The sequence below is a fragment of the Capnocytophaga gingivalis genome (genome assembly GCF_002302415.1).
Classification (GTDB): domain Bacteria; phylum Bacteroidota; class Bacteroidia; order Flavobacteriales; family Flavobacteriaceae; genus Capnocytophaga; species Capnocytophaga gingivalis.
Window position 1 is genome coordinate 1 of the sequence record NZ_CP022386.1, and the last position, 56,318, is coordinate 56,318.

Below are 56,318 nucleotides of genomic sequence, written 5' to 3' on the forward strand. Positions count from 1 at the left end.
ATGAATACCGATGTACGGAATATTTGGGAAAATTGTTTGTCCTTTATAAAGGATAATGTAACAACAGATGTCTATGATGTTTGGTTCAAGCCCATAGAACCAGTAGAGCTAACATCAGATAACACCTTGGTCATAATGGTTCCAAGTATGTTCTTTATGGAATGGATTGAGGATCATTATATTAACCTAATATGGAGTGCCTTGACCAAAGAATTGGGAGCCCGCCCTAAGCTTATCTATAATATTAAGATGGAGAACAATCCTAATAAGACAGAGCAAGCTACAGAGCAACTTCCTAGTTCTAACCGTAAGGCAACGAGTATGGAGGTGTTGGGGTACAAACAAAAACCACAACAATCCTACAATCCTTATGTCGTACCAGGGCTTGTCGAAATAGAAGAGGTAAAGGTAGACTCTCAGCTGAATCCTAATAAGAACTTTGATACGTTCATTGAGGGAGAAAGCAATCGATTGGCACGCTCTGCTGGAAAGGCTATTACAGAGAGACCTGGAGGTACTTCCTTCAACCCTCTATTTATATTCGGTGGGGTAGGACTTGGAAAAACGCATTTAGCTCATGCAATAGGTAACGAAATACAAGAAAAACATCCTAAGAAAAGAATTTTATATATTGAAGCTGAGGATTTTACCAAACAATACTCAGTAGCCGCTAAAAACAATAATCGTACTGACTTTATTCATTTCTATCAGCAGATAGATGTGCTTATCATAGATAACGTACAGTTCTTTGCTTCTAAGCCGGGAACTCAGGATGTGTTCTTCCAGATATTCAATCATTTACATCAGAATGGAAAACAGCTCATTCTTACTTCTGACAAGGCACCTGTCGATATTCAGGACGTAGAACAGCGATTACTTTCTCGATTCAAGTGGGGGCTTTCTGCTGAATTGCAAGCTCCTGACTATCAGATGAGAAAACGTATTCTTCAGGCAATTCTCTATCGCGATGGAGTCGAGATGAGTGAGGAGATTGTTGATTATATCGCTCAGAATGTCAAGACAAATATCCGTGAATTGGAAGGGGTAAATACCTCTCTTATGGCAGAAGCACTCTTCAATAAAAAGGAAATTACACTGGATTTGGCTAAAAAAGCAGTCGATAAGATTGTTAAGAATATCAAAAAGGAAATCACTGTAGAATATATTCAGGAAATAGTATCGGAATACTTCCAACTCAGTATAGAAGAGTTACAATCAAAGACTAGAAAACGCCATGTCGTACAAGCGCGCCAGTTGGCTATGTTCTTTGCCAAGAAGTATACCAAGCTCTCTTTAGCCAATATAGGAAAGTCAATAGGGAAAAGAGACCATGCTACTGTATTGCATGCTTGTAAAACAGTAGATAACCTCAATGAAACAGATAAACAGTTCAGAAAATTCTTATCTGACCTTACTACAAAAATAAACAATCGGTAGTTTAGTTATCATAAAAAAGAGATTGCTCAGCAATCTCTTTTTTATGATAACCTACTTTGACTATAATTTCTATTTTCGAAGGAGATTCGGCTTAGGTGCTTTGTTATTTCTCAAGAATTTTCCGAAAGTTTATATCCTTTATGAGATACTATTATAGAAACTCTATTTATGATATATTATCTCGTTTATTTTTTCAGGATCATAATCTTCGAAAAGGATTTCTCCAAAGTCTTTTTGCGTTAGTTGAGCATTGAAAGGCTTTCTCTCATCCCACCAATTGGTGATTTTTCCAAATCGGTGTAGAACAATCTTATTTTTACTATATTTAAAAGTGATATACTTTTCAGCGGTATATTCATCAGGTACTTCAGTATCTAATTCAATGGTGAAAAAATTGTCTTTAAAAGCAATTCTTTTGAAGAAAAAACCTTCCATACTTGGATAGATTTTTTCATTGTGAAAGAATTTGTACTTATCACCTCCTTGATGAATTAACAAAATAACAGGGGCAACCAAAGTCTTATGGTCATCAGACTTTAAATCGTTGTTATTTTTAAAAACAAGAAAGATATCTTTATCACCATCTTGATTGAGGTCGTGTTGATACATTTTTTTCAGCGTAAAGAGCTTAGATTTTTGTATGCGATTGATGACCTCAGAAATATTTTTAAATTGAATCATCTCCCCGCTATCATTTTGAATGATCCCCTCTTCTGTTATGACGATGTCCTCAGGAGTGGCAAAATCGTTTTTCAAAAACTCTTCGTAATCTCCTTTTTTATCACCATTCATATATTTCTTGTAATAAGGAAGTTCCGTATAAGGAAACTCAAAATAATATATATTTTTATCTTTAACGAGAGTTCCTTCTAAATAATCAGGATAATCATTGTATTCACTATCCTCTGCTGAAATATATTTTTTAGGCATAGCAACAATATATTTTCCTTCGGATCTATATATTTTCACAAAATCACCATAAGTAGTTTTAGACTCTTCATACTCTGCTTTCCAATAGGTTATTCTCTGTCCTAAAGGAAAGATTTTGTTATCCTTATAACGATATAGTTCCCAACCAAAATTATACTCGCCAACCAAAGGAAAAAATAAGATGTACGTTTTGTTCTCCTCATCCAAATAAACAAAAGGGCTTGAAGTAAGTAAATCATTAGGCTCTTTCTTTCTGATGATTTTTCTAGCATCCTTACCAACAGTTACTGTAATTATTTCAGATATACTATTTTTACCTTCTTCTATTTCATTTGCAACCCTTACATTTTGGCAATTCAACTTATAAAATTCTTCTTTGTTGGAGACATTACATTCTAATTTTAAAAGTTGAATCAGCCCTTTATAGTCTATAGTTGTTTCTCGAATATCAGTAGGCATTACATCCCTTTTCCCCGCTAAAATATCATCATTTAATATTTTAGAAATTACAAAATGCCCGTCCTTATCTTTTTCTAATAAATAGTCTACACAAGTTTCTTTTTCATAAGTGTTTCCAAATAGTAAAAAACAACATCTGTATTCATTTTTGTTTTCTAAAGGTGTTATTTTTAATGTACTATTGAGAACATCAGCAAAAAAATCTTGTCCCTTTATAAAAGGGTCGTAATCTAATGTCATATCAGCAGATAGTTCATCAATCTTTTCCAACAATTGCTTGGAAACATATTGCTTAAAAAGTTCTTCTTGGTTATCTAACGAACCATTATAAACAGATGAATAAAAAGCTTTTAAAGTTGCTATAGCAACTTCTGTATCTGTAGGTGTAGGTTCAGTAGCAACGTTATTAGCGTTCTTCTTATCTCTACAACTAATAAAAGCTATTAAAATAAATATGATAATAATTCTTTTCATAAGTAAAAAAAATGTCAGACAAGTCGGACGAGGCAGACAAGTAGGATGGGAACGGATAGAGGATTTTTAATTGATTATCTATCAAAAATTAAATAACCTTAACGTTTCAGGGTCATAATTTTCAAAAGAGACTTTTCCAAAATCCTTTTGTGTATAGATTAAATCACTATATTCATCATCATATCCATTATCAGAAATATTCGAATATTCTAATTTGTACAGAAAAATATTATTCGTTTTACTATCTATTGAAAAAGTAGTATATTGTAATATATCTGAGGATACATTTTCTTCTATAGTGAAAAAATGCCCTTTAAAAGAGATATTTCTAAATCCTTCCTCACTTGTAATGTTATTACTAAGCATCTTAGTATTAAAAAATAGCTTTTCTTTTCCTTTATCACTTAAAACTATTTTTATTGTTGCAAAAAGATCATTTTCTGGATTATAAGCAATAATTCTATCCTCAATGCCATCTTTATTTATATCTACTTTCTTAGAAAAAAGAATTTCATTATTTTTAGAATGAGGGATTATAGTACGTGTATATTCCCAAACTTTTTTAAAATCTGGAATATTATAGTATTCTTTTTTCTTAAACTCTTCTTCATAAATATCTCCACTGCTTTCTGTTTCTAATATGTAAAAATACTTAAATCCCATATCTATAGGTTTCCCTATCTTCTCAGCATAATAACACAATTTTCCTAATATCTCAGCCTTTTGAGAAAAAGGTAAATTTTTATCATTTACAAGAAAACGAATATATGAAGATATTGCTTTTAAATATTCTTTTTGTTTTTCTATGGAAAATTGCTTGATAATGTCTATCATTTGATTGTGGAAAAACAACTTCCCATCACAGCCTTGATGCCAAAAAGCCTTCCCAAATTCTGATATTTCTCCAGCCAATTGTTTTTCTAAAACATATTTATTTAATTCTTTATCCTCTACATAACCAAATGTCAAGACCAATGAAGTTAAGAAGAACTCATCGTTAAGACAAAGCCAGCGAAAACTTGAGCGATTATCATTAAATAAAAACTTGTTACGGTATACTAACTTGTCTGTATTTTCCTTGCGTTGCTTTGAATTGACAACATCTTTCCAGTAATAGATTTTTAAATCCTTATCTTTTCTATTCTGTATTACAGAATCTTCAAACTTTACAAATTGGGGATATTTTGAATAATCAAATACTTCAGGGACACTATATAAATCTGAAATAAATAGACCTCTTTTGAAAATATAAGTGCTGTATAAGCCAGAGTCTTCATTTCTTAAAAACATAAGCTCTTTTGAACATTTATCAGAGAAATTAATTAATAAGAAATCTTTATCTGATGTATAATTGATAATTCTTCCAAAGATATTGTTTATTTTCGAGGCAAATTCTTCCTCTGTTGGCTTAATATATCCTTTTCTTTCTAACTCTTTATCTATTATTTCTTCAATAGTTTCCAAATCACTTAAAGAATATTCATATATAGGATAGTCTGTTTCATACATTTCTCCCATAGCTCCTGTTTTTAATTGATTTTTTAGAGTACTGAGAAAAATCTTATTTTCGAAATTGAACTCCTCTTGTTAGCTTTCAGTAGTCTTATTCTCACAAGCAAGTAAATGGCATAGGACTATCAATATAAATATTTGTTTCATCATGGTATTATTTATGATTATATAGATATTGTTTCTGGAAATGTTTATTTCACTTTGTTAGTGTTGCTTTAAACATGTTTCTCTTCCTATATTTGCTAATTCATCCGTAGAGGGAACACTTACGGCATCTAATTTATTAGTAAAAAAGGCCTCTATACAAGAGGCCTTAAGGTATTAATAATAAACTATTTTGCAGGTGGATAAATCCAAGTACTCAATCCTTTGTTTTTGATTTCAGGCATATAGCTCTCTGCTTGTGCTCTTGTGGAAAATCCTCGATAAGCTACTAAGTAATAGCCCTTTTCATTTTGTCCTACCATTCCAGCAGTGCTGTATCCACTATTTTTAAGCTGTCTTACACGGTTTTGTGCGTTGCTCTCTGAACTGAAAGCGCCTGCTATGAGGAAGAAACTACCTGAAGCTTTTGTCGATCCAGAAGTGCTACCTCCACTAGAAGAAGTACGGGTAGTATTTGTACTTTTGGGAGTTGTAGGTTCACTGGTAGTCGTATTGGTTGTAGTGCTGGGTGTATCTGTTGTACCAGCAACTTGCGCTTTTTGTCTTTCCTTTTCCCTTTGTGCCTCAAGAGCAGCTTGTTTTTTTAATTCTTCCTTGCGTTTCTTTACAAGTATAGGGTCTTTGGTTACTTTGATAGCTGTTGCTGTAAGCTCTATTTCAGGTACATAAGTAGCCTTAGCTACTTCCTGATTGACAAGCTCTTCTACCTTAGCAGGATCTGGCTCTACCTGTACTACAGTAGGGTTTTCCTGATTGGTCATCAGAGAATATACTGCATACCCAATGGCAGAAAGTCCTACAATAGCCACAGCAGCGTATTTGATAGGAAGTGGCATCTTAGGCTTAGGCTTGCCAGCAGCGGCCTCCTCTGGAGTTACACTAGGGTTCTCTACCAAGCCGGGCTTGTTATTCTGATCATTGTAGATGGGATTGGCTACCTCTACTCCTGTCTCTCCCTTGCTTACTTCTTTGGTAGTTACTGGGGACATTCCAAAGGAATCTGTGAGATAGTTTTCTTTGGATAAAGAGGTGAAAATGATATTGTTATCCGTACCTTTGGTAAACTTCCCTATATTGGCCAATCTTACCTCTTGTCCTAAGCTAAGCTCCTGTTTCCAGCGAGTAACTACGGACTTTATATATTCTTGGGCTTCTTCGTAGGAAGAACGTTCCACCTCTGAGATATGCTTGGCCACCAATCCATCATTATAGGTAAGGCGTGAATTAAAGGTCAATTCCTTCTGTGGTGGAGAAAAAGACTTGTCTGCAGCCAGTTCTGCCGCTTTTCTGTTGGATACAAAGGCGCCAAATTCTGGTATGATAACACATTGATGCTTGAATAACAAGTCTTCTATATAGGTATCTAAATTTTTCATACGTTCTGAATATTACAAATCTTAGATTTTTTCGGCACAAAAGTACACAATTTTCATTACACAAGAAAAAAAAATACTGATTTGTTGATAAATATATTTATTTACTCATGTATTTTAGTTTTTTTTAACCATTTTTAAGGACTTAGACGCTCTATTTTCCAGTCGTAATCCTCCTCAAGGGTGTAGCGAAGGCGATCGTGGAGACGGTTAGGACGTCCTTGCCAGAACTCTAAAGAGTGGGGTCTGACCAAAAATCCTCCCCAATGTTCAGGACATTTCAGGCTTTTTCCTTCATATTCTTTTTCCAAGGCAGCAAGCTGTTCTTCTAAGTAAGCTCGCGAGGGAACTACCTGACTCTGTGCTGAGGACATAGAACCTAATTGACTGCCTCTTGGGCGGGACTCAAAGTATCCTTCTGAGAGGTTTCGGGCTAATTTCTCCGCAACTCCTTTGATGATTACCTGTCGCTCCAGTGCTGACCAGAAGAATGACAAACACACATGTGGGTTGGCAGCAATGGCTTTTCCTTTCTCACTATTATAATTGGTATAGAAGATAAATCCTTCATCGGTGAACTTCTTTAGCAGCACCACACGTGTTTTTGGAAAACCGTCTAATCCAATAGTAGCCACCGACATAGCATTGGGCTCTTTCTCGGATTCGGATTCTTGTGCCTGTAGGAACCATTGCTGAAATTGCTCCATTGGGTTCTCCCGCACCTCAGTCTCTAAGAGGTGTCCTCTCTCATAGACAAGGCGTAAGTTGCTTAAATCTTTTTCCATAGTTATTTCTTTTTTAGCACAGTAGGATGTTTCAGCCCATTGTAGTGAATGATCTCTCCTACTAAGGAGCCTACCCTGAGACTGGCTTTTATTTTTACAGGAATTTTATTCTCATCATCACTGATCCAAAGGGTCAAGCTTTCTTGTTCCTTGAATACACGCCCATCTTGTACTAATGGGCGGAATATCAAGGTGTTGATTTCTCCTAAGGGGGTATCTACCTTTTCTTTTCCCAAGAATCTTAAGCGGAATTTGTACACCTCATCATCATCAAAAATCATATCCATGCTCACTTCATCATTTTTCTTGAGGTTGTTCATCTTGGGGTTGTTACGAAGATAGTATAGGGTAGAGATAACATCCTTGATATCAGGCTGTACAGACATATTTTTTTCTTCACCATTCTCTAAGTTTTTGATCTTTACATTGTTACTATCAAAATTAAAGAGGAAGTTGAGCTTCTTGGTATATCCTCCTTCGTAGATATCTCGATTGAAAAAATAGGGTTTTCCTGTCTCTTTGTCAAAATAACTCTCATAGGTATCATCTACTTTGAAGAAAAGTTTCGCAAGTCCTGTTGTCTCTCCTTTGCCTAAGGCATGATAAACAGTCTTTCCTTGATAGGTCTTGTTCTTGAGCGTTAGCGAAGCATAGCTGGCATTGAAGATACCATAGCGAACACGAAACTTGAGATATTCTCCTTCCTGAAAGGCACTTTCAGCTTGTGAAAAACAAGGGATTGCCATAAAACTAAGAATGGCTACTAAAAAAATTTTCCTCATAAAAATCATTTTTTATTACTTAAAATTTTGCGACAAATGTACCTCTTATTTTTTACATAGGCAACATTTTCTATTCACATTTGCTTTATTGAATAGAAAAAATCATGCCAAAAAATTTTAGAGTAAAGAATATAAATCCTTTTAAATTCTAATTATATATTTAATTGTCTGTAAATCAATAATTTATTTTTATTGAGTTTTATGATTGTATTTTTTTAAGTAGGAATCACAAAAATAATTTTTCTTTTATCAGGAGAAATATTAGTTAAATAGCAAAAAAAAGCGTATTTTTGCCCTCAAAAATATAGTAAGATGAGAAGGTTTTTATTCTTTTTCTTTGTTGTGAATCTTTTTCTTATCGCTTGTGGTAGGAAAGAGCTTAGAAATGATTTACAACAACTCTATCTACAGGGGGAGATCAAGCAGATAAGGACTTCTTCCTATACAGTCTTGGAGAAGTTTGACCAGATTGAGAAAAAAAGCAAAACAACTGAAAGGGAAAATACTTTATTAACCTTCAATGAGAAAGGAAATCAGGTAGAAAAAACGCTTTTTTCTCCTACAGATAAGCCTACAAGAATCTATACCTATCTCTATGACATGAAGGGCAATCGAGCGCTGGTCAATGAGACTTTGGATGATGGTACTCTCAAAAAAAGATACATCTATACCTATGATGATAAGGGAAATAGAACTGAGATAAATACTTATAGCGGAGATGGCATCTTCCTCCAAAAAGAGAAACGTACCTATGATGAAAAACAAAACCCTCTTGAGGAAGATACTTACAATGGTAAGGGTGAACTCGAACAAAAGCAGATTAATATATATGATGAAAAAGGTCTTTGTATAGAAAGCAACCTCTATACTCCTTCAGGAGAACTCAAAAATAGATATACCTATTCCTATGATGAGAATAAAAATATGTTGGAGAGAAAAAAGTATGATAAAAATGGGAAAATCTTAGCCAATCATACCTATACTTATTCCTTTGATAAAAGAAAAAACTGGACTCAGCGAATAGAATATCTCAATGGTAAGGCTATCTACCTTACCGAAAGAGAAATTGAGTATGGGGTAGGGGCGAAGGAACAGCGACAACCTGTCGCTCAGATGGATACTGCTCCTCAGAAGAAGTTTAACTATACTGTAAGTGTTAAGAATGACTGGACAGCTCAGGAACTCAAAGGAGCAGTCAAGACACTCAGGCTAAGAACATACAATGCTCAAAACCACAAACAGAAGGATAAGGGTCAAAATACTCTTACCATTTTCTCCAAAGAAGGCTATTTGACTCGCATCACTTATTATGATAAGGATAATATCTATTCTTATGAGAAAAAATTTTCTTATCAGTATAATGATAAGGGTTATCGTACAGAAGGAAAGATGTTGATCAATGAGTCCGATTATTTAGTATCTACTTATGACGACAAAGGATATATCACAGGTGGATATTTGTTCCAGAATAATACACAGTTTGAGCAAAAAGCCTCCTATGATGACTCTGGTAATATGACTTCATACTATCTGGGAGATGTAGAAATAACTTATATATATGATAAGAATCATCAGTTGATAGAGGAGAAACATAAAAATGGAGGAGATGCTTGGGATATTCGCTATAGTAGAGGTAAAAATGGCAGTATCTTGGAAGAAGAAATCTATCGCAAGGGTATTTTGGATGAGAAAAAGACCTATATCTATACTTTTGATGAAAGAGGTAACTGGACTGAGCGCACTCAATATAAGAATAGAACCCCTGTGGAAATCACAGAGCGTGTGATAGAGTATTATTAGAATTTTTAATTAAGTGTTTCGAAAAAGAAATGAAAGTAACAGAACATATAGCTAAGGCTCAAGGAAAGACCTTGTTCTCTTTTGAAATTGTCCCTCCTAAGAAGGGAAATAGCATAGAGGAACTCTATAAAAATATAGAACCTTTATTGGAGTTCAAACCTCCATTTATCGATGTAACTACCTCTCGTGAGGAGTTTTACTACAAAGAACATCCCAATGGTTTGTTGGAAAAGAAGATTGTTCGTATGCGCCCCGGAACAGTGGGAATTTGTTCAGCCATACAGCACAAATACAATGTAGATACAGTCCCTCATGTACTCTGTGGAGGCTTTACCCGCGAGGAGACCGAAGATCTCTTGGTGGATTGTTTCTATCTTGGAATTGATAATATCATGGCTCTTCGTGGTGATGCCATGAAGGAGGAAAAGTATTTTCGTCCTACCAAAAATGGAAATGTATATGCATTGGACTTGGTAAAACAGATAAATGATCTCAGAAAAGGGATCTATCTACATGATACCTTGGAGAATAATACAGGAATGGATTTCTGTATAGGGGTAGCAGGATATCCTGAAAAACATATAGAGGCTCCTTCAAAAACTTTTGACTTAGAAAAACTCAAAGAAAAGGTTGATAATGGGGCTGATTATGTGGTTACTCAAATGTTCTTTGACAACAAACAGTATTTTGATTTTGTAGAAAAAGCCCGCCAAATGGGGATCAATGTCCCTATAATACCAGGGATTAAGCCCATCAGTGTCAGGAGACATCTGAATATCATACCTCAGGCGTTCTTCTTGGATTTCCCAGAGGAACTGGTCAAGGAAATAGAAAAATGTAAGAATAATAATGAGGTGAAGCAAGTAGGAATAGAATGGGCTATCGCTCAGAGCAAGGAGCTTAAGCAGGCAGGAGTACCTTCTCTCCATTATTATTCTATGGGAAAATCCGAAAATATTATTCAGATTATATCAAAGGTATTTTAAAAAGAAATTGGATAAAAATTTAAAAATTTTTAGAATATCATTTGTATATAAAAAATATAATCTTTACCTTTGCCCTCCAAAAATAAAGAATTATGTCAAGAATTGTAGAAAAATACTTAGAGTATATTGTAGCTGTGGTTATTGGTGTGATTACCAGAAATATATGGATAGCTATAGCGGTTCTATGTTTGGGCTTGTTACTTCGTCTAACCCTCTTCAAAGGTAGGGGAAGTAACCAAGTAAACTTAAATCCTCAGAGAGCATTAGAAGGAGGATTTAATCCTACTGATTTTGAACTGAACTTATTATCACTTTGTGCCTTGGTGATTAAAGCTGATGGTACAGGCCCTACTCAAAAAGAACTGGATTATGTGCGCTACAAGTTCGTATCGCTCTATGGAAAGGAAAAAGCCAATGAGATATTCCGTGCCTTCAATCAGATAAAACAAGCAGAAGTTCCTGTTACTCGCATTTGCTTGTATATCAGGGCTCGTACCAATTATGAAGCACGCCTCTCTATTATCCACTTCTTGTTTGACATTGCCAGTCTTGATGGGCGTATCAAGGAGGCTGAAATGGCTTTATTGGAGCGAATTAATAAGAACTTGAATATAGACTCTTCTGATTTTGAGAGTGTAAAGGCTATGTTCCGTCAAGAAAAAGATGACGACTATGCTATACTAGGAATAAGCAAAGATGCTTCCGAAGCAGATATCAAGAAGGCTTATCGTGATATGGTTAAAAAATATCACCCTGATCGCATAAATACTGATGATGTAGCTATTCGAAAAGGGGCTGAGGAAAAATTCAAACGTATACAAGAGGCGTATGATAGTATTCAAAAACAAAGAGGGTTCTAAGCCCTCTTTATTCTATTTAGGACATCTGCTCAGGATATTTCTTTGGATGGGAGGATTGCTCTTATTACATATTTTTATTGTTGAAATATACTGTGATAGGATTTTATTTTATTCTCTACCAAAGGTTTATTTATTTCATACACTCTGTGCTATCGTGGTGTGTGGAGTGTTGTCCCTCCCTATAGGAAAGATTTATATAGCTTACCGTTTTGTAGCTCTAACTTTCTTACAGATGATTTTTTGCATAGCCTTCCTATTTCCTGCTCTTTATATGAAGGAGAGAAAGGTAGATGATTGGGATATACTTTCCTTTATGTTTGCCTTCTTTGTAGCGCTTTTTTTGGAGGTGTGTTTTGCCATATCATTGATAAAAAGAGAAGAAAATCAAAAAAAGATATTGTGATGAAAAAAAGTTTTTGTACCTTTGCAAAGAATTAAAAAATTCGTAAATTTGCAACTTGAAAAAGAACTTTAAATAGAAATATTAATTCATTTGTGATAATGAAAAAAATAGATAAAAAGACGTACTTACAATGGTATGAAGAAATGCTCTTCTGGAGAAAGTTTGAGGACAAATTGGCTTCTGCTTATATCCAACAGAAAGTAAGAGGATTTTTACATTTGTACAATGGACAAGAGGCAATCGTAGCAGGGTGTATGCATGTGATTGACCCTAAGAAAGACAAAATGATTACAGCGTATCGTAACCACGTGCATCCTATCGCTTTAGGGGTAGATCCACGTAGAATTATGGCTGAACTTTTTGGTAAAGGAACTGGAACATCTCACGGATTGGGAGGTTCTATGCACATTTTTTCAAAAGAACATAACTTCTTCGGAGGTCATGGAATTGTAGGAGGACAAATCGCCTTAGGTGCTGGATTAGCTTTCGCTGAAAAGTACAATGAAACTGGGGGGGTTGTCCTTACTTTTATGGGGGATGGGGCTACTCGCCAAGGTACTCTTCACGAGACTTTCAATATGGCAATGAATTGGAAACTTCCTGTTGTATTCATCTGTGAAAACAATCACTATGCGATGGGAACTTCTGTAGAGAGAACCGCCAATCACCCTGATATATGGAAGTTAGGTTTGGGGTATGAAATGCCTTGCGAACCTGTCGATGGTATGAATCCTGTCTCTGTGGCTGAAAAAGTATATGAAGCAGTAGAACGTGCTCGTCGTGGAGATGGCCCTACTTTCTTGGATATTCGTACATACCGTTATCGTGGACACTCTATGTCCGATGCGCAACACTATCGTACCAAAGAAGAAGTCGAAGAATATAAAAAAATAGACCCTATTACTCAGGTACTTGACGTGATTAAGGCTAAAAAATATGCAACCGATGCAGAAATTGAAGCTATTGACAAGCGCGTGAAAGATTTAGTAGCAGAGTGTGAAAAATTCGCTAACGAATCTCCATTCCCTGAAAAGAATGTAATGTATGATGTAGTATACGAACAAGAAAATTATCCTTTTTTACCTCATAAATTATAAAAAAAATGGCAGAAATAGTAAATATGCCGCGATTAAGCGACACAATGGAAGAAGGAGTCGTTGCAAAATGGCTCAAAAAAGTAGGTGATACTGTAAAAGAAGGTGATATTCTCGCTGAAATTGAAACAGATAAGGCGACTATGGAATTTGAATCCTTCTACTCTGGAACTTTATTATACATTGGTTTAAAAGAAGGTGAAACTGCTCCCGTAGATACTCTTTTGGCTATTATAGGGGAAAAAGGAGAAGATATATCTGCTCTTATAGGTGGAGGAGCTCCTGCTCCTGCTCCTGCTAAGGAAGCAGCTCCTGCTGCCCCAGCTGCTACCGCTCCTGCTGCTGCTCCAGCGGCTATGCCTGCAGGAGTTCAGATAGTTACCATGCCTCGCCTTAGTGATACTATGACTGAAGGAACTGTAGCTTCTTGGCTTAAAAAGGTTGGTGATACTGTAAAAGAAGGTGATATACTCGCTGAAATTGAAACAGATAAGGCTACCATGGAATTCGAATCTTTCTATGCAGGTACCTTATTATATATAGGCATCAAGGAAGGAGAATCTGCTCCTATTGATTCACTTTTGGCAATCATAGGCCCTGCAGGAACCGATGTAAATGCTGTTCTTGCTGCCGCTAAGGGTGGCGCTTCTGCTGCTCCTGCAACTCCTGCTGCCGCTGAGGCTCCTAAGGCTGCTGAAGCTCCTGCCACCGCTGCTCCTGCCGCCGCGGATTCTCGTGTATTTGCTTCTCCTTTGGCTAAGAAGATCGCCCAAGATAAGGGTATCGACCTAAGCCAAGTAAAAGGAACCGGAGAAAATGGTCGTATCGTACGTAAGGATGTCGAAGGATTCACTCCTTCTGCAAAACCTGCAACTGCTGCCGCTGCTCCTGCTGAAAAATCTGTAGCTCCAGCTCCTTATATCCCTGTTGGAGAAGAGGTTACTGAAGAAGTGAAAAATTCTCAAATGCGTAAGACTATTGCCAAACGCCTTTCTGAATCCAAATTCACAGCTCCTCATTACTACCTTACTATCGAGGTAGATATGGATAATGCTATGGAATCTCGTACTCAGATCAACAACTTGCCTGATACTAAGGTGTCTTTCAATGATATGGTAGTTAAGGCTTGTGCTATGGCGCTGAGAAAGCATCCTCAGGTAAACACTTCTTGGAAAGGTGATGTCACTGTATACAATAAGCATGTACATATAGGGGTTGCTGTAGCTATAGAAGATGGTTTGGTAGTACCTGTACTTAAGTTTGCTGATAATATGAGCCTTTCTCAGATAGGAGTATTAGTAAAAGACTTGGCAGGAAAAGCACGTAACAAAAAGCTAACTCCAGCCGAAATGGAGGGTAGTACTTTCACTGTCTCTAACTTAGGTATGTTCGGGGTAGAACAATTCACTTCTATCATCAACCAGCCTAACTCAGCTATTCTTTCTGTAGGGGCTATCATCGAAAAACCTGTAGTGAAGAATGGACAAATCGTAGTAGGCCATACCATGAAGCTTTGTTTAGCTTGTGACCACCGTACTATAGATGGTGCTACAGGAGCTCAATTCTTGCAGACTTTGAAAGCATATATTGAAAATCCTGTTACTATGTTAGCATAGTAATCATACAATTTTTCATAGTTTATTGACAAAGAGGCATGTCTTTATATGCCTCTTTTCTTTTATAATGTCAATAAAACTTGTTTATGTAAAAAAAATGTCGTAATATTGTACTTTATTTAGGATTGAATTATGTATGCTATATGCCATTTGAGTATAGTGCCTATACGTGAAGAGTCCTCTCATAAGAGCGAGCAGATCTCTCAACTGTTGTATGGAGAGCTGTGCTTTATTATCAAGAAAGAGGATGATTGGTGCTATATACGTACCGATTTTGATGATTATGAAGGCTGGGTGGAAGCAAGGCAGCTTACCCCTATGAGCGAGGCTATCTATGAAGAAACAAAAAAGATTCTTCCTCGATATGCTTCGGATATGGTTGATTATGTGCAGGTTAGTGATAAAGAATACGACTTGTTGCCTATATGTATAGGAGCTACAGTAAGCAACGCTCCTTTCATGGGGCACCTCTTTGCAGGTGAAGTGCAACGAAAAGTATTGCGCAAGAATATAGTGGAGATAGCCCTAAGATACCTCAATGCACCCTATCTCTGGGGAGGCAAATCTCCTTTCGGAATTGATAGCGCAGGGCTTGTCCAAATGGTCTATAAGCTCATCGGAATAAGGCTTCAGCGGGAAGTCTCTTTGCAATATGATTCTATAAAGAATGATGTAAATTCTTTGCAGGAGGCTGAAGTAGGGGATTTGCTTTTCTTCACCAATAATGTAGGGCGAATAGTTCATGTAGGGATTCTTATCCAATCGGGGTATCTTATTCATGCTTATGGAAAAGTAAGGGTGGATCGCATAGAACCTGAAGGAATTTATGATGTGGATACCCAAAAAATAACTCATAGTCTATATGCTATTAAGCGTATTTTGGATGATGATGAGAAGAAACTAACAAAATAATATGACGATTAAGCTATTAGTAATAGGAAAAACAGATGCCTCTCCCTTAGAAAAACTTATAGAGGAGTACAAAAAAAGGATAGGATTTTATGTTAAGATAGATATCAAAATAATTGCTGATCTGAAAAACGTGAAAAATATCTCTCAGCAAGAACAAAAAAGTAAGGAAGGGGCTCTATTACTAAAAGAAGTGGCGGAGAATGATATACTTGTCCTGCTGGATGAGAGAGGAAAGGAGTATACCTCTGTAGAATTTGCTCAGTATATCCAAAAGGTGCTCAATACAGGGGTTAAGCAGTGTGTATTCGCTATAGGGGGGGCTTATGGTTTCTCTTCTGAGGTATATCAAAGGGCAAATCACTCTTGTGCGCTCTCAAAAATGACTTTCTCTCACCAGATGGTACGCCTTTTCTTCGTAGAACAGCTCTATAGGGCTTTTACTATATTGAATAACGAACCTTATCATCACCAATAATGTATAGCAAGGAGGAAGCAGCTAAGCTTAGACAGGAATTTTGGATCTCTTTCGGTAAATCTTTCCCTTACAAATGGACTTTGTACAAGACAGGAGTGAAAAATCTCTCTTTTAGGTTTTATTTTGATACCAAAAAAGCAATGGTATGTATTGATATAGAGGGTAGTGAAGAGGAAAGAAGGGAATGTTTCGAGAAAATGTGTTCTCTTAAGGGGATTTTGATAGAGATATTTCCAGAAAATACATATCAAGAACATTATTTCTTAGAAAATGGAAAGGAGATTTCCCGTATATGGGTAGAAAAATCTCAAGTTTCTATTCATAATAAGGAAACTTGGCAGCAGACTATGATCTTTCTACACAAGCGGATGTTGCAAATTGAGACTTTTTGGGAGGAATATCAGGACTTTTTCAAAGAAGATTTTAACCATATAAGGAGGTATATTTTAAGAAAAACAATTTTTTCAAGTCAAGAAAAATAACTACTTTTGCGGAAATTTTAGTAGATGTTACTTATAGGAATAACTGGAGGCACGGGATGTGGAAAAACTACAGTCGTGAATCAGATAATCAAGGAGTTACCTCAAGGGGCGGTCAGTGTCATTTCTCAAGATTCCTACTATAAAGATCTGTCACACTTGAGCTTTGAGGAAAGAACCAAGGTGAATTTCGACCATCCTAAGTCTTTGGACTTCGAGTTGCTTAAGGAGCACCTCTCTCAGCTTAAGGCTGGAAAGACTATTATGCAACCTACCTATTCCTTCGTAGAGCACAATCGTACTCCTCAGATAGTGCCTATTGCTCCCTGTTCAGTACTGATTGTAGAGGGTATCCTTATTCTCTCTCATCCCGACTTGAGAGATTTATTCGATATTAAAATATTTGTACATGCCGATTCTGATGAGCGGCTCATTCGCCGTATCAAAAGGGATACTACCGAGCGTGGAAGGGATATTCAGGAAGTACTCAATCGATATCAGACTACTCTGAAACCTATGCACCAAGAGTTCATAGAACCTACCAAGGAGTATGCCGATATCATTATTCCTAATAACCGCCATAACAAGGTTGCTATTGATATTGTCAAGGCTATTGTTCACAATCGAATTATGCACCAAACCCAATGATAGATTTTCAGTTTTATATCAAAAAATACGCCTATCTTATTGGTATTGTTGTCTTTGCTATATGGATGCTGTTCTTTGATTCCAATTCTTGGCTCTCCCACCGAAAGCTCAATAAGGAAATAGAAGTACTCAAGCGCCAAAAAGAATTCCTACAAAAGGAAATAGTCAAGGATAGGGATATCATAAGGGAGATTAATACTGCCGAAGGTAGGGAAAAATTTGGTAGAGAAAATTATTATTTCAAAAAGGAAAATGAGGATATCTTTATTATTGAATATGATACAATAAAATAAATAATTTGTACACTTAAAATATAGAATATATGTATGAAAATGAAGGAGAAAACAATGAAATTTTCTCAAAGGCTCTAAGAGCAGGACAACGAACTTATTTCTTTGATATACGCGGCACTAAGGCTGGCGATTATTATCTGACTATTACAGAAAGTAAAAAGTTCACTCATGAGGATGGGTCCTCGCATTATCAAAAACATAAGATTTATCTCTACAAAGAGGATTTTAATGCTTTCAGAGAAATTCTTGACGAGATGACCTCTTATGTCTTTGAAGAAAAAGGAGAAGAAGTTATTTCTGAAAAACATCAAAAGGATTTCAAAAAGAACTTCTATGCAGAAGGAAGAGAAAAGAACGATGGTTCTTCATCATTTACTATTGATGATTTCGAAGATATTAAGTAATTCAATCTTTCCTAAAAGAAAAGAGGCTACCCTTTTTGGACAGCCTCTTTTTTTATATAAGTTTTTATCCTTATTACAAGCAGCGTTTCGCTTGAGTCTATCATAAGGGAGCTTTTAGCTCCTTACAAGAAAGCCATAAGCTCTCAAGCAGGTGAAAAAGACTTGGTCAACATCAAGGTAGAGACTGCAATTCATTGCGTCTTATCTCCAAAATACATTTCGTGTCTTATCCCCCAAATATCTTTTATCTTAGAAAGGAAAGAGCAAAGGCAGAGCTAATACCATGACAATTCCCATGAGTATCTGCAAGGGAAGTCCTACTTTCACATAGTCCATAAAGGTATAACGTCCGGCTGACATTACTAAGGCATTGGGTGGGGTAGAGAAGGGAGAGGCAAAGCACATACTCGCTCCTACCGATACGGCTATGAGCAGCGGCAAGGGGTTGATGCCCATACTTGTGGCGGCACTCATCGCTATAGGGGCTATAAGAATGGCCGTAGCTGTATTGCTGATGAACATGGTAAGTAGGGAGGTCGTAAAGTAGATACTCGCCAAAAGGATATAGGGACTATAGCCCCCTAACTTGCCTACAAGCATCTGGGATACCCATGTCGAAGCTCCCGTTTTTTCTAAGGCTAAGGCCATAGGAAGCATCGCAGCAATCAGGACTACACTCTCCCAATTGATAGTCTTGTAAGCGGCTTCTACATTGGGTAGTGCTCCTGAGAAAACCATCAGTAGCGAGGCAACCAATACGGCAGTTATAGGCTGTATTGGAATAAAATCGAACATCATACTCACTACCATCAGTAACATGATAATCCCTGCTATAGGTGCCTTGTGGGTAAGGGTTACCTTCGAAGCTTCTCTCAGAGGTTGTCCCAGCACGATCAGGTGTCGCTGTTGCTCATTGAGCCTGGCTATGTCCTTCCAAGAGCCCTGTACCAAGAGAATATCTCCAGAGTGGATACGCTGGTCTTTTAGGTTCTTCAGGATATAGCTTTCATTGCGTTGCATTCCTAAGATATTTAGGGAAAACTGTTCTCTGAAACGTGATTTTTTGATGGGCAGGTTCACCAGGCGCGAGGTGGAGGTAATCAGTACTTCTGCTATGCCGTGTTTCTGCGAGTTCATCAACTCTTCTTGGGAGGTGAACCTATCCTCTATCAGGCTTAGGGATTTCTCCCATGCCATAGCTTCTATCTTACGAATATCTCCTTGTACAAAAAGGATGTCGCCTTCATGGAGAATTGTACTGGCTTGTGCTAATTCTCGATTGGGATTCTGGAAAATAGAACTGTTTAGGCTTGGCTTGCGTAGGATTTCGGTTACATTGACTTCGTATTTATCGGCTATATGGCTTTCAAGGAGGGTTTGACCTACAAAGGGAGCATTCTTGCCTATCATTACCAGATGTATATCCTTGGATAGTTGGTATTCTTCCATAAGGTCTGAAAGGGATTTGCCGTCTTTCTTACTTTCCTGATGGGGATCTGTCTTGTTCAAAAAGCGTTTGCTCACTGGGATAAGGTATAACAATCCCACAGTAAGGGCTATCAGTCCTACAGGAGTAAAGGAGAAGAAGGTCAGGGAGGAAAAACCATGCTTGATTAGCTCTTCATTGATGATAAGGTTCGGCGGGGTACCTATAAGGGTCATCATACCTCCCAAGCTACTGGCAAAAGCCAGTGGCATCAACAGTCGTGATGAATTGATGTTTGCACTCATGGCCATACTCACCACAATAGGGAGCATCAGGGCTACGGTTCCTGTATTGCTCACAAAGGCACCTATGAAGGAGGTTGCCAAGATTACCAGCACGAAGAGCTTGAGCTCACTCTTTCCTGCGAGCTTGAGTAGCTTGTTACTAATCATTTTTGCCAATCCTGTCTGGAAAATAGCACCTCCTACTACGAAAAGTCCTATCATCATCACCACTACTGTGTTGGAAAATCCTGATAGGGCTTCCTCAGGAGTAAGGATACCAAAAAGGACTAATAACAGTAGAGAAGAGAGAGCTACTAAGTCTGAACGAATCTTTCCCATCATAAAGAAAGCGGAGGCGATCACAAGGATTGCTAAGGTAATATACATATTCATAGGCACAAGGATTGGGGTTAGATAAGCGCTCGCATCTCCTCTATAAAGCGTTGTGCTAAGGCATCGGCTTCTTTTTGGCTTTTTGCCTCGGTATAGATACGAATAATTGGCTCTGTATTGGATTTTCTTAGGTGTACCCAGCTATCGGCAAAGTCTATTTTAAGACCATCAATAGTGGTAGTCTGTTCATGAGCATATTTCTGTTCCATTGCCTTGAGAATTTGGTCAGGATTTATCTGCTCCGTCAGTTGTATCTTGTTCTTACTCATAAAGTAAGCGGGATAGCTTTCTCTAAGTTGCTGCACACTGCCGCCTCTCTCGGCCAAAAGGGATAGGAATAAGGCTACCCCCACCAAGGCATCGCGCCCATAGTGTAGCTCTGGGTAGATGATGCCTCCATTACCTTCTCCACCGATGATGGCTTCTATGCGCTTCATTTCGGTAACGACATTCACTTCTCCCACCGCTGCTGCTGAGTAAGTTACCCCATACTTCTGAGCAATGTCACGTAGGGCACGGGAGGAGGAAAGGTTGGAAACTACATTACCTTTGGCTTTGCTCAGTACATAATCCGCACAAGCCACCAAGGTGTATTCTTCGCCGAACATCTCTCCTTGGTCAGTAATAAAGGCCAAGCGATCTACATCAGGATCTACTACGATACCAAAATCAGCTTTCTCTTCTACGACTTTTTTGCAAATGTCCCCCAAGTGTTCTTTTAGCGGTTCAGGGTTGTGTGGGAAGTGTCCATTAGGCTCACAATAGAGTTTGACAACCTCCACGCCCAATCGCTCCAAGAGTCTTGGAATGGCTATCCCACCGGTGGAATTGACGGCATCCACTACCACGCGGAATTTCTTTTTCTGGATAGCTTCGGGAGTAACTAAGGGGAGGGCAAGCACCTTTTCTATATGAAGGTCAATATATCGATCATTATGGGTGAGCTTGCCTAAGTGATCGACTGTAGCAAAAGAAAAATCATTTTCTTGAGCGATTTTCAAGATAGCTTTACCATCTTGGTCAGAGACAAATTCTCCTTTATCATTAAGGAGTTTTAGAGCGTTCCACTCCTTAGGATTATGGCTGGCAGTAAGGATAATACCTCCGTCGGCCTTTTCCAAAGGGACAGCTACTTCTACAGTAGGGGTGGTACTAAGACCTATATTGACCACATCAATTCCCAAGCCAATAAGGGTGTATTGCACTAAATTTTGAATCATTTCGCCAGAGATGCGTGCATCTCGCCCGATGACTACTTTGACGTGTTCTTTGCCTACTTGTCCCTTGAGCCAAGAGCCATAAGCAGCGGCGAATTTGACGGCATCAATAGGGGTGAGGTTCTCATCTACCTTGCCTCCTATGGTACCACGGATACCTGAAATAGATTTGATTAATGACATATATTTTCTATATTTATTTTGTTATTTTTGGTTGGTATTTTTTAGATAAGCTATCTATATATTTTTCTTGTTGCTTGTATATTTGAGTATCTGTATCTTTGGTTATCAGATAAGTCTTTTCTTTACTCCATTTTCCATTGGTTAGTAGGAAAGTTTCTTCATAATAGGGGTAAGTGGGATTGTAGGAACTATCCAAGTAGGGGGTATAGTCCAAATAGTAGGAATTGGTCAGAAAGACAACAGCGCAAAAGTGCTTTTTGATTTCTTCAAGAGATAGGGACTCAATTCTATTCTCTAAAGCCTCGATATATCCTTCTTTCTGATGATCTTTCTCCCAAGCAAGATGGGTGTCAAAGGCAGATGTCCGTGGAATTAGGATGACATTTGCCATCCCTAATTGCTGAATTTGACTCCAACAGCCATAATCAGGAATTTGATAATATCCTTCTCTCCACGAGAAATGACCGCATTTAAGGAGTTGATACAAATTCTCCTCTACCTCTGGAGTAATGGTGGTTTTTGGAAAAGGGTTTTCTATTTCATCTAAGACATTTACATATCGGTATCTATAAGTATCTTCATTCCAGTATATTAGAAAGCCTGACTTCTCAGGTAGTATCAGATTGATAATATCTTTTCCATTTCTCTTGCCTTTTTCTATATAGCATTCAATTCCTTCTGGTTGCTCATAGATGACAGAGTGATTATGCTTTTTATAACTATCTAACTGATAGATGATAACAGGATCTTCTACCTTGGTCTCATAGCTGTGGAAGATTGCTAAAAAGGGGGTATTGTCAGGGTATGTTCTGTCTCCGACTCCCTTGTAATCAACCATAAGAGCAGCATCTTGCTGACCGTCAGTATTAAAATCTCCATAACAAATAATAGGACACCCTTCACCTTGATGAATTTGGTAATATTCCCAAAATTCTTTAGAAAACCGTTTTTCTATGTCAATAGGAGTAAAAGTATCTTGGTTGGCTTCTATATAAGAGGCAATATTTTTAGGAATTTTACACAGAGAATGGAGAGTATCTTCTACAGGGGGAGGGACTGTCTCCTCTAATAATTGGGGTGGTGCTTGTTTCTTGGGACAAGCGACTAAGAGTAATAGAAATGGGAAAAATAAAAAATTTTTCATAGGTTTATTTTTATGGGCAAAATTACTAAAATCCCTTGGATTTCTTTAGATGGTAGTAAATAAAAGTGAATATCCCATAGAATATAAGAAAAATAGGATAAGTGAAAGCTATAAGAAAAACATATCCCTGATTGCTTGAACGGCCTAAAACCCATTCAATAAAAGGGATTGCAGCAAAAAATCCTACATAGAAAAGCAGGGGTGCTAAGAATACACCTAACCATAAGCCCCATTTGCTTTTTTTTCTGATAGTATAAATGTGCAGTCCTGCGGCAACTAAAAAGAGAATAGCCCCGAATCCTAAAGGGTTTATTGTAAGGACGATACGACCAAACCAAGAAGGTTTAGGAGAAAATCGCCAATAGTGGTTACCATAGGTAATATCCTTGATCTTTCCTTGAAAAAGTTGGTCACTTACTCTATATTCCTCTTTTTCCATAGAGGATTGCTCGAATTCTAATTCCTTGGGGAAATGGATTTCAACTTCTATTTCAGGAAAAGTTTTCCAAAACTTAGATGGGTAGGTGCTATATTCAAGGTCATACAGAGGTAGAAAATCATCTCGTAGTACCTCAGGAAAGGCAGTATAACTGACCTCTATGGTATTCTCACCTTTTTTAAGAGGAGCTATAAAATGAATAAGGTCAGAAAGCTCCACTTTTTTTTTCTCCTTACTATCATAGGTGATATAGTAGTTGGTATAAGTGTGGAATTCTACAGAGGAATTGCTCTGCTGTAGTGTGTCTGTAATAACCTCCTTCCTCAGGAAAGGATAGTTTTGTTTTTCATCTATAGGAATGGAAGTGAGTTCTTCTCCATTGACAAAAATTTTATGGTCTTGTAGATAATTGGAAGCCATAAATACCAGAGGCATAGCCTCGTTAGCAGGGGCGTTAATCTTATATTTTATCTTGAATAAAATGATGTATTTATAAAGAACTTCTTTGTGAGGATTTTTAAGAATTTGAGCGGTAATTTTTTCATAAGAGACTGTACAATCATTGGTGAGAATGAGGGAGGAATGAAATGTCCCATCTATAGAAGTCTTTGCCATATTGGCAGTACTTGTCCAAGTGTGGATAATTAGGAGTAGAAAAGATAAATATTTATTCATAGATCTGAAGGTTTCCTTATTAAGGGACAAAGATTAATCATTATTTTTAATTTTTGTTCCTGATTATCAATAAATTATTTAAGGACTATTTGAGTTATATATAAGTTTTTTGACACAGATTTGACACAGTATCGTTGTTTTAGTTGTTTCTGTAAATCGCTGAAATTTAAAGAAATTGCGGTTTTTCCTCCTCCCTTCGCAGTTTTAAAGCCGTTCGCAGTTGCAGCCTCTGGCTGCCAAAAAAATGCCATAGGGCGCAGCCCTATACCGCTTTAAAAAGATCCCCGAAGGGTACGACTTTGGCGCATCCCCCCGCTTCCCCTATACACCCCCTTCAAACTTCTAATATTTTTGGAAACTTTGGAAACCAGAGCGAAAAGGGCGTGTTTGTTATCTTTATTCTTTCTCTCTATATTATTATATATCAATATATTATAAAGAGAGAAAAGGGTATAATAAAAGGGGGTAAAGTGGTTTCCAAAAATGGTTTCCAAAAATTTTCGCTTATTTGACTTTGGAAACTTTGGAAACCAAGTGATATTAATCTTCTGGAACCTTGAAAAGCTCTTGAAAGAATTCTTTAGTATCTGTTAGTGTTTCTTCTAAATTGTCAGTTTTGTCATCTTTAGAGATGAATTCATCACTGAAAGGTCTCGTAAATTGCCATATATCTCCATCTTCAATTTCCATTTCCTTATATTTTTGAAGTCCTAACTTGTCTATTTTCATATGTAGAGCAACAAGCAATTCATATACTTGTTCCATTAGTTCTCTATCTGTTAGTTTTCTGTGATTTCTTATGCTATTATAAGCAAAAACTTCTTCTTTATTCATAATTAAAATATTTTATTTACTTATCTTCTCAATGAGCATTGCGATTTGTTTGTCCTTCTCTGCGATTTGCTTGTCTTTCTCGCGAATGATCTCCATAAGCTCATCATTGGTTTGCTTTATAATGTTTCCTTGTCCAGATACATTATGCCCATTATTTACATTGGTATTCCCATTTTGTGTAATACTCTGCGTGGAAGTTTTAAGCATTTCTCCTTTACCAGTTAATAACCAATCTGCTGAAACTTCTGTATAAAAAGAGAGAAATTTAATCGTATTTTCTTCACTCATTCCTCCCTTTTGAGACAAAACACCGTTAGAAATACCTGTTTTTTGATATAATTCATATTTGCTAATATTCTGTTTTTTAATAAAATACAAAATATTTTGCTTTACAAATGAAAATTCTCTCATAATAATTTGTTTTATTTAAAAATCTCTCGTAAATTTGCCCAACGAAACAGACCTAAAAAAACGTACTTAATTACGTACGGTTATTAAGTGCAAATATACGTAAATATTTATTAAACAAGAAAAAAATGAATAAGAAAAAAATTACAAAATGGTTAAAGAATAACGTTAACCGTTTGGAAGGTAAAGAAACCCTTTTTGACGAAGAGTATCTAAAGGTACTTGGAGAGATTGATTTAAATTTAACAAAAGTCTTTTTTAAGAATATCCTTGTACAATTTGCTTCTGAAAATGGATATAAGATAGCCTTTTCGCAAAGGATATTAAAGACTGATGATGATGTAGTAAAGTTTGACACCTTTACAATAACTCCGATAATATAATATTGAAAATGATAAAATCGCAGAAAGTAATAGTTACCCTAAAGCCTTCTATAAAGGAAAAGATTAATGATATTGTTATCACCAATTTGTCCCTAAAAACAAGTGAAAAGTATCGCACAATAAAGGATTGGCTCAAAAAAGATAGTGAAAAACTTACTCATTATTCCTTTTTACTGGCTTTGAGTGAATTATTACAGCTTCCTATAGACCAATTGATAAACATTGATAGATGTTAATAGCTATATTTTACTGGAGTTGTATTCTTTTTTTACTTATAAGATTGTTTTATGATACAGAATAACATGCAAGAACATATAAACGAATTGGTGGAAATACTCTCTAATACAGAAGGTATTACCTATATCACCCAGCGAATAGTGAAAACGCAGGTGCATTTTTCTTTTATCTTTGAATCTTACAAGGTATTAGACGATTTAAAGCAGAAAATGCCTGAGGATTGGTTTTTATTTATTGTAGGATCTCATAATATCTGTTATCTCTCTTACAAACAATCTGACTTGGAGCGTTATTTTGAGCGTCTACAACTGGTGAAAGCCGCTTTTTTCATAGATGATTTTATAAATATATTTTGCAATAAACACTAATCCATTAGCTACTGAAAAGCCGTGTTCTTCTGCGCAATATAGGCACGGCTTTCTTTTTCAGTGGCTATTAAAAACGGGTAGCAATGGACATCAACTTAGAACAACTCAAACAGGAACTTTGGAATGCAACCGATTACGGCCGTCAGTTTTTTGAGGACGAATTTGCCTCTGAAATAGCGCGCAATCGTGGACGCCTCAAAGGTTTTGCCGTACGTACTGAGGATAAGACTGGTTCCTGCCATATTAACCAAAAAACAAGTGATAAAGGCCCTGCCCCTTATACCTTTACAGATTTCGGGGTAGAAAATAAAGGTATGAATGCGATTGATTACGTGGTAAAGCGTGATCATTGTACCTTTTGGGAGGCTCTGAAAAAACTATGTAGCCAATATGGGGTGCCACTTCCTGAGGGTAATAAGGTAACTCCCACGGTGGAATTTTCCTCTAATGTGGAGGAGGACGAAGGTTTTTGGACAGTCAATTTTTCTTCTTCTTACAAAAACAAGAAACTACTACAACGCTTGTTCCCTTTCTATACAGAGGAGCTTTTAAAGGAATATGTTTTTAAGGAAATAGAGAGCTACCAGACTGTCGGAGTTAATGAAAAGGGTAACAAATACAAAAAAACAACTATTGCCAATGCTGATTTTCCTATTTTTGGTTATGACAAAGGGGATTATGTAAAGATATACCAACCTTATGCCCCTAAAGGAGACGCTTTTATACACAAACATTCGTTTGTTGGGGATAAAAGCGGCAAACGTATCATATATGGCTGGGATCGGCTCTTTGAAAAGGTAGAATATGAAACGATACAGCAAGTTATCAAGGATCTGAAAACAGTAAGAAATAGTGAGACGAAAAAGGATCTTTTGGCTCAATTGGACAAACTAAAGTTGGAAACAGTAATCATCGCTACAGGAGGCACGGACGGCATTAATATTGCCTCTCTGGGGTATGATGTGATTTGGTTCAACTCCGAAACGGAGGTAATCAATAGTCAGGAGTATTACGAGCTTTCCCAAATAGCCAAAAATATCTATTACATACCCGATTTGGACGAAACAGGCGTTAAGCAAGCGGTACAGATAGCCGATAGCTTCTTAGATATAAAGCTGGTTTGGCTGCCCAAGGATCTGAAATACTCCAAGAAAAAAGACTTTGCCGACTGGTTGCGCCGTGAGAAGAATGCAGGCAAGGAGATTCTTCAAGCTATCTTCGCCAAAATGCTCAATCAGGCGCTTAACTTCCGTTTTTGGACGTTCTCTGACAAGGGTACTGTACAGTTCAATCCTACTAAAATCATTCACTTTCTACACCTCAAGGGCTTTTATACCTTTGCTTCCAACTATTCTGAGCAAAAAGAGGACGAATGCGAATTTGTCAGCCTCAAGCAGGGCAAATTAGAAAAAATACTCAGTACAGATATTAAGAAATATGTATTGGAATGGATTGACAACAAGGTATATAATGAGCAGGTGCGCAACCGAGTGTTTTCGGCAGCAGCTTTCCAACCTTCACACCTTAAAATGCTTCCTATATTTGACAAAGACATTACTAACTACGGGCGTTCGTATCAGTGGTATTTCTTTGCCAACGAAGCCATAAAGATACAGAAGGACAGTATTGCTTCCTACAAATATTCGGGAGCGCTCAAGGTGCAATTTTGGAAAGATGAGATCATCAACCATAACATATCCCTACTAACTCCCTTTTTTGAAAAATACACCGATGAGCAGGGGCGTACACGTATCAAGATACTTAATAAGGATAGCAATTATTTCAAAGTATTGATTAATTCCAGTCGTATCTATTGGGAGAGGGACGCTAACGAAGAACATAAGGACTTAAACCCTTTTGGAATAGCCAGCGAAAACCTTACCGAAGCAGAAAACTACGAACAGGAATTGCACCTAATGAATAAAATATACTGTGTGGGCTATATGTTACACCAGCACAAGCGAGAATCAGAGAGCTTTATCGTAATAGGCACTGACTACAAGGGAGGAAACAGCGTAAATGGTTCCTACGGAGGTACGGGAAAGTCTTTTTTGGTCAATGGCATTCGCAAAATGCTAAAGAGTAAATACATTGACGGGAAAACACTCGGCAATAACAAGTTCCCTTACGATAAGGTAACCGAAAAGACACGTTTGGTTTTCTTGGACGATATGAATTTCAATCAGGATTTCCGAGACTTTTACAATAAAGTAACTGGGGACTTTGAAGCCAACCACAAGGGAGGAAAGATCTATTACATTCCCTTTGAGCGAAGCCCTAAAATGGCAGCTACCACTAACTATGTTCCCGACTTTGAGGAAAGTTCTTTGGTGCGCCGCTTGTTGTTTTACCAAAATGGAGACTATTACCACGCCAAAACCCCTAAGAATGATTACCTCTTTTCACGAAAGATTTCCGATGACTTTGGCGGGCGTGATATAATGAATAGTGATTACAGTGCGGAGGAGTGGAATACTGATTATAATTTTCTGTTCAACTGCTTGCAGTTTTACCTATCATGCGACCAGCCTATTATGGCACCTTTGGAAGCCTTACAGAACAGACGTGCGTTGCTTTCTATTGGGGATAATTGCTTGAACTTCTTCAATGATTATTTCGCCGATGAGGCAAAACTCAATCACTGGATTAACAAACCTGAATTTGTCCGAGAGGCAATCGGTGAGCTGGGGAACAAATACACCCCCTACCAAGTGTACAAGAAGTTACAAGAGTATTGTAATATCCATAAATGGGAGTTACAGAAGGCTAAGCGCAAAACCGAAAATGGCAATTCCTTAGAGCATTTTTATATAGATAGTAAGCAGCTGGGGGATATACCCGCTATAGAAGAGCCTACGCAACCTTCGCCCTCTCCCGCTCCACATATAACTGATAACCTAAGTCAAGAAATAGATTTTTAGATATGAAAATTATTGACCTTTTTAGCGGAATTGGGGGCTTTGCTCTGGGCTTCCAGAGAGCAGGTTACCAATTCACAGAGCACTATTTTAGTGAGATCGACAAACACGCTATTGCTAACTATAAATACAATTTTCCACATGCAAAAAACCTCGGAGACATTACCACTCTTCACGGAGGAGACTTTACAGACATTGACATTATCACTTTCGGTTCGCCTTGCGTCGATTTCTCACTTGCTGGAAAACGTGCAGGGCTCGCAGGAGCCAAAAGTAGCCTTATCAAAAAAGCAATTGCCCTCATTGCTCAGCTCAGACCAAGTATTTTTATCTGGGAAAATGTTAAGGGAGCATTCTCCTCAAACGCTCGCGCAGACTTTTGGGCAATTCTCCAAGCGCTTGCCAACATTGGGGGTTATACAATCGAATGGCAATTGCTTAATACAAGCTGGGTACTACCCCAAAATAGAGAGCGGATATACCTTGTCGGACATCTTACAGGACGAAGTGTCCCAGGAGTATTTCCTATCGGAAAAAATGATAAATTACTTGACAGAAAGGCAAGGGAAAAAGGTTGGAGAGGTAGAAATTTCAAAACTTCACTTGCACGAACAATAACAGCCCGCTACTCCAAGATGGGGAGTAATGATACTTATATAGTCCCCAAGGTTGCAGCCACACTCACAGGCGGCGGACACTCAGGAGGCTTACATTCCGATATGACCGTGATACAGATAAACCCTTCTACTGAATCCAACGGCAGACAACCCTATCAACAGAATAGAGTGTTTGATGTAAGGGGAATAAGTCCAGCTTTAACGAGACACAATTCTGCCTTTATTATAAAGCAACGTTCGCGAGGAAAAAATAAAGGTGCTGACCTCACTATTTGCCCTACCATATCGAGTAACGCCTTTCAAGAGAATAATTTACTTAATGGCGTGCGCCGCCTCACGGAAATCGAATGTGAACGCCTGCAAGGTTTTCCCGACAACTGGACACAATATGGCGATTATAACGGAAAAATAAGGCGCATTTCAAAGACACAACGATACAAGCTCATAGGTAACGCCGTAACCGTGGATATAGTAACAATGATTGCTAAACGATTAAAATTTATAGAACAATGGAAAAAAAAGATAGAAGTATTTACTTTCAAAGAGGCGATAAAGTAAGAATAATCAATCTGAATAAGGAGGGTATAATTATTAGTATTGCTTACATTAGTTATGAATCTTTAAGTTACAATGTGGAAGTTTGTGGATCTAAAGTTGTAGTAAATGTAAACAATTTAGAAAAAATATAGAAATATGAAAACCATAAAATTCCGTGCTAAAACAAAAAACGGGGAGTGGATATATAACTTAGCTCCTTTAGTTCCTTTCTCTGTCTTTGATCTTACAGAGATTGATAGGGACACCCTCACCCAGTTCACAGGCCTACATGACTGCCATGGGGAAGAAATCTACGAGGGGGATTTTCTGAAAATCAATCTATCTGAGGGGTACAAAATACGCTTGGTATGCTACAACGAGGACGTAATGGGCTTTTGCTTGGCTCATTTGGAGGATTGGAACGATCCTTTTCTGTACAATCTATATCAATTCTCTTTCAGTTGGTGGGAGCGTTTTAAGAATGATATTGAGGTCATTGGCAATAGGTACGATAACCAAGCTATATTTGAAGCCTATGCTAAGTAGAGCGGAGTTTAACCGCAATATGCAACTTTACCTTGACGCTCACCGCTTTTGTGTTGATCATGGAGTGTTTGTCTATGCAGGTGCGATTCCTAACCGTATCAATACGCTATACGTTGAGGTGAACGATAACGGCAAGATTCAGCGTGGCAAAGAGTATTATACCAATGAAGAAGCTCAGCTAAAAATATACGAAATTTATTTGCATATTTACAAGAAAATGAGTAACTTGCACGCTCAAAACTAAACAACTAAATGAAAATTCTCAAACCCATAAAAACAAAAAAAGATCTCTTCTCCCTGTACCTCTCCCAGTACAGTGAGAAGAACATACGTGCCTATATCAACGATATTATCCAGCAGTACAGACCTAAAGCCAATGCCTACTGTAAGAACGTAAGCCGTCAGGAGTTTCTGACCTTTGTAGAACTCTACGGCTTGCCCAATGGCTACACCCTCTCGGAAGAACTCCAAAATGAGATAAAGACAAGGACACTAAAAGTGTAACCGCTTCAACCGTTGTCTGTTTAGACAATAGTTAATAAACAACTATTAACCTCTATTGCAATACCTATTAATAACTATTGCGCTTTGGTACAATTTTTGTATTGCTATATGGAAAATAATTTGTATCTTTGCCCCCGAAATATAATAACTTTGTTTGATCAAATATGAAAAAAGTGGTGTTACATCATACTTGTAGCCGAAAAAATGGAGAGGCTTCTGTATTGGCAAACGCTCCTTTTTTGGCGGAGGATAACCCACAAAATAAAAAATATCAATTCTTAGGTCCTGGATATTATCTTTGGGAAGATGATATAGAACAAGCAAAACTCTGGGGAAAAGTTCATTATAAAAACTCTTACTTTGTTGTTGAATTTGAATGTGATATAGAGGAGGAAGATATTTTAAACTTAAATGAAAGAGAGGGGCAGAAAGCGCTTTTTGAAATCATAAAAAATATACAAACAGAGCTTTTGGTAAATCTGAGGAAATTACCTTTAAGTAAGATCTTTAAGGTAATATACCGAAGCAAAATCACTTTTAACTACAAAGCAATTAAGGTCAAAGATGAATGCTTTTCAAGAGGAAGACAAGAAGTTTTTAGGTTTGTCTCAACTAAAAAGAATTTTACCTACTTAGGAGGTGTTTATTTTTACTTTTTTAAAAATAAAATAGATTTTGGTTCAAGAAAAATATACAGTTATGACACATAATAATCATTTACAGGCTTTCAAAGAAAGTTTAAAAAATATAGACAGAGAAGAATTTTTAAAACTTCTTAGAGAGATAGAAGCTGAGCCACAAGATGAAAATGAGCTAACTGTAGGCGAATTTTTGGACTTGATGGAGGGAAAAATTTGCTTTTCTGATACAGTTATTACAGGTAATGAAGTTCCTAAACCTGTCTTTTTTAATAATTCAAATTCAGTACTTACATTAGCAGATAATTTACTTATATTGGCAGATAATTTTCCTAATGCTAAGGCTATTACTTGTGCCCAAGAAATAAATTATACTTATAACAACAATAATACACAAGTAGAATTTAAAAATAATACACAAGCAGAACTTAAAAATACTATAAAAGCAGCGTAAATTATGAAGCGACAACTTAAAATATCTTTAAAAGAGACCTTTGTACAAAATCTTTCCTTTAAGCGTAAGCATAGTAATGAACCAACATTAGAAACAGAAGTAAGTATTTCTCCTTATGTAAATTTTGATGATGAGCAGGAGCAGGTTTATATGGTTATGTTTGATGGAAAATTTGAAAATAGTTTGTTTGATTTGAGCTTGCAATTTGTAGCTGTTTTTGGTACAGAAGCGCCTATTGATGAAGAGTTTAAAACCTCTGACCTTGTAGAGGTGAATTCCTTAGCAATAGCGTTTCCGTTTATGCGTTCTTTTCTCTCTACATTTACTATCAACGCAGGTATTCCTCCTTTTATACTACCAGCTTACAATTTTTCCAAAGAAAAAAAATAAAATATTCATACACAATATTTTACAAAAACTTTCACCCCTCACGTAAAAGTTTTTTTGTTTTTCCCTTGTTTATTCCAAAATTAGTTGTACCTTTGCACCGTTATCACGAGGGCAACACTTGTTTAAAGTTGCAAAATATATTTTTTACGATATATCCGTGAAGGTGTCGTATAGCAGTAATGCTATACAGCAATGAGCGTAAGCCCTTGTGATAACAGCACCCACTCACGGATACCTTATTTTTATATCTTATGTTATCACAAGAAACCAATCCCGCTGTGGTGAATAACAGTAGCCCCAGCACTTACTGCTTTGACGTGGAAGCGGTCAATCAATTCTTCGCCGAGGAGATCCACGTACGGGAATTTACCCGCTATATGCGTATACTAATCTACGAAACTACCCGCCTGCACTTGCGCTATTGCGACACAGCCTCCGGCGAACTCTCCGAGGAAGTGCTACAAGCATACGATTACCTCAATGGTCTTTCCGAGGCGCTTAACCCTTATTTCACTAATCAAAATCTATAAGCTATGGACTTAAGAACATTATATTTTGTAGGACAACGTGTGTTTTTTGCACAATTGGGAGTAATAGAAGAAGTTGAGATAAAGGAAATATACCTCACAGTATCTGATCGAGGAGGAATAGATCATTTTGAAACCCGTTATTTGGTTAGAGATAAGTTTTTTGCAGCCCTTAATGTTGATGAAAAAGAGCTTTTTTCCTCCAAGGAAGACCTTTTAAACGCCTTAGCTGGTGATGAATTTGCTGTTGTACCTTTAAAAAACTAAAATCATGAGAACAAAGAAATGTCACTACATAAGCCCCAGCGGCGAGCTCCTCTATACCGAGGAACGTTTGTACCTCTTTGGCTGGCTTATCTATACCTTTAGATATAAAACCGTATAAACTCAGGCAATTTTTTTTTACATTTTCCTCCTCCGCAAGACACGCACGGGGGAGGTTTTTTTGTCCCCTTACTTCGTGAAATTAAGAATATATTAACACGAAGACTGCCCAAGACTTCCCAATCCTGCCCAAAAGTGCCCAATCCTGCCTTTTTCCTTGTGGGCTGTTTTATCTTTGTGGCTGATAAACAAAGTAACAATAAAATCATTTCGCCTATGCCCAATATAAACCAAGCGCTTCACCGCAAAGTACGTTCGGACTATCCGCAGGATATATTCCCGAAAGTGGCTTGTAAGCGTACTGTATTGGGCGATGGCGATACGTTCTTTTCTGTAAGGCAGATAGTAACAACTATTGACACCTATTACTCTCAGTGTGATAAGATAGCCAAAGCGCTCAAAGGGCGTACTCTGGCCATCACCTGTAGGAATGTGCACAACTTTCTGTACCATCATTTCCAATACAAGGCCGATGATGAAGTACAGCAGTTGCGCTCTCCTGCCTGCTCGTGGGCGCAGCGCTTTTCAGGCATTGACTGCAAGAGCTACACCATACTGGCAGGGGCAATACTTAAAGCCATGGGGTACAATAGCTATGTAAGGCAGATCAAGCAGCCTTTTAGTCAATACCCCGACGAGTATTCGCATGTATACTTATTGGTGCCTGCCTCTCAGAAAGACAATGATTTACACAAAGGGTATTATGTCATAGATGGCACCATACCTACTATGCAAGAAACCTTATTTTCCGAAAAAGCAGACGAAATAGTAACAGCTATGAAACATATAGGACTTAACGGCGCGCAGAATGCGCTTTTTGGATTTACTCACGCTAAGGGGCTAAGAGCAATTGGCAATGGAAAGAATTATGAAGACGGAAAGTTTCATAAGGGAATAGGCACAGCTAATAAAGTTGGTAATGACCTATTGAATTTTACAGGGTCATTATACGAAGGATACAAAAAATATTTTGGGAATGGCTCTGGGCGCACCGACGCCGCCCCTCCCCCTGTCTATAGTGACAATTCGGATGTGATCCGCCGACAACAGGCCGAATTTAGTGCGGCTTTGCAAGCAGAAGCTGATCGCTTGGCCAAAATAGGCAAGAGTCAGGAAGCTGAGAAATTGAGAATGGAAAAAGAGGAATACGAACGCCGAATAGCAGACGCCGAGCGTCGAATAGCAGACGCCGAGCGCCGAACTCAGGGATATTATCCAAATGGAAATAACTACAATGAGCCTAACAAACCAAAAGATAATACTATTCTGTATGTGGCAGGAGGTTTGGGATTATTAGGAATCTTGGCAATAGTGATAATGTCTAACAAAAAATAAAAGCCATGAAGGGAGTACATTTATTTCCTCAAGAAGAAAAACAACAGGGACTTAATGCCCCTCCTGGCAGGGCCGAGATTGTGGAGACCGATTATGACCCTGTAATCAATATGACTTTTGCGGAGTATGAAAACAATCTACAGGAACATGCCCAGCTGGCCATGTCAGTCCATGAAAAGATGTCAGCCCTTGTGGTAGGGCTCATTACTGTAGGAGCGCTCTCCAATGCATGGAACCCTGTAGGGTGGGTGTTGGCCGCTGTTGCCTTAGTCATTAGGGTATTGGTGGAACTAAAAGTGTTCAATGAAAAATCCGCTTGGGACAAGGATCGTGCCGAGGGTGCTTGGAATGAGATCAGCAATTATTACGAGTATAGTGTATTAGGAGAGAGAACAGGAGAGACAGACGAACAAGGAAGGCCTAAGCACCGAGGAGGTTTAGCCTCCATGCTTTCCTCTACTCATTTTTTGGATGAGACTGTACAAACTATGATGAATACAGCGCTAAAGGGACTTTGTATCTATGAGGCTGTTTTTCTAAAGGAAAGGAGCAAAGATTGGAGCAGCAAGGAAACCAAAGCAAACTTGGATCAGCTAAGAGACCTCGGACAAGCTCTCAAAAGTAATTTCTTAGGAAAAATAAAAACTTACGAACGGGTATATAACATAGAATATCAAAAAATACCTGTAAATCTCGGAGATAGCCTTTTCAGTGGAGACCTCCATGATCTAAAAGTAAGGCAGGCTCCTATAGATTTACAAGATCCTTTCACCGATGTTACTTTTGAACTGATAGCCATAAAGCTCAAGCGTAAGCCTGAATACGAAGGCGCAGGCATTACCTTTTCTGATTTCAAGGACGCTGCCTCCCCCAAGGCCTCTTTTCTTGAAAAAGTCCTTAATGACCCCAACGAAGTAAAGGGTCTGTTTGAACTGGGAAAACAACAAATTTCGACGCTAAAACTTGACGGATACTTAACGACTGATGAAGCCGATCGCCTTTTGTTCAAAAACTGGATGAATACAGCCCCTGCCTATGACAAGGCAGAGTATAGCTATAACTGGAACATGCCGTTTGACCCTAAAGCGGCTCAGAACAGAAACCTAACGGAAGGGGATTACCTCTCCCAAAAATGTCAGGGAATGGATAGGGTATTACAGGACTTTGCCAACAAAGTACCCCCTTACCAGAATGCTACCGCGCAAGATGTGATTAAGGTACTCAAGGACGCCAAGGCGCACCATGATAAGCAGTATAAGGGAAAACCTGGATCAGGATTCTGTAAGAGTGTAGCCCGTGGGGGCTCTCCTGGAGCTGCCTATGCACTGAAAAAGTTTGAGATTAACCTCAATGATTATGACGAGGATTTCAACCTAAAGAAAATCGAACGCCCCTCTGCCTTTACCAACGCTATTGGGGAAACAGACACGAGGTCTAATAGGCCAATTCCTGGAGTGGAAGTCCCTAATGGCTACACCGATGAGCGTGTAAAAGCGCCTGTACCGAAGGCCACGCCGCCAGCTCCGGCACCTGCGCCGCTTGCGCCTAATGCCACACCTGAGCAGCCCAAGCCACAGCCCGCGCCGAATACGCCCACAGCTCCCGCACCTGTGAAACCCTCAGCGCCTGCCAATACCCTACAGGCGGAGAATAAGACCCCACAGAAACAAGCGCCTAAGAAAAAAAGCCTCTGGTGGCTTTGGATCTTGGCCATAGGAACTGGCTATTATATGTTGAAGGATCAACAACCTAAAAAGAAAGAAAATGGCTAATGTAAATATAGAATTTCAAGGAGATTTTCAGTACCTAAAGTATGAGTTTACCCCTCGCTTGCGGGCGCTTATTAAGAATGTCCATACAGTGATGAACTCCTACAATGCGGCTTTCTTTGAGCGTTGCAAAGGCTTTGGCGACTTGGAGAGTATCAAGCGCGAGGCCTTAGCCACCGGAAGGCTCCCCCAAGGGGTAGAATCGGCCATGAAAGCCGCAGGAGCCCTCAAGCCTATAGCAGCTACTACCCTTCTTTGGAGTATTGCTAATCAGATAGCCTCTTTTGCCAATTTTCATTTTTGGTATTGGAAAAAGAATTTTTCGGACAATGCGCCTCAGCAGAACGGCAGGAATATCAATAGTGTATACAATGTCATGCGAAGCGAGTTTGCCTATGGCTTGACCTATGCGCTCTCTGTTCCTTTTTTATATAGAATTGGCCAAGGGGTGAACCTATTGTATTACCCACGCCCTGAGTTTGTCGATTTTTATAAGGCAAAACCTTTTCATGGCACCAATGCCCTAACAGTGGAGCCTATGCGCTTTGCTCAGAAGAAGAGAACAGAAAGCGGCGTGATGACCTCTACTTTTATTGGCTTTGATCACTCTATAGGAATAGATACCTCTTTGGCAGAGAGATTAAGCACCGTAAACAGCGGAGGTACTCGAATACCTTTCGCGGCAGGAGTAGGCAGTGATAATCCATATCAGACCCGTCAGGAGCGACTAAGTGTGATATTTTATCATTACTTCTGTCTCAATAACAGACAGATTGCACATAGCCAACCGCTAAAGAATGCCGGCAATGTAAGCAATTACTTTGTGTTCTCCAAGAAGGATTTTTATACACTCTCTGAGGAATGTGTGATTGCGCGCTTTTGGAATTTCTTTGCTAAGAATATTTCATTGAATTTTGACCCATCAGGGCGCGAAGGCGACCCCGCTTTCGGTGGAAAGGTACTCATAGGAGGAGGACAAACAACATCGCCTGTATGTGACTATTACGCACGCTTTAAGAAGCAGTCCCTACAGGGAACTTTTGAAGAGCGTCTCAGTAGGTTTTCCATTCCTTCTACAGAGATTTTGCAAGTACCAGAGCTTTCGGACGCTGAGATACAAGAAGGGCTCGCCCTCTTAGAAAAGGAAAAGCGCCCATTCTCTATAGGGGTAGACCTCAAGACAATGACCACAGGCAAAGAGCTAACCCAGCGTAGCAATATGCTACAGCCAAACCTAATGGAAAAGCTATTGTACTATGAGACCAAGGCACGTACGAACCATGTACTATTAGTGAACAAAGGGGTTAATGACTTGTTCAACTTTAATACAGGTATTCGCTATTTGCCACAGCTATAACCCAAAAACGAATGATTATGCACCCATGTATGCCAAGGCCTACCCCCGCGAAGAAAGTGGAAAAAGTAGACATACCAGCGCCCCAAGAGCCGCCAAAAGTAATTTATATTGCGGTGCCTCAGCGGAGCCAAAAAGAAGAAAACGAACAACAAACAATTAATTATAAACTGAAATGGTGGCATGTAGCCATAGCTTTTGTAGCTGGTTACGCTCTTGCCTCCTCTAATTCTAAAAAGGCTTAAAAATGAACTTTAAGAAACCTAAAATGGAAAATCTGACAGGAGCCCTTGTAACAGGAGGTTCCGCAGTGGCAGGAGCAGCTGCCTCTAACCTGCTTGTAGCCGAGCTTACTAAAAAGCCTTCTGGCGACGAAAAGAAAGACAAGTCCAAGCGCCAATTGGTCAAAGGAGGTGCCGTAGCGGCTGCCCTTTTGGGATTGGCTTGTGTAGATGGCAATGACACATCGGCTAACGCTTTGCGTGGTGCCTTTGTAGGTATGGCAGGAGCACAAGGAATTTCCTTAGCGCGCGAATTTACCTCAGCGACTGCTGGCACAACAGTAAAACGTGCTTTAGGCCTTGGTTGCCCTTGTCAAGAACAACAAGAAGGCTTGGGCTATGTAGACCAGCCTGAATGGTTTACCCCAGTGTATGATCAGGTAGATTATTCTGCCTATGACAGCACCTCCCAAGCTCAAGAAAGCACACAAGGGCGTAACCCCTTGGCAGGATTCACCCCTCGCGAATCCTATGTATAACTGAATGATTCACCTTTTAAAATAGATTAAAAATGGACAATAGACAAGTTCAATTAGAACGTTCCAACCACGTTCTTACTGCAATGGGTGTAGATACCCGCAACGCAAAAGTGATGGACAGAACTCAGTACCTTACCTTCGATGGAAAGGGAAAAAGCTCTGTAGTGTTGCTCATCGACAGTAACACCAAAAAGCTCGTAGGGGATACCTCTTTCGACGCCAACAAGTTCAACAAAGGTCGCTACTTTGTTATCGACGGGATCCGTGTTCTCATAGAAGACAAGGCTACTTCCTTGCATGAATCAGATTGGAAAGGAGCGCCTAACTCCGCAATTCTCAACTCTGAGCTAAAGATCTCTCAGGACGAAGATTTGTTGGTATTGCCTGTATCAGACTTGGTATATACCAAGATCTCCGAAGGAGAAGACAACGGCTTCCGTAGCATTGCCTCTGCTCCTGTGATCGTTCCTGAAAAGGAAATCAACATCTCTTGGCAGTTCCCACAAGGAGCCAGCGTACCAAGCTCACAAACACAGTTCGTACGTATCGAGCTAAGAGGATTTGAGTTTTTCACAAACTAATTTTTCTCTTAATAATTATCAATGAAAAGGCCTTGTCGCTAAGGCAAGGCTTTTTTGATAATTATTCCCTAACTCACTAAAAAGAAAAATCATGCACACCAAAGAAGAAGTATATAACATAGACATCAAGGTAGGAGAGAAAGGAAACAACATCTTTATCACTCCTGTAGCAGGCCGTGTGATTGGCTTACTCATCTACCACAACAAAGGCGATGAATTTGTGGCCAACGCTGGACTAAAAGCAGATGATGGCACTTACATTTCCAAAATGCAGCATATTCGCAACTATCGCTCCCGTGAGAGTTGCTACTTTACAGGCTGTAAGCCCGTGGACTTTCAGACACAAGGAAAAACCTACACCTTGGAAATCACTACAGAGGAGCCTGTGGCCAACAAAGATTTTAAAGGCCAACTGATCCTTATATACGAAGATACTCGTTTTAACAACTGCGGCAATGAATAAAAGCAAGTGGAACACTCAGAAAATATACTCCAACACCTCATTTTTCTTAAAAGGTGTTACCTCCCTTACCCTCTACAATTCAGGAGAAAGTAAGGTATATTTCCGTGAGAGAACATTAGAAAAGGGTGATTATTACCTTTTGGAAGGTGATGGAACTGCCTCTGATATTGATTTAGAAATCTCTTTTGAAAATGGCAGAGGGGAAGCCATCTTGGATTATCGTGCCTTACAAAAATGTAGAACAGAATGAAAAAAGAACTCATTGATATTATTAACAGACTTAAAAACTCTCCCAGTATCCTTATCTCAGTCATTAATAAGGAAACGGGGCAGCCTTTGGTGCGTTCTTTCTCGGCAGATCGCTTTGTAGAGAAATATGGCAGCGTGGAAGCCTTTTTTAACTCCTTAGTATCGGAGGGAATTAGCCAAATTATCGTCGAGGAAAGACGAAAACTCGGCAATACAACAAGGAGCTTTTCCACCCCAAAAACTTTTATACTTGGCCCCAAGGAAGAAGAAACTCCACCACAAGATACCCCCGAAGTTATGCCCGCCACCGTTTCCCCTGCCCCCCTTCAACAACAGCCCATGGGGCAAATGGGACTGATGGGGCTTAGTTTTCCTCAGATGATGGACTTGCATGTGAAAGCTCATGATCAAGGACGCTTGGAGGTAGAAAATAAGTTTTTGAAAGAGAAAAACGAAAAGTTAGAACAAGAGATTGCCGCCCTCAAGGAAGAACGCTTAGCCGACAAATTCAGCGAAGCAAAAGCCAAGGGTAATAACGAAATGCTCTTGGGTATTGTTCAAAATCTCCCTATGCTTATGGGTGCTTTCAAGGGGGGCGCTCCTACAGGTCTCCAAGGGGCCGACGGAGAGCTGCCCCAAGTACCCGAAGGAAAAGGGGTCATTATTCAGGAATTTGCTCAGACCTCCCCAGAGGTAGACAGCTTTATGCTCAAAATACTACATTTAGTATTCGAAAGCAAAGAGTTTTACGAAGAAGTAAGCAAATTAGTAAGTAAATATGAAACTAAATAACAAGTAAAAATGGAAATAACGATAAAAATTAACAGTAACAATCCTATTGACGCACAAGCGCGCCAAGCAAAGTTACAAGCCATTGCGCTTTTGGACGATAAGACATTAGCGCTTTTCCACGAAATCGCTACTAACGAAAAGTTTCGTAAAAAATTTGTAGCCAACGAAAAACTTCTTAGAAAATTTGTATAACCATGCCACGAAAGAAAACAACAGCCCTCAAGGGAGTAGCTACCACTGTTGCAGCTACTTCTGTTGGTAAATACTTAGATAATCACCCCGAAGCGATAGAGGCTGCGGGGCGCAAGGCAAAAACTGCTGTCAATGTAGGGCTTGTCCTAATCAGCTTTACAGTAATAAGCATAGGCGGGGCGTTGTTCTACAACTTGTATTGGAAAAACAGATTTAGAAAGATGGACTATGACCCTAACCAAAAGCCGGCTACTATTAGCGCAGGTCTGGCCAAAAGCAAGGCGGATATGATCTATAGGGCGCTGCATGGCATAGGGGCTAACTACAACACAGTATATAATGCCTTGCGCGGCATGGGACACAATAACTATGTAGCTATTTACAATGCTTTTGGTAAGCGTACCCCAGCGACGAGCTTTTCTATGGGAAACAAAAACGATATGGACTTGAGCCAGTGGCTACAAGATCAGTTTAGCGGAGACAAATTAGCCGCCCTAAGAGCACAAGTAGGCAGCGCATTTTTTTAAAACAGATAACTATGAAAAAGAAATATATACTCTGGAGTGCTTTCGGCGTTGGGGTCATTACCATCACTCTTTCTTTACTACTGAAAAAAAAGCCTGCAATCCCCAATGGTGGAGGCGCTTATGGTAAGTATTACAACAAGCTCAATGACCCTGATTATAGGGCGTTTATTGCGGACTTTGCCAACAATCGCGAATTGGTCTCTGAGTATGCCCAACAGCTACACAATGCCATGAAGGACACAGGTACTGATTTTAATAAAATCTTGGAGGTAATGAGTAATTTAGACGAAACACAAATGAAAATAGTATCGGATCGCTTTGGTAAAAGGGCCTACTATAACCGTTTGTTTGGTAAAATAAAAACCTCTAACGGAAAAATGCTCACCCTCAAGGAATGGTTTAAGGAAGAATTAGACGAAAGCCAATACCAGCAAGTCAAGGACAGATACCCTAATCTTTTTTAACGATGAAGACAGAAACACGATTTATAACCGGTAAGGTTACCGATGAAAAAGGGGAACCACTCTTAGGGGTCAATGTAGTTGTCAAGAACAGCCAACCTATACAGGGAACAGCCACAGATAGTCACGGTATATACAAGCTCACAGCACCTGTAGGGAGCCAATTGGTATTTTCTTTTATAGGTAGGCAAACCATGGAATCCTCGCCAATTACCAAAACTTCCAGCAAGTTTCCTACAGTGGTACTCAGGGAGGTTGCCGAGGAATTGGACGAGCTTACCTTTACCGCTCCCAAGAAGGAGCCCGAAAAGAATCTCCCCCCTACCCAGCCGAAGAAAGAAAACCCTATACAAAAATATTTTAACCCACAAACAACAATAACTCAAAAGAATAGCTATAACCAAAACCTAAAGGACGCAAAACTACTAATGTTAGGCGGGGGAATACTTCTATTTGGTTTGCTTATAGCTACACTTAACAACTCACAAACCCAAAAAGTAAGCAAAAAAGTAAACTTATGATCGGCATACCTCATAGAATGATTTGTAACTGTAACAATCAGGGAAACAATCAAGGGAATAACCAAGGGAATAATCAGGCACCTAAGAAAGTAACGCTATATGCAGCTGTGCTGCTATCAGGAGCGGATTCTAAGGAAGGAAAGATCACTACCAAGGAGATTGTTTTTGATCCCAAGCTACCTACCCTCCAAGAGATAGAGCTATTTCTTCCTGTTTTCGACGGAGGGGTGAAAAATGTAGTCGTATGGGCGTCCTTGCCTGGCTTTAGGTTAGAGGGGGCATGGAAACAAAACTATCCTCACCAAGCGACCGATTTGGAGATGTTGGATAATCCCAATATAACAGGCGCTGAGTTGCTTCAAAAACTTGATGATTCACCAGGAGTTGAGTACATGTCTACAGCCTTAGGTACCGCTCCCGAAGGAGAGTGGAACCTATATCACAAGGATAAAAGTGCTGGGTATGGAGATGTAATCATAAAATACAAATTTACAGGTCACCTCCAAGCACTACAACAGTAAAAAACTAAAGACAAAAACAATTATGATAGCCCTTGAACATGTAGTAACAATACTCTCCTCCCTCATCGGAGGAGGTTTATTAGGAATTTTATTTGAGCGCCGCAAGCGACGTGCCGAAACCGATGCCATAGAAGCTGATGTAATAGAAAAAATACAATCATCGTATGGCCACTTTGTCGAAGACTACAAAAAAAGATATGAGGAACTTGTTAAAGAAAACGAATTCCTACGGCAGAAGATAAAAGAATTAGAAGAACGCCTTAATGCCCTAACCAAATGAAAAATATTTTACTATCCCTTTTACTTTCTCTCCTTGCAGTTGCTTGTAAATCGGTTAAGGAGACACAACAGAGCCAAGAGGTTACCCAAAGGACACGTATAGACAGCATTTTTGTAGAAAAACAAGTGCCTTTGCGAGATACAGTGTATATCAATATCCCTGAAATACGAACCATAAAGCCCGAATGTGACAGCTTGTGTAACGAGGAGGTACGCAAGATCATGCAACAAATCTCTGTCAATAGGCAACAAGGAGAAGACAGCCAAGGGGTCTATTACAATAGGTACAAAGGGCAGTTAGTAGTATATCAGAATATCGGTGCGCGACAAAGCACCTACCAAGGACAGTTTTCAGGATATTCTCATACGAAAGCTGTAGAACAAACAAAGATAGTCAAACAGTATTATGTTCCAAAGCTCGTTAAAATATTAGCTTTTATCGGAGGAGGAACTATCCTCTTTGGTGTGTTTTGGATAGGCTTTAGAATAAAGGAAAAAATAAGATTATGAAAACAAGATCAATTGTACTCTTAGGCCTTTTTGGCTTGGGAATCGCCATATACGGCATGGCAAGAGCAAAAGCGGGGCAGGCAAAGCGCCTTTTTGAAAAAATCATGTTCTCTTTCCACAGATACCGAGATTCAGGAGCTAAACTCTTTCAGAACAAAATATGGCTAAGGTTGGACTTTGCTTTGACCAATCCCACAGCTGAGGACTTTTTTATAGATACCAACGGCTCTATTCAGCTCAAGGTCATGAGGGTTTATCTCAAAGGCAAACAGATAGGTTATGCCACCCTTCCCGAATTTTACAAACTAAACTTGCGTGCAGGAGGTACTGCCTATATAGAAGATGTATATATAGAGCTTAATGGAATTTCCTTAGCTGGAGAAATATGGGATATGATTGCCCAAAACAAAAAGGATTGGATAAAATACACTGATATTATTAACAAACTATCCTTTGAAATAGATATTGACGGATTCGGACAAATATACACACTAAAACAATCTTTTTCATAACATTAAAGCTGTAAACATGAGAACTTTTACAACAAACGAATACAAAAACAGTCCCCTATACCAAAATAACCCTGGTAACCTTCCCAACAAAGGGGAAGATTGGGGAGGTAAAGTGCCAAAAGCACTTAGAAAAGGTAATGATAAGTATGAAGAATTTATCACTGTAGAATACGGATTGCGTGCCTTAATGATCAATATTCGTACAATCATGGATAAGGGAAAGAGAAATACCATATTGGAATTTTCTCACCGCTTCCACCCCGCAGCAGGTACCCAAAAGGTAGCACTATATCAATCTACCCTGTCCAAGGCTTTGGGAGTAGACAAAAACAAGAGAATTACGGCATTTACCAAAGATTTTTATATAAAGATGGCTAAGGCAATTGCCAGTATAGAAATGGGGAGCAGTGCACACCTTATTCCTGAGGACGCCTATGATACTGCTTATATCTATATGGGAATAAATATGACCAGTGGAGGAAATCCTGTAATGCCAGAGAACAAAAAACCTGCCAATACACCCCCCAATAAACCCAGTGGCGGAAATACTCAACAAAACGGAGGCAACAAACAAGGGGATAGTACCCCTCAACAAGGAGGAAACCAACAAGGGAATACCCAACAAGGAGGGGACAATCTTACAGATCCTAACCTACAAAATCCCTACCCCTCTGATCCCAATAGCGGCCAAGGTAGCAACGTATTCCTATGGGTAGGTGTAGCTATAGTGGTCGGAACGGGTGGATACCTGCTGTATGATCACTATGCACAAAAAGGAAAGAAAAAATAACCTATAAACCAATAGATATGACTGATTTAAGAAGACTTACCACAATTCGTGGACTGAGAAATAATAACCCTGGAAATATTCGAATGAGCGACACCGCTTGGCAAGGTAAAATCTCCAAGGAATTTAATACGGACACCAACAAAGCCTTTGAACAGTTCGAGAGCTTGGAATATGGGTTGCGTGCTCTGATGAAGAATGCTTATACATGGATACAGAGAGGAAAAAACACCTTGGAAAAACTTATTACTGTTTGGGCTCCCCCTCATGAGAACAAAACAGGAAAATATATAGACTATGTAGCAGCACAAATGCAGATCGCAAAAAACCAGCCGTTTAAAAAACTGGATCGTAAGTTTTTTATTTCCTTAGCCAAAGCTATTACAGAGATGGAAAACGGAGCGGCCGCAGCTCAATCATTGGTGCCGTATAGTGCTTATGAAAAAGCCTTTTCCTTGATGGGCAATATAAGCTACATACCTTCTGTTGAAAAAAAAAACGAATAGGAATCATAGGTATAGCCCTCGTTGCGGGGGCTGCCTTTTGCCTTTATAAATATTATAACCCCAGACTATGGCACAAAAAAAGACAACTCAAAAAAGTACAAGTGTAAACCAGTTTCACCTAAAGGATATACTTGCCCTTTCTCTTTCCGCCGCCGCTGTTTTCTTAGCAGGGTATCAAGTACATTTGGCAATTAAGCACGATAAACAAAATTCTAAACAATAAAAATATGGCCTCTATATATGCAACCACAAAAGGTTTTAACGAACTCTGGCAAAAGGTAACTCAAGAGAAAGAAACATTAGATAAGTATAAAAAGAAAATTCCGCCTTTCATTATTAACAATGATGTTGCCCTTACTTATACTCTTGCGATAGAGTATTATAGTGGGATATTAGCAGAATTGAATACTATAAAAAATGAAGAAATGGAAGATTGGGTAATTGATGTCTTCCCTTCTTTATATGCAAGTATAGATTCGCTTATATCCGACATGAAGTCTCTTTTGGCTAATTATGAATCGGAATTAAAGAAAAACAAGGTAATTCCTTCTGAGAAGCCCTTGGATCCACCTGCTCAGACGCCCCCAACTAATACGCTCATTCCTTCATCAACGCCACCTGTGACCCAAGCTCCCCTCACAAACACCACGCCTACTATAAGCGAAAAAAACACAGAAGGCGGCCCCAAGGTAAAGGATAGTAATACAGGGGAAACCTCCTTAGCACCAACAGAGAAAAAAGAGGTTTCTCCGGAAGGAACCCCTAAGACAGAAGCTCCCAAAAAAGGTTTCTTTACTCCAACCAATATCGTGATCCTGTTTTTACTATTTGGAGCAGGTGTATATTTTTATAACCAAAAGAAGTAACCAACTATGACAGCACTTGAAGCCTTTAACGCCTTAGATAACCGAGAAGTCTCCCGTAAGGAAGTAGAACAAGTCTTGACCCAAGCAAAAGCCGAGAATAACACTGCTATTATATACCGATTGAGCCGCGTGCTCAATGATAGCCCCGAAGCTACTCATTTTGAGATTACCATTACTCACTATGATAGCTCTGTGGGGCTTTCAGGCGTGCAGCATACAGGCGACTACCGCGAAGCCTTGGACGATTGTGGCCGCCTACGCAAGGGCTGGAAGTTCGTCAAGGGCAACGTGGTAAAGGTAGAGGAAAAACCTAAAAAAGAAGCTAAACCAAAGAAGGAGAAAGCACCACAGAAGGATACTAAAAAAGACAAAAAGTATAGGTTTGTTGTCATAACAGACGATCGCCACAGCCGTGTAATCGCAGTGTTCTCTTATACAAATCCTAATATAGAAGAATTAAGTGAACGTTTTTGGAAAAATAGTGAAGGGAAATATTATGAAACTACGGAAGAGGGGCTTAGAAATTACGCTTTCGGCATGGGACCTTATCCTTTTGAAAAGGCTAAAAAACATATTGAGGAAAAATATATAGAAGGAAAAGACTTTATCTATTTTAGCATTGAAAAAGACGGAGGCAGAAACAAGGCTATTTCATTGGTAGAAAAACCTAAAAAAGAAGCTAAACCAAAGAAGGAGAAAGCACCACAGAAGGAAGAAACCACTAAGGAAGTATCAGGCCCCAAGGTAAAAGATTTTGAAGCCTTTGATGATTTGCAGGCGCAACTACTCGCTGAAAATGCTGATATTCCTGAAGGTGAAGTCTTGGATTTCCTCTACAATTTCACAGACGCCTTTGAAGAAGGAAAAACAGTCTTTCGTTTTTGGAATACACCAGGGAAGAGGCCTACAGAAGCCGTGCTACAATATAAAAAACACCCCCTCCTTACTCGTTTGCAGAATCCCTCTGCTAAAATGCGTGCCTATGAGCTTACCCCTCGTGGGTATGAGCTATTGGAGAAATTCCATAAAGGGGTAGAACGTATAAAAAAGACTTATGACCTTGGCTATATCGCAGGGATACACAAACTTTCTAATTTTTTGGAAGATAGAAAAGCCTATACAAAAAAGGAAAATGTCCAAGATTCGTCTAAAAAAAAAGTAGAAAAAGCCCCCAATAAGGCTACAAAGTCCCTAAAATCAAGGAAAGGAAAAGTCGAAAACGAGGCTAATTTCACCCTATTGCAGGAGCCTACTAAGGTGTTTCTTGAGTTTGAAGACGAGAAAAACCAAGCCTATTACAAAAAGTCTGCCGACAAGCAAGGAGCTGTGGGAGCTGACTTTTTAAAGGAGACTTTAAAGGATTTAAAAAAACAGAATCTTAAGGAAGAGCCTCGTGGCTTTATCAATACAGAAGATTTCCCCGTAAGTCCTACTATTTCAAAAATTACAGGTATTGATAGCCTTAAAACAATCGTTGTAAAAGACAAAAATCGTCCTACCTTAGAATGTGTACTCATAGAAGCCGATCGCTATGTGGCTACAGACTTGTATAATATAATCCTTTTGAATCGTTCTAAGAATGACGGGCTGAAAACAGGTGCTCTGTATGATCCTAATTACAAATGTACCAAAATAGGAGGCTGTTCAAAGGAGGATTATTACAGAATTTTAGATTATGTATTCCCTAATTATAAACCTATATTGACCGAAAATCCCGTATATACTTCCGACTGGGTAGCTATAGAGCCTATTATACAACATTTGAAATCTGGACTTGAGGTGATAAGAAAGATTTATGATTGGAAAAAGGTTTATGTGGTTAAGATTACTTCTAATGTAGGAGAGGGTCATTACAATCTGAAATATCTATTAAATGACTTACAAATCTTACAAAGCAATGGAGCTAAAAAAATAAGGTTATATACCAATAAGTTAGATGAAAAATTAAATATAGAAACAGACAATGGAAATATAGTGGTGACGATGGCTGTATATATAGGGGATCGTAGTAATTATGATGTGATAAGCCCGCTAAGAATTGCCCCTATCCAATTGCATTTCACCCAAAACCGCAAGGAAGAAAAAGGCCTTTCCTGCGTGGACTACTCCCAAGGGCTTTTTGGAGATATAGGTCTCAATGCCCCTCGCCACGAAGGTATTCTCAAGGAAGCGCTTACAGAAAAAGGGAAACTTAAAAAAGGTTGGTACTTCCAAGATTACGGGATTATTGACCCAAAAGGAAAATATCACCCTTTAGAAAGAGAGTTTGCTTATGAATATAAGGTTGCTTCTGATGAATTGAATAGCCGAGCTTTTGAACAAAATGAGAAAAGAAAACGAAAAGGTTTTGAAGAAAATATACAATTACAAGATAATTTAAAAGATTTTTTTAAATCTCTATCCCAGAAATACAAAAAATATTTTAAGAATTATAAAGCAGTAGAGATATTTTATTGGGCTTTCAATTTTGGAGAAAAACCTACTAAATTCTTTACAATAGATGAAACAAATCCTTATAATGAAACTCAGCTAAAAGTTTTTGATAAATATTTCTCAAACAAAAATAAACTATTCACTCGTTTAGAAAATTATGAAACACTTAGGCGTTACAATTTAACTGATTTAGGATACAATATTATCTCTGAAATAGATTCTTTTTTAAATAAAGAAGGTAAAAAAGTAAGGGGAGATATCAAAAAAATAAATAAAAAATATGGCTTAAATGCTCCCTCTGTTCCAGAAGTCTCTACCGAAAGGTTTAAAAAAATGTCTGTTCCTGAGTTAAGGGAATATACATTGGAATATTACCTTGAAAATTATGGAGGAAAGAGCCTTTCCAAAAAATTCTTTAAAGAAGAGGATATCCATATAGAGTTTTTTAATACAGCAGGAAAAAAACTACAAAAACCTATTTACAAAGAAAAAGTAGCTGTTTTGGAGCATTTAGAATCGCTTATTAAAAATTCTACCTACAATAATTGGGGAAATAGAAAAGAAAGTAGCCCGCCTAATATCATAGGTTACCTAAATTTTAAAGCGAAAGTTACTATTGATGGAGAGAAACGGCACGTACGTATTTCTATTGCAGTTGATAGAGATAGAAAGTTTCGGTTTAAAACCTTTGAAGTAGGTGCTAATCCTAAAAAGAAAAAGCAAGCTACCTCTATTCCAGCCCCGTGGGTAACTGAAAGCCTAAGAGATAGCTCGCTTTCTGAGGGCAAAGGTACAAAAAAATCTTTATCCCGCAAGAAAAAAGAAGAAAATTTTGGTCTCAATGCGTCCGAACCCCCTGTAACCTCCTTGCCTGTTCCAAGGCAAACCCTCGCCCAGCAGTTGGCAACACGCCCCGAAGCGCGAGAAAGTTTCTTAGTGGCCGACGAGCAAATGAGCCTTTTCCTTGGGGCCTTGGAGAAAAAGACAAAGGACAGCCTTGTGATCACCCTCACCGGTAAGCAAGGTAGCGGAAAAACGCGCTTTGCCTTTCAGTTTATGAATGCCCTGGCGCAACGCTATCGAGTAGGACACGCCTCTATCGAGGAGCACCCCGAAAGCGTGCTGTACGAGGAAAAAGCCTATCAGTACCTAAACGATACAGCCTTGGAGCATATCACAGCTCAGGACGTTCGTTCTTTGGAAGAGTTGGATACAATGATACGCACCAACGAAGTAATAGTGATAGATTCCTTTCAGAAAATGCGTGAGCTGGCACCTCATTTTGAGATTGACAAGGACTTGCGCAAGAAGTATGACGGCAAGCTGTTTTTAGTGATTTTCCAGCAAACAGCAGACGGCAAAATGCGAGGAGGTAGCAAGAGCCAGTTTGACGGCGATATTATTCTCTTTACAGAGACCTTTCCCGATTACCGCGAGAACTATGTATATCCCGACAAAAACCGCTACAACAAGCGGCCCGCTACCGAGCTACAATATAGTATATACGAACAACGTATGCTCGCCACGGCTCCCGAAGTGCCCGCCCTACCCGCTCACTATGAGCCTACGGAAAGCGAAGAACTGAATTTTGAAGTGTTATAATATAAAGATATGAATAAAGAACAATTAGAAGCAAGAAAAAATGAGATTGAGAGGAGAATCAGTCAATTAAGAAAAGAACTTTCCCCTGTCGCTTATAGGGTGTTAGCCTTTCAATCAGTGGGCTTTATTGCTGGTGTAGTTTGGGCTTGGAAGACTAAGCAGAAATGGTATATCAGACCTTTAGCAGGAATAGGAGGAGCTGTAGGTGCTAATGTCTTGAGTACTTTTCTAATTTCCAACTCAAAGGCAGAGAAGACAGCTGAATTTGCCCAGCTGGAAAGAGAATTGAATGATATTAACGGGCAGCTTGACTGGATCAGGTTACAATCTTATTATCCTAAGCCACAATGAAAGTAGAAATAATCTCTTATAGAACAGGTGTAGATGTGTTGGGATTTCCTATAATCCACGAGCATATATTTATAGAAAGCACAAAAGAAAGTGCCTCTCATTCCAAAAAAGGAAAGAATATGTCCAAGAAAAGCGCTGTACGCAATACTGTACAACATTTTCTTTCAAGAGAAGTAAAACAATTATAAAAGAATAATGTATGAACAAAGAAAAACAACAAGTATTTGAGCGAGTTCGTGTAGAAAATGACGAACTTAGAGAAAAAATAGGTAAGTTAAGAGATTTCTTGAAAAGCGAGAAAATTAAACAAATAGACAAGACACAAGCCTATTTACTAAGAATGCAGTATGACACGATGACAGCTTATGCTAATATCTTAGAAAAAAGATTAGCTCTTTACGAGGAAGAATCAAAAACAACAGATTTTAATTAAATATTTAATTTTATGGCAACAAAGAAAGTCGGCTTGAAAGCCAATGGACGGCTCAAGAAAGGTTTCCGTTACAACGAGAACGGACGTATTGTGAAAGCGAAGAAAGCAACCACGAAGAAAACTCGTAAGCGCTAACCCTTGAGTACAAATCCCTACCCCCGTAAGGTTAGGGATTTTTTGTTTGGTACAATTTTTTTACATTTTCCTCCCCCGCAAGACACACGTGGGGGAGGTTTTTTATACTTGGTTTCCAAAAATAGGCTCGGTTTCCAAAAATTTTCCCCTTTGGTTTCCAAAAATAATAAAGATTTGGAAACTTATATAAATACAATGTAACTATGTGAAAATAAATAGTTTATAACGATATATAGCTCTGTAAGGTGATTTTCGAGTCATTTTGTAACTTATTGAAAATCAGCAATAGGCTTCTTAGTTTCCAAAGTTTCCAAAAAAACGGCTACTCCGCCCTACTCTCGTTGCGTAGAATTATCAGTAATGAATATTTTTGACTGTTTCATCAGCGGAGTTGTTGCGAGCGGTGTATATCTCCGTTATCTTCAGATCCGAGTGGCGCGCTTGATCCCTCACCTTAATAGCAGGAACGCCAGCGTTAAGCATATCTGTTATACCTGTGTCCTTGAGCGAATAAAACTGTACCTCCTTTCTAAAGTGGTATTTTTTGCGCACATTCTCCCAATGATAGAATAAATTTGTAATTGCTTGCTTCCCTGGTACAAACTTCTTTCCAAACAAAAATAGGTCTTTGGAGGCTTTGCCAATATGTTCTTTCAACTCCTCTATGAATATATTTGGAATGGTTACATTCTCCGTCTTTCTATTTTTGGAAATACTGCTGGGTATGGTTATGTAACTCTTTTCAATGTTTACGTGTTCCACCTTTAGTTTTTTAAGCTCATTAGGACGAATAAAACAGTAATAGGTAGTCATACAGAATACGTAAAAATGGAAATTCTCCCCTTTTAAGAGAGCTAATTTAGCTTTTTCTTTCTCATTGAGTACTACCCTTGTTTTCTCTTTTATAGACTTTGTCTTTGTGTTTTTTACTGGACTTTCTTTTATAAACCCCTTCGACAAACAGAAGTTGAAAAAAGTTCGCATACACGTAAGGTAAAAGTTGTAAGTTCTTGCGCTTTTTTCTTTCTCTATATAGATTCTATCCAAGAAATGATCACATATAAGCGTAGAAATATCAGATATAAACTTGGCATTTTTCTGGTATATGGATAAATATTCAGTAAAAGCCGTAATAAAGTGTTTGTAATTATTGCAAGTAGATTTTCTTTTCACCCCGTCCGAAAGTTCCTTGGAGAGTGTTTTTAGGTAATAATCAAAACAGTAATCAATTGTTTTTACCTCTGTAAGGTTGCCCATGTATGGAGACCAGCCCGAATACAGTTGCTCGTTAAGTGTGTCTATCATCTTTTGAGCAAAGCGCAAGCGTTCTTTTTTGTTGCTCATTTTAGGCACCCTATTGCGAAACCTAACCAGCTTGTCCGATTGAGGATCCTTAGCATAATACACAATTAGCCAATCAGTGCCTATACGGAGCTCAGCAGGCTTAAATGCCACCATGGGTATAATGGAAGATTGTTTGTTGTTTTTAGGCATTTTTTTATTTAGGGCTATGAGAATAGTCCTAAAATAATTCCTATTGAATACGTGTCACGATATTGACACAACCACGGCGCAAAATTAAATATAAATATTTGAATATCAAAATATTACAGCAATTTTATTTAATTGTAAGGGACAAATATACAAAAAAGATATAAATATTTGACCTACTAAATAAAAGATTTTTTTAAGTAAAAGTTTCATTTATCCTAAATTATTTTGTACTTTTGCTCTTCTATAGAGAAGAAATAATAATATAAGATACTATGGATAGACATCATATCTTACTAATTATCCATCTTATCAGTGCAACTATCTGGGTAGGTGGTCATTTGATCTTGCTTTTGGGTTTTTTACCTAAGGCACTCAAGCATAAAAATTTTGATTTTATCTCTCGTTTTGAGAAGACTTATGAGCCTATAGGGATGCCTTCTCTGCTTCTTTTAGTTGTCACAGGTATTTGGATGGCTTATGACTTGAATGCGCCACTGCCTTCGTGGTTCTCTTTTGCCACAGGGATAGAAACGGTCGTGTCGCTCAAGATTATTGGTCTTCTTACCTCTATTTGTTTTGCTATCAGTGCTCAGACAAGGGTATTGCCTAAGTTGGCGAAGGGACAAATCAAAAAACTTCCTGAAATGGCGGTTCATATCTTATGTGTAACACTTATTGCGGTAACTTTGCTTATATTGGGAAGTACTATTCGCAATGGAGGTTTTCTATTCTAAAATAAAAAAATGATAGAGGCTTTTGAGAATTATCTCTCTTTGGAGAAAAAATACTCCTCTCACACGGTGACAGCTTATCTTGCCGATGTGCAAGAGTTTGCTGCTTATCTCACTGAGGTAGAGCCTACAATGCTCCTTCCCCAAGTGAACTATTCTCTTATTCGTTCATGGATTATCCACTTAGTAGAGAGAGGAATTACCAATAGATCTATCAATAGAAAATTAGCCTCGCTCAAGGCTTATTACGCTTTTTTAGTGCGTACATTGGCTATCAAAGCCTCTCCTTTTGTCCCTCATATCCCTCTGAAAGCACCTAAAAAAATATCTATTCCTTTCTCTTCCAGGGAGATAGACTCGGTTCTCTCTCAACCCATTGTTGAAGATTCTTATACCCAAATGCGTAATAAGACGATTATAGAACTCTTTTATGCAACAGGAATGCGTAGAGCAGAGCTTATCGATTTGAAAATAAGCGATATAGATTTTTCTCAGAAAACAGTAAAGGTATTGGGTAAGCGCAACAAAGAGCGAATAATCCCTCTGATTCATACAGTGGTGGAGACTCTTGAGAAATATTTAACCTTACGTAAAGGGGTAGAAACCAATGAGGTATTTCTATTTTTGACGGATAAAGGAAAAAAAATGTACCCAAAACTTGTGTATAATATAATAAATTCGTACTTTAGCACTGCCACAACAAAGCTAAAGAAAAGCCCTCATGTACTGAGGCATTCTTTCGCTACACACCTTTTAGACAATGGGGCTGACCTCAATGCTGTCAAGGAATTATTGGGGCACGCAGGGCTCGCTGCTACTCAGGTCTATACACATAGTAGTATCGCAGAGCTCAAAAACCAATATAAAAATGCGCATCCGAGGATGACTAATAAAGAGTATTAATTTAAAATTTTTAGATTATGAAAGTAAATTTACACAATGTCGGTTTTACAGTGGATCAAAAATTGGTCGATTTTATTCAAAAAAAAATGGACAAATTAGACCTTTTCTATGATAAGGTGATTGACGCTGAAGTCTATTTGAAGTTAGACAATACCACTGCCAAAGAAAATAAAATAGTGGAAATTAAAATAAATGTACCCGGAGATAGTTTTGTGGTCAAAAAACAATTCAAATCCTTTGAAGAAGGAGTGGATTCTTGCGTAAATCCTATCGAAAGATTCTTGAAAAAATACAAAGAAACTCGTTAATATTCTCTGTAGGGGGCGAATGACAATTCGCCCCTTAATTCACTCTTTAAAGTTGTATTACCTCCCTTATATCATGACAAGGAAATTAGCCACAACTCCCAAACCTCTTTATAAGAGTACACTAAGGGACTATCTCGCAGATTTTTCTTCTAAATAGAATTGTAAATGTAATTTCTTGTTGTATTTGAAATCAAATAAAATCTATTATATATGAATAGAGTGCTTATACTTGTTGATATTCAGAATGACTTTATTACAGGAGAGCTTCCTGTTCCTGATGGCAGGGCTATTGTAGATCCTGTCAATCATCTTATTCCTCAGTTTGATCATGTGATTGCTACTCAGGACTGGCATCCCAACAATCACTTTAGCTTTTTTACCTTACATGAGGGGAAAAAGGCTTTTGAATCCATCCCTCAAGGGGACTTCCTACAGACGCTTTGGCCTCCTCATTGTGTGCAGGAAAGCAAAGGAGCAGAGTTCTTCCCAGAACTGCATACCCAATTCATCAATACTATATTCCGTAAGGGAACAGACCCTAATATAGATAGCTATAGTGCTTTCTTTGATAACCAAAAGTTAAAGAGTACAGGACTGGATGGGTATCTCAAGGGATTGTCTATTGAGGAACTCCATTTTGCAGGCTTGGCAGCGGACTATTGTGTCTATTATTCTATGGTGGATGCGCTTGACCTAGGCTATAGGGTATTCTTACATGAGCATTGTACCCGTGCCATTAGCAAGGAACATTTTCAGCAGCAAAAAGAGGAACTTATCAAGCATCCCAATTTTACTTTATTACCTTAAGAAGATTTGAAAGAAAGACAACAAATGCGATTTGGTATTGTCATTCCTGCTCACAACGAAGGGGATATCTTGGCGCTGACCTTGGACTCGCTCCTCAATCAGCACTATCCTGCCCATCAGATTATTGTGGTGGATGACAATTCCTCGGACAATACAGCCAAGGTGTTGGCCGCTTATTGTGCCAAGTATCCACAGGTGAAACAGCTCTATAGGAGCTCCTCTGCTCATCGCTTGCCAGGGGCAAAGATCGTTCAGGCTTTCTATGCGGGGCTCCCTCTACTGGAACAGGTAGAGGTCATTTGTAAGTTCGATGCTGATCTGATCTTTCCTCCAGATTACCTCCAGAAGCTACACCAGTATTATACACAACACCCTAAGTTGGGGATGTGTGGTGGAGTCTGTAGTATAGAAAAACAAGGGAAATGGCTAAGGGAAGAACTTACTGATAAAAATCACCTCCGAGGAGCACTAAAGAGCTATCGTCGAGAATGTTTTGAGGATATCTCTGGGCTTAGACAGGCCATGGGTTGGGATACTGTGGATGAGCTATTGGCTCAGTACTATGGCTGGGAGGTCTTAGTGGACAATACCTTGCTGGTAAAGCACTTGCGCCCTACCGCAAGCCGTTACAACTCTCAGGCTCAGTATATGCAGGGGGGGATGTTCTACCGCTTGCGATATGGGATGATTCTCTCTTTTTTGGCAAGTGCTAAGCTTGCTTACAAAAAGCAAAGTTTTCACTT

At 38.6% G+C, this 56,318-nt stretch carries 68 protein-coding genes (1 of these 68 running past the window's edge); 56 read left to right on the forward strand and 12 right to left on the reverse strand.

Features of this window, described 5'->3' with window-relative positions:
• Positions 1-1,437 carry a chromosomal replication initiator protein DnaA gene (gene dnaA / locus CGC50_RS00005; RefSeq protein ID WP_002665572.1) on the forward strand — a complete coding sequence of 479 codons (1,437 nt, stop codon included), beginning with the start codon at positions 1-3 and terminating at the stop codon, positions 1,435-1,437.
• Between the two features lie 162 nt (positions 1,438-1,599).
• On the opposite strand, the gene CGC50_RS13980 is transcribed toward dnaA, so the two are convergent.
• The 5 genes from CGC50_RS13980 to CGC50_RS00035 all read right to left on the reverse strand — a co-directional run bounded on the left by CGC50_RS13980 (position 1,600) and on the right by CGC50_RS00035 (position 7,917).
• A complete protein-coding gene (locus tag CGC50_RS13980) occupies positions 1,600-3,300 on the reverse strand; it encodes a YbjP/YqhG family protein (protein WP_232781152.1) in 1,701 nt (566 codons plus the stop codon).
• An 81-nt stretch (positions 3,301-3,381) separates the two neighbouring features.
• Positions 3,382-4,818, reverse strand: a complete 1,437-nt coding sequence (locus CGC50_RS00020; RefSeq protein WP_095909180.1) for a hypothetical protein — start codon at positions 4,816-4,818, stop codon at positions 3,382-3,384.
• Between the two features lie 326 nt (positions 4,819-5,144).
• The gene (locus tag CGC50_RS00025) at positions 5,145-6,353 is read right to left on the reverse strand and encodes an HU domain-containing protein (protein ID WP_095909181.1); all 1,209 of its coding nucleotides are present in this window, start codon (positions 6,351-6,353) and stop codon (positions 5,145-5,147) included.
• A gap of 134 nt (positions 6,354-6,487) precedes the next feature.
• Complete coding sequence (gene pdxH, locus CGC50_RS00030) at positions 6,488-7,135, reverse strand: pyridoxamine 5'-phosphate oxidase (RefSeq protein WP_002665598.1); 648 nt, start codon at positions 7,133-7,135, stop codon at positions 6,488-6,490.
• Positions 7,136-7,137: 2 nt separating this feature from the next.
• Positions 7,138-7,917, reverse strand: coding sequence for a DUF3108 domain-containing protein (locus CGC50_RS00035; RefSeq protein ID WP_095911237.1), 780 nt, complete (start codon positions 7,915-7,917; stop codon positions 7,138-7,140).
• A gap of 312 nt (positions 7,918-8,229) precedes the next feature.
• Here CGC50_RS00035 and CGC50_RS00040 point away from each other — a divergent pair, with 312 nt between their 5' ends.
• From CGC50_RS00040 to CGC50_RS00095, 12 genes are all read left to right on the forward strand, one after another.
• Complete coding sequence (locus CGC50_RS00040; protein ID WP_095909182.1) at positions 8,230-9,717, forward strand: sugar-binding protein; 1,488 nt, start codon at positions 8,230-8,232, stop codon at positions 9,715-9,717.
• Between the two features lie 29 nt (positions 9,718-9,746).
• Positions 9,747-10,703: a methylenetetrahydrofolate reductase [NAD(P)H] gene (metF, locus tag CGC50_RS00045; RefSeq protein WP_095909183.1), complete on the forward strand. Its 957-nt coding sequence runs from the start codon at positions 9,747-9,749 to the stop codon at positions 10,701-10,703.
• Positions 10,704-10,795: 92 nt separating this feature from the next.
• On the forward strand, positions 10,796-11,563 hold the full coding sequence (locus CGC50_RS00050) for a tellurite resistance TerB family protein (RefSeq protein ID WP_095909184.1): 768 nt from the start codon (positions 10,796-10,798) through the stop codon (positions 11,561-11,563).
• Between the two features lie 232 nt (positions 11,564-11,795).
• Positions 11,796-11,966, forward strand: a complete 171-nt coding sequence (locus tag CGC50_RS13985) for a hypothetical protein (protein WP_232781153.1) — start codon at positions 11,796-11,798, stop codon at positions 11,964-11,966.
• Positions 11,967-12,064: 98 nt separating this feature from the next.
• Positions 12,065-13,063, forward strand: coding sequence for a pyruvate dehydrogenase (acetyl-transferring) E1 component subunit alpha (gene pdhA, locus CGC50_RS00060; RefSeq protein WP_095909186.1), 999 nt, complete (start codon positions 12,065-12,067; stop codon positions 13,061-13,063).
• Between the two features lie 5 nt (positions 13,064-13,068).
• On the forward strand, positions 13,069-14,676 hold the full coding sequence (locus CGC50_RS00065; RefSeq protein WP_095909187.1) for a 2-oxo acid dehydrogenase subunit E2: 1,608 nt from the start codon (positions 13,069-13,071) through the stop codon (positions 14,674-14,676).
• 132 nt (positions 14,677-14,808) lie between these two features.
• Positions 14,809-15,588 carry a C40 family peptidase gene (locus tag CGC50_RS00070; RefSeq protein WP_095909188.1) on the forward strand — a complete coding sequence of 260 codons (780 nt, stop codon included), beginning with the start codon at positions 14,809-14,811 and terminating at the stop codon, positions 15,586-15,588.
• 1 nt (position 15,589) lies between these two features.
• Positions 15,590-16,063, forward strand: a complete 474-nt coding sequence (gene rlmH, locus CGC50_RS00075; protein ID WP_002665529.1) for a 23S rRNA (pseudouridine(1915)-N(3))-methyltransferase RlmH — start codon at positions 15,590-15,592, stop codon at positions 16,061-16,063.
• Complete coding sequence (locus CGC50_RS00080) at positions 16,063-16,545, forward strand: DUF4268 domain-containing protein (RefSeq protein ID WP_095909189.1); 483 nt, start codon at positions 16,063-16,065, stop codon at positions 16,543-16,545. Before rlmH ends, CGC50_RS00080 begins: the two co-directional genes overlap by 1 nt.
• 24 nt (positions 16,546-16,569) lie before the next feature.
• The gene (gene udk, locus CGC50_RS00085; protein WP_095909190.1) at positions 16,570-17,190 is read left to right on the forward strand and encodes a uridine kinase; all 621 of its coding nucleotides are present in this window, start codon (positions 16,570-16,572) and stop codon (positions 17,188-17,190) included.
• Entirely contained in the window at positions 17,187-17,483 is a 297-nt protein-coding gene (locus CGC50_RS00090; protein ID WP_002665524.1) for an FtsB family cell division protein, read from the forward strand. Before udk ends, CGC50_RS00090 begins: the two co-directional genes overlap by 4 nt.
• A gap of 29 nt (positions 17,484-17,512) precedes the next feature.
• Positions 17,513-17,887: a PUR family DNA/RNA-binding protein gene (locus CGC50_RS00095; RefSeq protein ID WP_095909191.1), complete on the forward strand. Its 375-nt coding sequence runs from the start codon at positions 17,513-17,515 to the stop codon at positions 17,885-17,887.
• A gap of 249 nt (positions 17,888-18,136) precedes the next feature.
• On the opposite strand, the gene CGC50_RS00100 is transcribed toward CGC50_RS00095, so the two are convergent.
• From CGC50_RS00100 to CGC50_RS00130, 6 genes are all read right to left on the reverse strand, one after another.
• Complete coding sequence (locus CGC50_RS00100; protein WP_040359219.1) at positions 18,137-19,984, reverse strand: SLC13 family permease; 1,848 nt, start codon at positions 19,982-19,984, stop codon at positions 18,137-18,139.
• 23 nt (positions 19,985-20,007) lie between these two features.
• Positions 20,008-21,390, reverse strand: a complete 1,383-nt coding sequence (gene glmM, locus CGC50_RS00105; RefSeq protein ID WP_095909192.1) for a phosphoglucosamine mutase — start codon at positions 21,388-21,390, stop codon at positions 20,008-20,010.
• Positions 21,391-21,403: 13 nt separating this feature from the next.
• Complete coding sequence (locus CGC50_RS00110) at positions 21,404-22,534, reverse strand: hypothetical protein (RefSeq protein ID WP_095909193.1); 1,131 nt, start codon at positions 22,532-22,534, stop codon at positions 21,404-21,406.
• Positions 22,535-22,559: 25 nt separating this feature from the next.
• Positions 22,560-23,648: a hypothetical protein gene (locus CGC50_RS00115; protein WP_095909194.1), complete on the reverse strand. Its 1,089-nt coding sequence runs from the start codon at positions 23,646-23,648 to the stop codon at positions 22,560-22,562.
• Positions 23,649-24,188: 540 nt separating this feature from the next.
• Positions 24,189-24,482 carry a hypothetical protein gene (locus CGC50_RS00125; protein ID WP_095909196.1) on the reverse strand — a complete coding sequence of 98 codons (294 nt, stop codon included), beginning with the start codon at positions 24,480-24,482 and terminating at the stop codon, positions 24,189-24,191.
• Positions 24,483-24,494: 12 nt separating this feature from the next.
• Positions 24,495-24,893, reverse strand: coding sequence for a hypothetical protein (locus CGC50_RS00130; protein WP_095909197.1), 399 nt, complete (start codon positions 24,891-24,893; stop codon positions 24,495-24,497).
• 125 nt (positions 24,894-25,018) lie between these two features.
• Between CGC50_RS00130 and CGC50_RS00135 the strand changes: the two genes are divergently transcribed.
• The 38 genes from CGC50_RS00135 (at position 25,019) to CGC50_RS14235 (ending at position 51,332) form a co-directional block, all read left to right on the forward strand.
• Positions 25,019-25,273, forward strand: a complete 255-nt coding sequence (locus CGC50_RS00135; RefSeq protein ID WP_095909198.1) for a hypothetical protein — start codon at positions 25,019-25,021, stop codon at positions 25,271-25,273.
• Positions 25,274-25,560: 287 nt separating this feature from the next.
• Entirely contained in the window at positions 25,561-25,878 is a 318-nt protein-coding gene (locus CGC50_RS00145; RefSeq protein WP_157909398.1) for a hypothetical protein, read from the forward strand.
• An 83-nt stretch (positions 25,879-25,961) separates the two neighbouring features.
• On the forward strand, positions 25,962-28,799 hold the full coding sequence (locus CGC50_RS00150) for a hypothetical protein (protein ID WP_095909200.1): 2,838 nt from the start codon (positions 25,962-25,964) through the stop codon (positions 28,797-28,799).
• 2 nt (positions 28,800-28,801) lie between these two features.
• Positions 28,802-29,971 carry a DNA cytosine methyltransferase gene (locus CGC50_RS00155; RefSeq protein ID WP_095909201.1) on the forward strand — a complete coding sequence of 390 codons (1,170 nt, stop codon included), beginning with the start codon at positions 28,802-28,804 and terminating at the stop codon, positions 29,969-29,971.
• A gap of 135 nt (positions 29,972-30,106) precedes the next feature.
• Positions 30,107-30,496: a YopX family protein gene (locus CGC50_RS00160; RefSeq protein WP_095909202.1), complete on the forward strand. Its 390-nt coding sequence runs from the start codon at positions 30,107-30,109 to the stop codon at positions 30,494-30,496.
• Positions 30,486-30,740 carry a hypothetical protein gene (locus CGC50_RS00165; protein WP_095909203.1) on the forward strand — a complete coding sequence of 85 codons (255 nt, stop codon included), beginning with the start codon at positions 30,486-30,488 and terminating at the stop codon, positions 30,738-30,740. The genes CGC50_RS00160 and CGC50_RS00165 overlap by 11 nt, the downstream gene beginning before the upstream one ends.
• Before the next feature lie 8 nt (positions 30,741-30,748).
• Positions 30,749-31,000 (forward strand): hypothetical protein, encoded by a 252-nt coding sequence (locus CGC50_RS00170; RefSeq protein ID WP_095909204.1) that lies wholly within the window; start codon positions 30,749-30,751, stop codon positions 30,998-31,000.
• Between the two features lie 164 nt (positions 31,001-31,164).
• Positions 31,165-31,710, forward strand: a complete 546-nt coding sequence (locus CGC50_RS00175; RefSeq protein ID WP_095909205.1) for a hypothetical protein — start codon at positions 31,165-31,167, stop codon at positions 31,708-31,710.
• A complete protein-coding gene (locus CGC50_RS00180; RefSeq protein ID WP_095909206.1) occupies positions 31,700-32,092 on the forward strand; it encodes a hypothetical protein in 393 nt (130 codons plus the stop codon). The genes CGC50_RS00175 and CGC50_RS00180 overlap by 11 nt, the downstream gene beginning before the upstream one ends.
• A 3-nt stretch (positions 32,093-32,095) precedes the next feature.
• A complete protein-coding gene (locus tag CGC50_RS00185) occupies positions 32,096-32,482 on the forward strand; it encodes a protein-export chaperone SecB (RefSeq protein ID WP_095909207.1) in 387 nt (128 codons plus the stop codon).
• A gap of 251 nt (positions 32,483-32,733) precedes the next feature.
• Positions 32,734-33,012 carry a hypothetical protein gene (locus CGC50_RS00190; protein WP_095909208.1) on the forward strand — a complete coding sequence of 93 codons (279 nt, stop codon included), beginning with the start codon at positions 32,734-32,736 and terminating at the stop codon, positions 33,010-33,012.
• Between the two features lie 3 nt (positions 33,013-33,015).
• Complete coding sequence (locus CGC50_RS00195) at positions 33,016-33,276, forward strand: hypothetical protein (RefSeq protein ID WP_157909399.1); 261 nt, start codon at positions 33,016-33,018, stop codon at positions 33,274-33,276.
• A 333-nt stretch (positions 33,277-33,609) separates the two neighbouring features.
• Entirely contained in the window at positions 33,610-34,728 is a 1,119-nt protein-coding gene (locus CGC50_RS00200; RefSeq protein ID WP_157909400.1) for a hypothetical protein, read from the forward strand.
• A 5-nt stretch (positions 34,729-34,733) separates the two neighbouring features.
• Positions 34,734-36,500 carry a hypothetical protein gene (locus CGC50_RS00205; RefSeq protein ID WP_095909211.1) on the forward strand — a complete coding sequence of 589 codons (1,767 nt, stop codon included), beginning with the start codon at positions 34,734-34,736 and terminating at the stop codon, positions 36,498-36,500.
• Complete coding sequence (locus tag CGC50_RS00210) at positions 36,493-37,854, forward strand: hypothetical protein (protein WP_095909212.1); 1,362 nt, start codon at positions 36,493-36,495, stop codon at positions 37,852-37,854. The genes CGC50_RS00205 and CGC50_RS00210 overlap by 8 nt, the downstream gene beginning before the upstream one ends.
• 17 nt (positions 37,855-37,871) lie before the next feature.
• Complete coding sequence (locus tag CGC50_RS00215) at positions 37,872-38,096, forward strand: hypothetical protein (protein ID WP_002666724.1); 225 nt, start codon at positions 37,872-37,874, stop codon at positions 38,094-38,096.
• Between the two features lie 2 nt (positions 38,097-38,098).
• Positions 38,099-38,611 carry a hypothetical protein gene (locus CGC50_RS00220; RefSeq protein ID WP_002666883.1) on the forward strand — a complete coding sequence of 171 codons (513 nt, stop codon included), beginning with the start codon at positions 38,099-38,101 and terminating at the stop codon, positions 38,609-38,611.
• A 32-nt stretch (positions 38,612-38,643) separates the two neighbouring features.
• Positions 38,644-39,192 carry a hypothetical protein gene (locus CGC50_RS00225; protein WP_155813426.1) on the forward strand — a complete coding sequence of 183 codons (549 nt, stop codon included), beginning with the start codon at positions 38,644-38,646 and terminating at the stop codon, positions 39,190-39,192.
• A 91-nt stretch (positions 39,193-39,283) separates the two neighbouring features.
• On the forward strand, positions 39,284-39,655 hold the full coding sequence (locus CGC50_RS00230; protein WP_095909213.1) for a hypothetical protein: 372 nt from the start codon (positions 39,284-39,286) through the stop codon (positions 39,653-39,655).
• Positions 39,648-39,905 carry a hypothetical protein gene (locus CGC50_RS00235; RefSeq protein ID WP_095909214.1) on the forward strand — a complete coding sequence of 86 codons (258 nt, stop codon included), beginning with the start codon at positions 39,648-39,650 and terminating at the stop codon, positions 39,903-39,905. Before CGC50_RS00230 ends, CGC50_RS00235 begins: the two co-directional genes overlap by 8 nt.
• Positions 39,902-40,696: a hypothetical protein gene (locus CGC50_RS00240; RefSeq protein ID WP_095909215.1), complete on the forward strand. Its 795-nt coding sequence runs from the start codon at positions 39,902-39,904 to the stop codon at positions 40,694-40,696. The genes CGC50_RS00235 and CGC50_RS00240 overlap by 4 nt, the downstream gene beginning before the upstream one ends.
• A 9-nt stretch (positions 40,697-40,705) precedes the next feature.
• The gene (locus CGC50_RS00245; RefSeq protein WP_002666746.1) at positions 40,706-40,888 is read left to right on the forward strand and encodes a hypothetical protein; all 183 of its coding nucleotides are present in this window, start codon (positions 40,706-40,708) and stop codon (positions 40,886-40,888) included.
• 2 nt (positions 40,889-40,890) lie between these two features.
• Positions 40,891-41,415 carry a hypothetical protein gene (locus CGC50_RS00250; protein WP_095909216.1) on the forward strand — a complete coding sequence of 175 codons (525 nt, stop codon included), beginning with the start codon at positions 40,891-40,893 and terminating at the stop codon, positions 41,413-41,415.
• An 11-nt stretch (positions 41,416-41,426) separates the two neighbouring features.
• Positions 41,427-41,879, forward strand: coding sequence for a hypothetical protein (locus tag CGC50_RS00255; protein ID WP_095909217.1), 453 nt, complete (start codon positions 41,427-41,429; stop codon positions 41,877-41,879).
• Positions 41,880-41,881: 2 nt separating this feature from the next.
• Complete coding sequence (locus tag CGC50_RS00260; protein WP_095909218.1) at positions 41,882-42,397, forward strand: carboxypeptidase-like regulatory domain-containing protein; 516 nt, start codon at positions 41,882-41,884, stop codon at positions 42,395-42,397.
• Positions 42,394-42,918: a hypothetical protein gene (locus CGC50_RS00265; protein WP_157909401.1), complete on the forward strand. Its 525-nt coding sequence runs from the start codon at positions 42,394-42,396 to the stop codon at positions 42,916-42,918. The genes CGC50_RS00260 and CGC50_RS00265 overlap by 4 nt, the downstream gene beginning before the upstream one ends.
• Before the next feature lie 22 nt (positions 42,919-42,940).
• Positions 42,941-43,198: a hypothetical protein gene (locus CGC50_RS00270; RefSeq protein ID WP_095909220.1), complete on the forward strand. Its 258-nt coding sequence runs from the start codon at positions 42,941-42,943 to the stop codon at positions 43,196-43,198.
• Positions 43,195-43,707, forward strand: coding sequence for a hypothetical protein (locus CGC50_RS00275; RefSeq protein WP_095909221.1), 513 nt, complete (start codon positions 43,195-43,197; stop codon positions 43,705-43,707). The genes CGC50_RS00270 and CGC50_RS00275 overlap by 4 nt, the downstream gene beginning before the upstream one ends.
• On the forward strand, positions 43,704-44,219 hold the full coding sequence (locus tag CGC50_RS00280; protein WP_095909222.1) for a hypothetical protein: 516 nt from the start codon (positions 43,704-43,706) through the stop codon (positions 44,217-44,219). Before CGC50_RS00275 ends, CGC50_RS00280 begins: the two co-directional genes overlap by 4 nt.
• A 16-nt stretch (positions 44,220-44,235) precedes the next feature.
• A complete protein-coding gene (locus tag CGC50_RS00285; RefSeq protein ID WP_095909223.1) occupies positions 44,236-45,009 on the forward strand; it encodes a hypothetical protein in 774 nt (257 codons plus the stop codon).
• Positions 45,010-45,026: 17 nt separating this feature from the next.
• Complete coding sequence (locus tag CGC50_RS00290) at positions 45,027-45,512, forward strand: hypothetical protein (RefSeq protein ID WP_157909402.1); 486 nt, start codon at positions 45,027-45,029, stop codon at positions 45,510-45,512.
• 67 nt (positions 45,513-45,579) lie between these two features.
• Positions 45,580-45,735 (forward strand): hypothetical protein, encoded by a 156-nt coding sequence (locus CGC50_RS13720; RefSeq protein ID WP_157909403.1) that lies wholly within the window; start codon positions 45,580-45,582, stop codon positions 45,733-45,735.
• Positions 45,736-45,739: 4 nt separating this feature from the next.
• Positions 45,740-46,378: a hypothetical protein gene (locus CGC50_RS00295; RefSeq protein WP_095909225.1), complete on the forward strand. Its 639-nt coding sequence runs from the start codon at positions 45,740-45,742 to the stop codon at positions 46,376-46,378.
• A gap of 6 nt (positions 46,379-46,384) precedes the next feature.
• Positions 46,385-50,413: an LPD3 domain-containing protein gene (locus CGC50_RS00300; RefSeq protein WP_095909226.1), complete on the forward strand. Its 4,029-nt coding sequence runs from the start codon at positions 46,385-46,387 to the stop codon at positions 50,411-50,413.
• Between the two features lie 9 nt (positions 50,414-50,422).
• The gene (locus CGC50_RS00305) at positions 50,423-50,764 is read left to right on the forward strand and encodes a hypothetical protein (protein ID WP_095909227.1); all 342 of its coding nucleotides are present in this window, start codon (positions 50,423-50,425) and stop codon (positions 50,762-50,764) included.
• Complete coding sequence (locus CGC50_RS00310) at positions 50,761-50,952, forward strand: glutamyl-tRNA amidotransferase (protein WP_095909228.1); 192 nt, start codon at positions 50,761-50,763, stop codon at positions 50,950-50,952. The genes CGC50_RS00305 and CGC50_RS00310 overlap by 4 nt, the downstream gene beginning before the upstream one ends.
• Positions 50,953-50,963: 11 nt before the next feature.
• A complete protein-coding gene (locus CGC50_RS00315; protein ID WP_095909229.1) occupies positions 50,964-51,197 on the forward strand; it encodes a crAss001_48 related protein in 234 nt (77 codons plus the stop codon).
• Between the two features lie 12 nt (positions 51,198-51,209).
• Entirely contained in the window at positions 51,210-51,332 is a 123-nt protein-coding gene (locus CGC50_RS14235) for a hypothetical protein (protein ID WP_021629489.1), read from the forward strand.
• Between the two features lie 354 nt (positions 51,333-51,686).
• On the opposite strand, the gene CGC50_RS00320 is transcribed toward CGC50_RS14235, so the two are convergent.
• Entirely contained in the window at positions 51,687-52,826 is a 1,140-nt protein-coding gene (locus CGC50_RS00320) for a tyrosine-type recombinase/integrase (RefSeq protein WP_095909230.1), read from the reverse strand.
• 272 nt (positions 52,827-53,098) lie between these two features.
• Here CGC50_RS00320 and CGC50_RS00325 point away from each other — a divergent pair, with 272 nt between their 5' ends.
• The 5 genes from CGC50_RS00325 to CGC50_RS00345 all read left to right on the forward strand — a co-directional run.
• Positions 53,099-53,560 carry a hypothetical protein gene (locus tag CGC50_RS00325; protein ID WP_002665552.1) on the forward strand — a complete coding sequence of 154 codons (462 nt, stop codon included), beginning with the start codon at positions 53,099-53,101 and terminating at the stop codon, positions 53,558-53,560.
• A 9-nt stretch (positions 53,561-53,569) separates the two neighbouring features.
• Entirely contained in the window at positions 53,570-54,460 is an 891-nt protein-coding gene (locus CGC50_RS00330; RefSeq protein ID WP_002665543.1) for a tyrosine-type recombinase/integrase, read from the forward strand.
• A gap of 17 nt (positions 54,461-54,477) precedes the next feature.
• Complete coding sequence (locus tag CGC50_RS00335) at positions 54,478-54,768, forward strand: HPF/RaiA family ribosome-associated protein (RefSeq protein ID WP_095909231.1); 291 nt, start codon at positions 54,478-54,480, stop codon at positions 54,766-54,768.
• Between the two features lie 210 nt (positions 54,769-54,978).
• Positions 54,979-55,575, forward strand: a complete 597-nt coding sequence (gene pncA / locus CGC50_RS00340; RefSeq protein ID WP_095909232.1) for a bifunctional nicotinamidase/pyrazinamidase — start codon at positions 54,979-54,981, stop codon at positions 55,573-55,575.
• Positions 55,576-55,599: 24 nt separating this feature from the next.
• Positions 55,600-56,318, forward strand: partial view of a glycosyltransferase gene (locus CGC50_RS00345; protein WP_095909233.1) — the 5' portion only. The gene runs 124 nt beyond the window's last position; only the first 719 of its 843 coding nucleotides appear in the window; it begins with the start codon at positions 55,600-55,602; its stop codon lies beyond the right edge, outside the window.

Bases quoted from the DNA above. Each gene is read 5' to 3' on its own strand.
- CGC50_RS00150 (WP_095909200.1), top strand. From the start codon at position 25,962: ATGGACATCAACTTAGAACAACTCAAACAGGAACTTTGGAATGCAACC.
- CGC50_RS00225 (WP_155813426.1), top strand. From the start codon at position 38,644: ATGGACAATAGACAAGTTCAATTAGAACGTTCCAACCACGTTCTTACT.
- CGC50_RS00255 (WP_095909217.1), top strand. From the start codon at position 41,427: ATGAAAAAGAAATATATACTCTGGAGTGCTTTCGGCGTTGGGGTCATT.
- CGC50_RS00180 (WP_095909206.1), top strand. From the start codon at position 31,700: ATGACACATAATAATCATTTACAGGCTTTCAAAGAAAGTTTAAAAAAT.
- CGC50_RS00065 (WP_095909187.1), top strand. From the start codon at position 13,069: ATGGCAGAAATAGTAAATATGCCGCGATTAAGCGACACAATGGAAGAA.
- CGC50_RS00295 (WP_095909225.1), top strand. From the start codon at position 45,740: ATGGCCTCTATATATGCAACCACAAAAGGTTTTAACGAACTCTGGCAA.
- CGC50_RS13980 (WP_232781152.1), bottom strand. From the start codon at position 3,300: ATGAAAAGAATTATTATCATATTTATTTTAATAGCTTTTATTAGTTGT.
- CGC50_RS00115 (WP_095909194.1), bottom strand. From the start codon at position 23,648: ATGAATAAATATTTATCTTTTCTACTCCTAATTATCCACACTTGGACA.
- CGC50_RS00195 (WP_157909399.1), top strand. From the start codon at position 33,016: ATGGACTTAAGAACATTATATTTTGTAGGACAACGTGTGTTTTTTGCA.
- glmM (WP_095909192.1), bottom strand. From the start codon at position 21,390: ATGTCATTAATCAAATCTATTTCAGGTATCCGTGGTACCATAGGAGGC.
- CGC50_RS00240 (WP_095909215.1), top strand. From the start codon at position 39,902: ATGAAAAAAGAACTCATTGATATTATTAACAGACTTAAAAACTCTCCC.
- CGC50_RS00250 (WP_095909216.1), top strand. From the start codon at position 40,891: ATGCCACGAAAGAAAACAACAGCCCTCAAGGGAGTAGCTACCACTGTT.
- CGC50_RS00090 (WP_002665524.1), top strand. From the start codon at position 17,187: ATGATAGATTTTCAGTTTTATATCAAAAAATACGCCTATCTTATTGGT.
- CGC50_RS00215 (WP_002666724.1), top strand. From the start codon at position 37,872: ATGCACCCATGTATGCCAAGGCCTACCCCCGCGAAGAAAGTGGAAAAA.
- CGC50_RS00320 (WP_095909230.1), bottom strand. From the start codon at position 52,826: ATGCCTAAAAACAACAAACAATCTTCCATTATACCCATGGTGGCATTT.
- CGC50_RS00305 (WP_095909227.1), top strand. From the start codon at position 50,423: ATGAATAAAGAACAATTAGAAGCAAGAAAAAATGAGATTGAGAGGAGA.
- CGC50_RS00175 (WP_095909205.1), top strand. From the start codon at position 31,165: ATGAAAAAAGTGGTGTTACATCATACTTGTAGCCGAAAAAATGGAGAG.
- pncA (WP_095909232.1), top strand. From the start codon at position 54,979: ATGAATAGAGTGCTTATACTTGTTGATATTCAGAATGACTTTATTACA.
- CGC50_RS00155 (WP_095909201.1), top strand. From the start codon at position 28,802: ATGAAAATTATTGACCTTTTTAGCGGAATTGGGGGCTTTGCTCTGGGC.
- CGC50_RS00135 (WP_095909198.1), top strand. From the start codon at position 25,019: ATGAATAAGAAAAAAATTACAAAATGGTTAAAGAATAACGTTAACCGT.
- CGC50_RS00230 (WP_095909213.1), top strand. From the start codon at position 39,284: ATGCACACCAAAGAAGAAGTATATAACATAGACATCAAGGTAGGAGAG.
- metF (WP_095909183.1), top strand. From the start codon at position 9,747: ATGAAAGTAACAGAACATATAGCTAAGGCTCAAGGAAAGACCTTGTTC.
- CGC50_RS00100 (WP_040359219.1), bottom strand. From the start codon at position 19,984: ATGTATATTACCTTAGCAATCCTTGTGATCGCCTCCGCTTTCTTTATG.
- CGC50_RS00325 (WP_002665552.1), top strand. From the start codon at position 53,099: ATGGATAGACATCATATCTTACTAATTATCCATCTTATCAGTGCAACT.
- CGC50_RS00165 (WP_095909203.1), top strand. From the start codon at position 30,486: ATGCTAAGTAGAGCGGAGTTTAACCGCAATATGCAACTTTACCTTGAC.
- CGC50_RS00020 (WP_095909180.1), bottom strand. From the start codon at position 4,818: ATGGGAGAAATGTATGAAACAGACTATCCTATATATGAATATTCTTTA.
- CGC50_RS00200 (WP_157909400.1), top strand. From the start codon at position 33,610: ATGCCCAATATAAACCAAGCGCTTCACCGCAAAGTACGTTCGGACTAT.
- CGC50_RS00040 (WP_095909182.1), top strand. From the start codon at position 8,230: ATGAGAAGGTTTTTATTCTTTTTCTTTGTTGTGAATCTTTTTCTTATC.
- CGC50_RS00245 (WP_002666746.1), top strand. From the start codon at position 40,706: ATGGAAATAACGATAAAAATTAACAGTAACAATCCTATTGACGCACAA.
- CGC50_RS00125 (WP_095909196.1), bottom strand. From the start codon at position 24,482: ATGAATAAAGAAGAAGTTTTTGCTTATAATAGCATAAGAAATCACAGA.
- CGC50_RS00080 (WP_095909189.1), top strand. From the start codon at position 16,063: ATGTATAGCAAGGAGGAAGCAGCTAAGCTTAGACAGGAATTTTGGATC.
- CGC50_RS00070 (WP_095909188.1), top strand. From the start codon at position 14,809: ATGTATGCTATATGCCATTTGAGTATAGTGCCTATACGTGAAGAGTCC.
- CGC50_RS00335 (WP_095909231.1), top strand. From the start codon at position 54,478: ATGAAAGTAAATTTACACAATGTCGGTTTTACAGTGGATCAAAAATTG.
- CGC50_RS13985 (WP_232781153.1), top strand. From the start codon at position 11,796: ATGATTTTTTGCATAGCCTTCCTATTTCCTGCTCTTTATATGAAGGAG.
- CGC50_RS13720 (WP_157909403.1), top strand. From the start codon at position 45,580: ATGGCACAAAAAAAGACAACTCAAAAAAGTACAAGTGTAAACCAGTTT.
- CGC50_RS00275 (WP_095909221.1), top strand. From the start codon at position 43,195: ATGAAAAATATTTTACTATCCCTTTTACTTTCTCTCCTTGCAGTTGCT.
- CGC50_RS00315 (WP_095909229.1), top strand. From the start codon at position 50,964: ATGAACAAAGAAAAACAACAAGTATTTGAGCGAGTTCGTGTAGAAAAT.
- CGC50_RS00280 (WP_095909222.1), top strand. From the start codon at position 43,704: ATGAAAACAAGATCAATTGTACTCTTAGGCCTTTTTGGCTTGGGAATC.
- CGC50_RS00160 (WP_095909202.1), top strand. From the start codon at position 30,107: ATGAAAACCATAAAATTCCGTGCTAAAACAAAAAACGGGGAGTGGATA.
- CGC50_RS00270 (WP_095909220.1), top strand. From the start codon at position 42,941: ATGATAGCCCTTGAACATGTAGTAACAATACTCTCCTCCCTCATCGGA.
- CGC50_RS00300 (WP_095909226.1), top strand. From the start codon at position 46,385: ATGACAGCACTTGAAGCCTTTAACGCCTTAGATAACCGAGAAGTCTCC.
- CGC50_RS00025 (WP_095909181.1), bottom strand. From the start codon at position 6,353: ATGAAAAATTTAGATACCTATATAGAAGACTTGTTATTCAAGCATCAA.
- CGC50_RS00050 (WP_095909184.1), top strand. From the start codon at position 10,796: ATGTCAAGAATTGTAGAAAAATACTTAGAGTATATTGTAGCTGTGGTT.
- CGC50_RS00095 (WP_095909191.1), top strand. From the start codon at position 17,513: ATGTATGAAAATGAAGGAGAAAACAATGAAATTTTCTCAAAGGCTCTA.
- CGC50_RS00130 (WP_095909197.1), bottom strand. From the start codon at position 24,893: ATGAGAGAATTTTCATTTGTAAAGCAAAATATTTTGTATTTTATTAAA.
- CGC50_RS00285 (WP_095909223.1), top strand. From the start codon at position 44,236: ATGAGAACTTTTACAACAAACGAATACAAAAACAGTCCCCTATACCAA.
- pdxH (WP_002665598.1), bottom strand. From the start codon at position 7,135: ATGGAAAAAGATTTAAGCAACTTACGCCTTGTCTATGAGAGAGGACAC.
- CGC50_RS00220 (WP_002666883.1), top strand. From the start codon at position 38,099: ATGAACTTTAAGAAACCTAAAATGGAAAATCTGACAGGAGCCCTTGTA.
- CGC50_RS00035 (WP_095911237.1), bottom strand. From the start codon at position 7,917: ATGAGGAAAATTTTTTTAGTAGCCATTCTTAGTTTTATGGCAATCCCT.
- CGC50_RS00265 (WP_157909401.1), top strand. From the start codon at position 42,394: ATGATCGGCATACCTCATAGAATGATTTGTAACTGTAACAATCAGGGA.
- CGC50_RS00185 (WP_095909207.1), top strand. From the start codon at position 32,096: ATGAAGCGACAACTTAAAATATCTTTAAAAGAGACCTTTGTACAAAAT.
- CGC50_RS14235 (WP_021629489.1), top strand. From the start codon at position 51,210: ATGGCAACAAAGAAAGTCGGCTTGAAAGCCAATGGACGGCTCAAGAAA.
- CGC50_RS00170 (WP_095909204.1), top strand. From the start codon at position 30,749: ATGAAAATTCTCAAACCCATAAAAACAAAAAAAGATCTCTTCTCCCTG.
- CGC50_RS00210 (WP_095909212.1), top strand. From the start codon at position 36,493: ATGGCTAATGTAAATATAGAATTTCAAGGAGATTTTCAGTACCTAAAG.
- pdhA (WP_095909186.1), top strand. From the start codon at position 12,065: ATGAAAAAAATAGATAAAAAGACGTACTTACAATGGTATGAAGAAATG.
- CGC50_RS00205 (WP_095909211.1), top strand. From the start codon at position 34,734: ATGAAGGGAGTACATTTATTTCCTCAAGAAGAAAAACAACAGGGACTT.
- CGC50_RS00290 (WP_157909402.1), top strand. From the start codon at position 45,027: ATGACTGATTTAAGAAGACTTACCACAATTCGTGGACTGAGAAATAAT.
- dnaA (WP_002665572.1), top strand. From the start codon at position 1: ATGAATACCGATGTACGGAATATTTGGGAAAATTGTTTGTCCTTTATA.
- udk (WP_095909190.1), top strand. From the start codon at position 16,570: ATGTTACTTATAGGAATAACTGGAGGCACGGGATGTGGAAAAACTACA.
- CGC50_RS00330 (WP_002665543.1), top strand. From the start codon at position 53,570: ATGATAGAGGCTTTTGAGAATTATCTCTCTTTGGAGAAAAAATACTCC.
- CGC50_RS00260 (WP_095909218.1), top strand. From the start codon at position 41,882: ATGAAGACAGAAACACGATTTATAACCGGTAAGGTTACCGATGAAAAA.
- CGC50_RS00145 (WP_157909398.1), top strand. From the start codon at position 25,561: ATGATACAGAATAACATGCAAGAACATATAAACGAATTGGTGGAAATA.
- CGC50_RS00190 (WP_095909208.1), top strand. From the start codon at position 32,734: ATGTTATCACAAGAAACCAATCCCGCTGTGGTGAATAACAGTAGCCCC.
- CGC50_RS00110 (WP_095909193.1), bottom strand. From the start codon at position 22,534: ATGAAAAATTTTTTATTTTTCCCATTTCTATTACTCTTAGTCGCTTGT.
- CGC50_RS00310 (WP_095909228.1), top strand. From the start codon at position 50,761: ATGAAAGTAGAAATAATCTCTTATAGAACAGGTGTAGATGTGTTGGGA.
- CGC50_RS00235 (WP_095909214.1), top strand. From the start codon at position 39,648: ATGAATAAAAGCAAGTGGAACACTCAGAAAATATACTCCAACACCTCA.
- rlmH (WP_002665529.1), top strand. From the start codon at position 15,590: ATGACGATTAAGCTATTAGTAATAGGAAAAACAGATGCCTCTCCCTTA.